Annotated in this window: 35 protein-coding genes, 1 tRNA gene and 1 pseudogene (1 of these 37 running past the window's edge); 10 read left to right on the forward strand and 27 right to left on the reverse strand. The window is 71.8% G+C overall.

Going from position 1 to position 41284, the window contains the following annotated elements; all coding sequences use genetic code 11:
* The 3 genes in view from H490_RS20870 to prmC are tightly spaced (at most 29 nt apart) and all read right to left on the reverse strand, a layout consistent with a single transcriptional unit that may run on beyond the window.
* On the reverse strand, positions 1 to 101 hold the start of the coding sequence (locus tag H490_RS20870) for an MraY family glycosyltransferase (RefSeq protein ID WP_017883373.1). Its footprint begins 1105 nt before the window's first position; 101 of the gene's 1206 nt are visible here — the first part of the coding sequence; it begins with the start codon at positions 99 to 101; its stop codon lies beyond the left edge, outside the window.
* A gap of 20 nt (positions 102 to 121) precedes the next feature.
* Complete coding sequence (locus H490_RS20875; protein WP_017883374.1) at positions 122 to 787, reverse strand: L-threonylcarbamoyladenylate synthase; 666 nt, start codon at positions 785 to 787, stop codon at positions 122 to 124.
* Between the two features lie 29 nt (positions 788 to 816).
* Positions 817 to 1737, reverse strand: a complete 921-nt coding sequence (gene prmC, locus H490_RS20880) for a peptide chain release factor N(5)-glutamine methyltransferase (RefSeq protein ID WP_017883375.1) — start codon at positions 1735 to 1737, stop codon at positions 817 to 819.
* A gap of 147 nt (positions 1738 to 1884) precedes the next feature.
* Between prmC and cysK the strand changes: the two genes are divergently transcribed.
* Positions 1885 to 2817: a cysteine synthase A gene (gene cysK, locus H490_RS20885; protein WP_017883377.1), complete on the forward strand. Its 933-nt coding sequence runs from the start codon at positions 1885 to 1887 to the stop codon at positions 2815 to 2817.
* A 160-nt stretch (positions 2818 to 2977) separates the two neighbouring features.
* The gene (gene cysE / locus H490_RS20890) at positions 2978 to 3547 is read left to right on the forward strand and encodes a serine O-acetyltransferase (RefSeq protein ID WP_017883378.1); all 570 of its coding nucleotides are present in this window, start codon (positions 2978 to 2980) and stop codon (positions 3545 to 3547) included.
* A gap of 78 nt (positions 3548 to 3625) precedes the next feature.
* Here the strand turns inward: cysE and H490_RS20895 are convergent, their stop codons facing one another.
* The 9 genes and pseudogenes from H490_RS20895 to H490_RS20935 form a co-directional block, all read right to left on the reverse strand.
* Positions 3626 to 5017, reverse strand: coding sequence for an MFS transporter (locus H490_RS20895; protein ID WP_017883379.1), 1392 nt, complete (start codon positions 5015 to 5017; stop codon positions 3626 to 3628).
* Positions 5018 to 5071: 54 nt separating this feature from the next.
* Positions 5072 to 5620, reverse strand: coding sequence for a GNAT family N-acetyltransferase (locus tag H490_RS20900; protein WP_017883380.1), 549 nt, complete (start codon positions 5618 to 5620; stop codon positions 5072 to 5074).
* A 147-nt stretch (positions 5621 to 5767) separates the two neighbouring features.
* Positions 5768 to 6841 carry a peptide chain release factor 1 gene (gene prfA, locus H490_RS20905; protein WP_017883381.1) on the reverse strand — a complete coding sequence of 358 codons (1074 nt, stop codon included), beginning with the start codon at positions 6839 to 6841 and terminating at the stop codon, positions 5768 to 5770.
* Positions 6841 to 8937 (reverse strand): transcription termination factor Rho, encoded by a 2097-nt coding sequence (gene rho, locus H490_RS20910; protein WP_017883382.1) that lies wholly within the window; start codon positions 8935 to 8937, stop codon positions 6841 to 6843. Before rho ends, prfA begins: the two co-directional genes overlap by 1 nt.
* Before the next feature lie 175 nt (positions 8938 to 9112).
* Positions 9113 to 10075, reverse strand: coding sequence for a homoserine kinase (thrB, locus tag H490_RS20915; RefSeq protein ID WP_017883383.1), 963 nt, complete (start codon positions 10073 to 10075; stop codon positions 9113 to 9115).
* Positions 10072 to 11398: pseudogene (locus H490_RS20920) on the reverse strand (homoserine dehydrogenase). Before H490_RS20920 ends, thrB begins: the two are co-directional and overlap by 4 nt.
* Positions 11399 to 11484: 86 nt before the next feature.
* Positions 11485 to 12933, reverse strand: a complete 1449-nt coding sequence (gene lysA, locus H490_RS20925; protein WP_017883385.1) for a diaminopimelate decarboxylase — start codon at positions 12931 to 12933, stop codon at positions 11485 to 11487.
* A 270-nt stretch (positions 12934 to 13203) separates the two neighbouring features.
* A complete protein-coding gene (locus H490_RS20930) occupies positions 13204 to 14628 on the reverse strand; it encodes an APC family permease (protein ID WP_017883386.1) in 1425 nt (474 codons plus the stop codon).
* 35 nt (positions 14629 to 14663) lie between these two features.
* Positions 14664 to 15761: an alcohol dehydrogenase catalytic domain-containing protein gene (locus tag H490_RS20935; RefSeq protein ID WP_017883387.1), complete on the reverse strand. Its 1098-nt coding sequence runs from the start codon at positions 15759 to 15761 to the stop codon at positions 14664 to 14666.
* Between the two features lie 176 nt (positions 15762 to 15937).
* On the opposite strand from H490_RS20935, the gene H490_RS20940 reads away from it, so the two are divergent.
* Positions 15938 to 17428, forward strand: coding sequence for a PucR family transcriptional regulator (locus tag H490_RS20940; protein WP_031289789.1), 1491 nt, complete (start codon positions 15938 to 15940; stop codon positions 17426 to 17428).
* Between the two features lie 44 nt (positions 17429 to 17472).
* On the opposite strand, the gene H490_RS20945 is transcribed toward H490_RS20940, so the two are convergent.
* The 9 genes from H490_RS20945 to H490_RS20985 form a co-directional block, all read right to left on the reverse strand.
* Positions 17473 to 18918, reverse strand: coding sequence for a serine hydrolase domain-containing protein (locus tag H490_RS20945; protein ID WP_017883389.1), 1446 nt, complete (start codon positions 18916 to 18918; stop codon positions 17473 to 17475).
* Positions 18919 to 18920: 2 nt separating this feature from the next.
* Positions 18921 to 19691: a hypothetical protein gene (locus H490_RS20950; RefSeq protein WP_017883390.1), complete on the reverse strand. Its 771-nt coding sequence runs from the start codon at positions 19689 to 19691 to the stop codon at positions 18921 to 18923.
* Positions 19692 to 19717: 26 nt separating this feature from the next.
* Complete coding sequence (locus H490_RS20955) at positions 19718 to 21388, reverse strand: arginine--tRNA ligase (RefSeq protein ID WP_017883391.1); 1671 nt, start codon at positions 21386 to 21388, stop codon at positions 19718 to 19720.
* A 55-nt stretch (positions 21389 to 21443) separates the two neighbouring features.
* Positions 21444 to 23126, reverse strand: coding sequence for an amidohydrolase (locus H490_RS20960; RefSeq protein ID WP_017883392.1), 1683 nt, complete (start codon positions 23124 to 23126; stop codon positions 21444 to 21446).
* Positions 23123 to 24370, reverse strand: coding sequence for a cation:proton antiporter (locus H490_RS20965; protein WP_017883393.1), 1248 nt, complete (start codon positions 24368 to 24370; stop codon positions 23123 to 23125). The genes H490_RS20960 and H490_RS20965 overlap by 4 nt, the downstream gene beginning before the upstream one ends.
* Positions 24371 to 24416: 46 nt before the next feature.
* The gene (locus H490_RS20970; RefSeq protein ID WP_017883394.1) at positions 24417 to 25190 is read right to left on the reverse strand and encodes a hypothetical protein; all 774 of its coding nucleotides are present in this window, start codon (positions 25188 to 25190) and stop codon (positions 24417 to 24419) included.
* 180 nt (positions 25191 to 25370) lie between these two features.
* Positions 25371 to 25526: a hypothetical protein gene (locus H490_RS32290; protein WP_193743385.1), complete on the reverse strand. Its 156-nt coding sequence runs from the start codon at positions 25524 to 25526 to the stop codon at positions 25371 to 25373.
* A gap of 272 nt (positions 25527 to 25798) precedes the next feature.
* Positions 25799 to 25871: transfer RNA gene (locus H490_RS20980), tRNA-Arg, on the reverse strand.
* 58 nt (positions 25872 to 25929) lie between these two features.
* A complete protein-coding gene (locus tag H490_RS20985) occupies positions 25930 to 26226 on the reverse strand; it encodes a metal-sensitive transcriptional regulator (protein ID WP_017883396.1) in 297 nt (98 codons plus the stop codon).
* 109 nt (positions 26227 to 26335) lie between these two features.
* On the opposite strand from H490_RS20985, the gene H490_RS32295 reads away from it, so the two are divergent.
* The 3 genes from H490_RS32295 to H490_RS21000 all read left to right on the forward strand — a co-directional run bounded on the left by H490_RS32295 (position 26336) and on the right by H490_RS21000 (position 28870).
* The gene (locus H490_RS32295; protein ID WP_017883397.1) at positions 26336 to 26521 is read left to right on the forward strand and encodes a hypothetical protein; all 186 of its coding nucleotides are present in this window, start codon (positions 26336 to 26338) and stop codon (positions 26519 to 26521) included.
* A 192-nt stretch (positions 26522 to 26713) separates the two neighbouring features.
* Positions 26714 to 28132: an MBL fold metallo-hydrolase gene (locus H490_RS20995; RefSeq protein WP_017883399.1), complete on the forward strand. Its 1419-nt coding sequence runs from the start codon at positions 26714 to 26716 to the stop codon at positions 28130 to 28132.
* Between the two features lie 321 nt (positions 28133 to 28453).
* Entirely contained in the window at positions 28454 to 28870 is a 417-nt protein-coding gene (locus tag H490_RS21000) for a rhodanese-like domain-containing protein (protein ID WP_017883400.1), read from the forward strand.
* 487 nt (positions 28871 to 29357) lie between these two features.
* On the opposite strand, the gene H490_RS21005 is transcribed toward H490_RS21000, so the two are convergent.
* Both H490_RS21005 and trmB read right to left on the reverse strand, forming a co-directional pair.
* The gene (locus H490_RS21005; RefSeq protein WP_017883402.1) at positions 29358 to 30872 is read right to left on the reverse strand and encodes an MFS transporter; all 1515 of its coding nucleotides are present in this window, start codon (positions 30870 to 30872) and stop codon (positions 29358 to 29360) included.
* Between the two features lie 30 nt (positions 30873 to 30902).
* Positions 30903 to 31649 carry a tRNA (guanosine(46)-N7)-methyltransferase TrmB gene (trmB, locus tag H490_RS21010; RefSeq protein ID WP_017883403.1) on the reverse strand — a complete coding sequence of 249 codons (747 nt, stop codon included), beginning with the start codon at positions 31647 to 31649 and terminating at the stop codon, positions 30903 to 30905.
* 123 nt (positions 31650 to 31772) lie between these two features.
* On the opposite strand from trmB, the gene aroQ reads away from it, so the two are divergent.
* Positions 31773 to 32213 (forward strand): type II 3-dehydroquinate dehydratase, encoded by a 441-nt coding sequence (gene aroQ, locus H490_RS21015; RefSeq protein ID WP_031289793.1) that lies wholly within the window; start codon positions 31773 to 31775, stop codon positions 32211 to 32213.
* A 127-nt stretch (positions 32214 to 32340) separates the two neighbouring features.
* Here aroQ and H490_RS21020 read toward each other — a convergent pair whose 3' ends face one another.
* Genes H490_RS21020 through H490_RS21035 form a run of 4 tightly spaced genes read right to left on the reverse strand, consistent with a single transcriptional unit; the run spans position 32341 to position 36490 of the window.
* On the reverse strand, positions 32341 to 33312 hold the full coding sequence (locus H490_RS21020) for a CPBP family intramembrane glutamic endopeptidase (protein WP_017883405.1): 972 nt from the start codon (positions 33310 to 33312) through the stop codon (positions 32341 to 32343).
* 19 nt (positions 33313 to 33331) lie between these two features.
* Positions 33332 to 34852 (reverse strand): tripartite tricarboxylate transporter permease, encoded by a 1521-nt coding sequence (locus H490_RS21025; protein ID WP_017883406.1) that lies wholly within the window; start codon positions 34850 to 34852, stop codon positions 33332 to 33334.
* A gap of 1 nt (position 34853) precedes the next feature.
* Entirely contained in the window at positions 34854 to 35468 is a 615-nt protein-coding gene (locus H490_RS21030) for a tripartite tricarboxylate transporter TctB family protein (protein ID WP_017883407.1), read from the reverse strand.
* The gene (locus tag H490_RS21035) at positions 35465 to 36490 is read right to left on the reverse strand and encodes a tripartite tricarboxylate transporter substrate binding protein (protein ID WP_017883408.1); all 1026 of its coding nucleotides are present in this window, start codon (positions 36488 to 36490) and stop codon (positions 35465 to 35467) included. Before H490_RS21035 ends, H490_RS21030 begins: the two co-directional genes overlap by 4 nt.
* Positions 36491 to 36635: 145 nt before the next feature.
* On the opposite strand from H490_RS21035, the gene H490_RS21040 reads away from it, so the two are divergent.
* The 3 genes from H490_RS21040 to H490_RS21050 are packed head-to-tail and all read left to right on the forward strand — an operon-like array spanning position 36636 to position 41076.
* A complete protein-coding gene (locus H490_RS21040; protein ID WP_017883409.1) occupies positions 36636 to 37892 on the forward strand; it encodes an ATP-binding protein in 1257 nt (418 codons plus the stop codon).
* Positions 37889 to 38668 (forward strand): response regulator, encoded by a 780-nt coding sequence (locus H490_RS21045; protein ID WP_017883410.1) that lies wholly within the window; start codon positions 37889 to 37891, stop codon positions 38666 to 38668. Before H490_RS21040 ends, H490_RS21045 begins: the two co-directional genes overlap by 4 nt.
* A gap of 38 nt (positions 38669 to 38706) precedes the next feature.
* On the forward strand, positions 38707 to 41076 hold the full coding sequence (locus H490_RS21050; RefSeq protein ID WP_017883411.1) for an ATP-binding cassette domain-containing protein: 2370 nt from the start codon (positions 38707 to 38709) through the stop codon (positions 41074 to 41076).
* The last annotated feature ends 208 nt before the right edge of the window (positions 41077 to 41284 follow it).

Raw genomic sequence — 41284 nt, forward strand, 5'->3', positions numbered from 1 at the left:
GCGGGGGCGAGCCGGTAGCGGCGGCTCAGCCGCAGCACCGCGTACGACGCGACGGCGGTCACGAGCACTGCGACCGCCGCGACCACCAGGTAGGGCGCCATCTCGATCCCCCGGTCCCCGATCAGTCCGCGAAGGTCGCCTGCGGCAGCACCTCGGCGAGGGCCTCCCGGCTCACGCCGCCCTGGCGCAGGATGCGCAGCTCGCCACTCTCCTCGGTGAGGCCGGTCGCGTCGATGATCGTCGAGGCCACGCCGTCGCCCGGCGCCTCCCCGGCCTCCAGGTAGACCGCGACCGAGTCGCCGAGCATCTCGTGCGCGGCGGCCGCGGTGCGCGCCGCGGGCTGCCCGGTGAGATTGGCCGACGACACCGCGAGCGGGCCCGTCTCCTGCAGCAGCTCGAGCGCGAGCGGCTGATCCGGAATTCGCAGCGCGACCGTGCCGCCGGTGTCTCCGAGATCCCAGCTCAGCGAGGGGTTCGCACGGGTGATGATGGTGAGCGGCCCCGGCCAGAACGCCTCGGCGAGCGCCGTCAGGGGCGAGGCGACCTCGGCGGCGAGCGCGGCGAGCGTGCTCGTGTTCGGAACCAGCACGGGAGGCGGCGACTGCCGGCCGCGGCCCTTCGCGTCGAGCAGCCGCTGCACGGCCTCCGGCGTGAACGCGTCGGCCCCGACCCCGTAGACGGTGTCGGTGGGCAGGACGACGAGCTGCCCGCTGCCGATCGCCCGGCGCGCGGTGCGCATGCCGGTGAGCAGCTGGGAGCTATCGGAGCAATCGAACACCTCGGCCATAACGTCCCATCTTACTCCGGCGGCGGTGATCAGCGGCGCGCGAGCGTCGCGCGGTCCCTGCCCGTGAGGTCCGGGCGGGTCTCGGCGCCCTCCCAGCCGTCGGCGGCGAGCAGCCCGCGGATCGCCGCGCCCTGCGTCTCCGCGTGCTCGAGCACGAGCAGGCCCCCCGGCCGCACCAGCGCGAGACCGACGCGGCTGATCACCCGGATCAGGTCGAGACCGTCGGCGCCGCTGTAGAGGGCGAGCTCGGGGTCGTGGTCTCGCACCTCGGGATCGCGCGGCACCATGCCCCGCGGCACGTACGGCGGGTTGGAGACGAGCACCGCGACCCGACCCCGCAGCGGCGCGAAGGCCGCCGCGAGCCCGGTCGCGCCCTCGGCGCCCGCCCCGCCGAGCGGATCGAGCTCCGTCACGTCGCCGCGCAGCAGCTCGACGCGATCCGCACCCCACTCCCGAACGTTGCGCTCGGCCCACGCGTGCGCCTCGACGCTCATCTCGACCGCCAGCACCCGCGCGGCCGGCACCTCGTGCGCGATCGCCAGCGCGATCGCGCCGCTGCCGGTGCACAGGTCGACGGCGAGCGGCTCGACGCCCTCGAGCCCCGAGAGCTCGTCGATCGCGAGCTGCGCGACCCCCTCGGTCTCGGGTCGCGGCACGAAGACCCCCGGCCCCACCGACAGCTCGAGTCGACGGAACGGCGCGCGCCCGGTCAGATGCTGCAGCGGCACCCGTCGGGCGCGCTCCTCCGACAGCCCGCGCACGGCCTCCAGCTGATCCGGCTCGAGATCCCGACCCATCACCGCGAGCGCCTGCACCCGGCCCCGCGAGACGCCGAGCACGTGGCCCACGATCAGCTCGGCGTCGGCCGCGGGATCGCCGATCCCCGCCGCCCCGAGCCGCTCGCGCAGCTCGCCCAGCACGGCCCGGACCCCCGGCGCCCCCTCCGTCATGTCGCTCACTCCCCCACCCTACCGAGCAGCCTGCCGGCGCCCGTGTAACAGAACGTCGCACGCATAACAAACACCAAATTCTCGAATAACAGCACGCTATAGTTTTGGGTGGCTTCGTCCCCCGAATCTCTGGAGGAGATCACACTCATGGCACGCACCTACGACAACATCACCCAGGCCTTCGGCAACACCCCCCTCGTACGCCTCAACCGCGTCACCGAGGGCGACGCCGAGGTGTACGCCAAGCTCGAGTTCTACAACCCCGCGGGCAGCGTCAAGGACCGCATCGGCATCGCGATCATCGACGCCGCCGAGGAGTCGGGCGCGCTGCAGCCCGGCGGCACGATCGTCGAGGGCACGAGCGGCAACACCGGCATCGCGCTCGCCTTCGTCGGCGCGGCGCGCGGCTACCGCGTCATCCTCACCATGCCCGAGACCATGAGCATCGAGCGCCGCAAGCTGCTCGCCGCCTACGGCGCCGAGATCGTGCTCACCGAGGGCCCCCTCGGCATGAAGGGCGCCGTCGCCAAGGCCGAGGAGATCGCCGCGAACACCCCCGGCGCCGTGCTCGCCCAGCAGTTCGCGAACCCCGCGAACCCCGCGATCCACCGCTCCACCACCGGCCCCGAGATCTGGAACGACACCGACGGCCAGGTCGACATCTTCGTGGCCGGCATCGGCACGGGCGGCACCATCACCGGCGCGGGCGGCTACCTCAAGGAGCAGAACCCCGACATCAAGGTGATCGCCGTCGAGCCGATCGACTCGCCGCTGCTCACCGAGGGCACCGCAGGCCCCCACAAGATCCAGGGCCTCGGCGCCAACTTCGTGCCCGAGATCCTCGACCGCGAGATCTACGACGAGGTCATCGACGTCGCGCTGCCCGACTCGATCGCGAAGGCGCGCGCGCTCGGCACCGACGAGGGCATCCTCGCGGGCATCTCCGGCGGCGCAGCCGTGTGGGCCGCAGCCCAGGTCGCGCAGCGCCCCGAGAACGCCGGCAAGAAGATCGTGGTCGTCGTGCCGGACTTCGGCGAGCGCTACTTCTCGACCGTGCTGTTCGAGGATCTGAACGTCTGATCGCACGCACCGGGCTCGCGCGGGAATCCCCCGCGCGAGCCCGGTGTTGTATCGGGCATCGGCCGCGGGCGCTGCGCGCCCGTCGCACCGATCTGCCCGCAGCACCGCCACCCCGCGCGGATCCCCGGATCCCGCGCGGCGCGAGACCGGAAGGGACACCGTGAGCATCTTCAGCCGCATCCGCGAGGACATCCGCGCCGCGAAGGCCGGCGACCCGGCCGCGAGAGGCGGCGTCTCCGTGCTCCTCGTCTACTCGGGCCTGCACGCCGTGTGGTGGCACCGCCTCTCCCACGCGCTGTGGCTGCGCGGCATGCGCTTCCTGCCCCGCGCCGTCTCGCAGCTCGTGCGATTCTTCACCGGCATCGAGATCCACCCCGGCGCCACGATCGGCCGCCGCCTCTTCATCGACCACGGCATGGGCGTCGTGATCGGCGAGACCGCCGTCGTCGGCGACGACGTGCTCATCTACCACGGCGTCACGCTCGGCGGCACCGGTCACAGCCGCGGCAAGCGGCACCCCACGATCGGCGACCGGGTCGTCATCGGCGCGGGCGCCAAGGTGCTCGGCGACATCGAACTCGGCCACGACAGCGCCGTCGGCTCGAACGCGGTCGTCGTGCGCTCGGCAGCGCCGTGGACCACCCTCACGGGCATCCCAGCGCAGGGCCGGCCCCGCCGCGGCGCACCCGTCGCCGAGACGCCCGACCTCGCCGACTTCTACGTGATCTGAGCGCGGCGAGCGCGGGTTCTCGGGCGCGCGCTGGGCGCCCGCTCGGCACAGGCGGCAGATCCAGCGCAGCCGTCAGGTTCAGCGCAGCCGGCGCCCGTGCTCCTGCATCCAGCGCTTCGTGCGCCGCTGCTCGACGAAGATCATCGTGAGACCGCAGAGCCAGAACGGGATCTGCACTGCGAACGCCACCTTGAACGCCGTCAGCGAGTAGTGGTCAGGCGATCCGGCGCCCTGCAGATCGAGCACGAAGCCGATGAGCACGATCACGAGCAGCGACGCGATGAAGCCGCCCATGTTCACGAACCCCGTGCCGAAGCCCGCGAAGCTGCGCGGAGTGTGCGATCGGGCCACCTCGAAGGCGATCATCGACGCGGGGCCGCCGAACGGCATCACGATCATCAGCACGATCAGCAGCCACATGGGCGGCGGGCCCGCCCAGAGCAGCACCGCCAGCCACACCAGCATCACCGCGGTCGTGATCCCCATGTTCATGAACACGCGGCGCTCCACGAAGCGCGAGCTCAGCGGGCCGAGCAGCAGGCCGGCCGTCATCGACGAGACCACCACGATGTTGAGCAGGCCGCTCGCGGTCGCGCTATCGAGGCCCACGCCTCCGGTGAGGAACGGAGTGCCCCAGAGCAGGATGAACACGTTCAGCGCGAACGGCGAGGTGAAGTGCACCCAGAACGCCAGCCGCACGCCGGGCAGCGCGACCAGGCGCCGCAGCTTGTCCCAGAAGCCGAGCCCGGGCATGCGCCGCTTCGTGATCACCGGCATCATGCCCGTCTCGGGCGGCGGCATCGCGAAGGCCCCCGTGGCCTCGCCCGCCCCGAGCGAGCGCGCCTCGCGGCTGAGCCGCCCCACGCGGCCCGTGAGGCGCTCGGCGAGGGTGCCGTCGCCCGGCGCATTGCGCAGCACGAATCCGCCGAGGATCATCACGAGCACCCCGATGGCGGCGACGCCGAGGAAGCCGCTCGTCCAGCCGAAGCCCGCGACCACGAGCGCGAGCGGCGTCACCGAGACCAGCTGCCCCGCCTGCCCGATGAGGCCCGTGAGCTGGCTCACCACGGGCAGCTGCCGCACCGAGAACCACTCGGGCAGCAAGCGCATCACGCTGATGAAGGTGCAGGCGTCGCCCGCCCCCACGAGCACGCGCGCGAGGATCGCGAGCCACACGTCGGCGACGGTCGCCATGATGGTCTGCCCGGCCGCCATGAACAGGCCGCCGGTGAGGATCATCGTGGTCGCGCCGAAGCGGTCGAGCAGCGTGCCGACCGGGATCTGCAGACCCGCGTAGACGACGAGCTGGATCATCGCGAACATCGACAGCGTGGTCGCGTCGATGTCGAAGTGCTGCTGCGTGGCGGGGCCGAGCGCGGCGAGCGAGGACCGGTTGATCACCGCGACCGCGTAGGAGAGCGCGGCTACGCCCCACACGACCCATGGGAGGAGTGGCCGTGCCGTGCGCATACGCTCAACTGTACTCTCCTTCGGCAGCCGCCCTTCCGCGTGTGACGGCGCGCGTCAGCCGCGCTGCGGCAGCGGCGGCCCGTCGGGGAAGTCGCTGCGGGTGAGGTCGAGGAAGAGCGCGTCCTCGAGGTGGCCGCCGGACCGCACCTGGTAGTCGCGCAGCACGCCGATGCGGCGGAAGCCGAGTCGCTCGTAGCTGCGGATCGCACCCTCGTTGTGCACGTTCGGGTCGAGCGTGACGCGCGCGATGCCGGCGGCGAACTCCTCGCGGATCGCGAGCGCGAGCGCCTCCTCGCCGACGCGGCGGCCGCGGAAGCGCGTGCCGATGAAGAGGTGCATGACGGTGGTCGGGTACTCGGGGTCGTCGCCGCGCAGCACGAACATCGCCCCGGCGCACTCCCCCTCGACCTCGATGATGCGGGTCACGTCGGGTGCGGCGATGAACTCGTCGCGCACGCGCTCCGGCGTGTAGCCGACCCACCACTCCGCGACCTCGGGCTCGCTCAGGATGGCGAGCAGCGGCTCGGCGTCGGCGTCGCGCGGGGCGCGCAGGGTGACGAGGGGGCCGGTGACGGGCGCGGCGAGCGGTTGCGAGGCTGTCATGCTCTCAGCGTAGCGGGGTCGGGGGCGGTCGCCCCCGACCCCGCACGTCGAGTCGGCCCATTCTCACCGAGTCCACCCATCATTCACGCGAATCATAGGCCGACTCGATACGAACAGGCCGGCTCGACAAGGGTGGACGTCGAGAGGCTACTGCCCGAGCGCCTGCAGGCGGTCCTCCTCGTCCGTGCGGATGCACGACTCGATGACCGGATCGAGCGCGCCGTTCATCACCTGGTCGAGGTTGTACGACTTGTAGCCCGTGCGGTGATCCGCGATGCGGTTCTCGGGGAAGTTGTACGTGCGGATGCGCTCCGAGCGGTCCATGGTGCGGATCTGGCTCGAGCGGTGCGCGCTCGCCTCGGCGGCCGCTTCCTCCTGCTGCTTGGCGAGCAGTCGGGCGCGCAGCACGCGCATGGCGGCGTCGCGGTTCTGCAGCTGCGACTTCTCGTTCTGCATGGCGACCACGATGCCCGTGGGCAGGTGGGTGATGCGCACCGCCGAGTCGGTGGTGTTGACCGACTGGCCGCCGGGCCCCGACGAGCGGTAGACGTCGATCTTGAGGTCGTTCTGATTGATCTCGACCTCTTCGGGCTCGTCGACCTCGGGGTAGACGAGCACGCCGGTCGTCGAGGTGTGGATGCGCCCCTGCGACTCGGTAACCGGCACTCGCTGCACACGATGCACGCCCCCCTCGTACTTGAGATGCGCCCACACGCCCTGCGAGGGGTCGCCGGCGTTCGACTTGATCGCGACCTGCACGTTCTTGTAGCCGCCCAGGTCGCTCTCGTCCTTCTCGAGGATCTCGGTCTTCCAGCCCTTCGACTCCGCGTAGTGCATGTACATGCGCAGCAGGTCGGCACCGAAGAGCGCCGACTCGGCGCCGCCCTCGCCGCCCTTGATCTCGAGGATCACGTCGCGGGCGTCGTCAGGGTCTCGAGGGATCAGCAGACGGCGAACCTTCTCCTGCGCCTCGGCGAGGCCCTGCTCGAGGGCGGGGATCTCCTCGGCGAAGGCCTCGTCCTCCTTGGCGAGCTCACGCGCGGCCTCGAGGTCGTCGCCGAGCTGCTGCCACTGCTCGTGGGCCGCCTTGATCTTGCTGAGCTCGGCGTAGCGCCGGTTGACGCGCTTGGCGCGGGCCGCGTCGGCGTGCAGCGCGGGATCCGCGAGCTCGTCCTGCAGCCGGGCGTGCTCGGCGAGCAGCCCCTCGACCTGTTCGAACATCAGGCGCGGCTCCGCTGGAGCTCGGCGAGCAGCGCGGCGTTCGACGCGGTCGCGCGCAGGCGGGCGGAGAGCTCCTCGGCCGCGTCGTCATCGGCTGCGATGCGGGAGCGGAGCCCCGCGAGCACCGCCGACTCCTCGGCGCCCAGCATCGCGTCGGCGTTGCGGGTGAGCGATGACTCGATGTCGACCGCGGGGATCGCCCCGGGCACGCTCTTCTCGAAGCGGATCTCGCTGTTGGCGACGGCGCGCACCTCGCGCAGCAGCATCTTGTCGGACTCGATGCCGGTCTTCGTCTGCACGGTGGCGAGCACGGTGAGCGAGCCGCCGTTCTCGACGTTGCGGGCCGAGGCGAGCAGGCGCTTGATCTGGCCGAGCGCGAACTCGTCGATGTCGTCGAGCGCGGGCCGGGCCGAGGCGTGCTGGGCCTGCGCGTAGGCGCGGGCGAAGCGGTTCAGCGAGTCGACGAGCACGACCACGTCGTGCCCGAGCTCGACGAGGCGCTTGGCGCGGTCGACCGCGAGTTCGGCGACGGTGGCCTGATCCTCGGCGGGGCGGTCGAAGCTGGCCGCGACGACCTCGCCGGCGATCGTGCGCTGCAGGTGGGTGATCTCCTCGGGCTGCGCGTTGGCGAGCACCACCATGAGGTGGGCGTCCGGCTTGTTCGCGCTCACGGCCTGCGCGAGCTCGACGAGCACGGGGGTGCCGTGCACCGAGGCCGGCAGCACGAGCAGGCCGCGCTGGCCGAGGCCGATGGGCGCCGCGATGTCGATGGCGCGGCCGAGCAGGCGGTCCTGCTCGGTCTCGAGCCGCAGGCGCTCCTGCGGGAACACGGGGGTGAGGTCGGCGATGTCGACGCGGGTCTCGTTCTCTTCGACGGGGCGTCCGTTGACGGCGTCGACCTTGACGATCGCGTTGTACTTCTGTCGACCGCCGGCCTCGCCCTCGCGGGGCTGGCGGATCGCGCCCACGACGGCGTCGCCGCGGCGCAGGCCGTACTTCTTGACCTGGCCGAGCGAGACGTAGACGTCGCTGGTGCCGGGCAGGTAGCCGCTCGTGCGCACGAAGGCGTAGTTGTCGAGCACGTCGAGGATGCCCGCGACGGGCAGCAGCACGTCGTCCTCGGTGATCTCGGGCTCGAGGTCGTCGTTCTGGCCGCGACGCTTGCGGTCGCGCTGGCGGGTGCGGGTCGAGCGCGACGCGTTGTCGCCCCTGCTCTGACCGTTCTGACCGTTCTTGTCGCCGCCCTGGCCCTTGTCGCCGCCCTGACCCTGACCGCGGCCCTTGGCCTCCTCGGTCTGCTCGGACGACTCGGCGCCCTCGCCGTTCTCGTTCTTCTGGCCTCGGCCTCGACGGTTGCGGCCGCGGCCGCCCCGCTCGCCGTCGCCGTCGGCGTCGGTCTTCGCGCCGTCGGTCTTCGCGGCGTCGGCCTGGGCCTCGCCCTGCGACGCGTCGCCCTGGGCGGACTTGGCCTTGCTCTTCGCGTTCGGGCCGCCCTCGGCCTGCTCGGCGCTGTTCTCGGCGGGCTGCTCGGTGGCGGCGTCGGCCTGCGGGGTGGCCTCGGCGGCCTGCGCACGGCGCGAGCGGCTGCGCTTCGCAGGAGCGGCGTCCGCGTTCTCGGCCTGGGGCTCGGTCGCGGGAGCGGCGGGGGTCTCGACCTCGGCGGCGGAGGCCTCGGCGGGAGCCTCGTCGGCGACCTTCTTGCGACTGCGGGTGGCCCGCTTCTTCGGCGCCTCAGCCGGAGCCTCGGCCGCATCCGAGGCCGGAGCCTCGGCCGCGGCGGGAGCGGCGGCGGCATCGGAGGCCGCCGTCTCGGCGGGGGCCTCGTCGGCGACCTTCTTGCGACTGCGGGTGGCCCGCTTCTTCGGCGCCTCGGCCGCATCCGAGGCAGGAGCCTCGGGCGCTGCGGAAGCCTCGGGCGCTGCGGAAGCCTCGGGCGCTGCGGAAGCCTCGGGGGCCGCGGCCTCCGAGACCTGGGTCGCGGCGGGCTCGCTCGTGGTGCCGGCCGCGGCGGTCACGCGGCGCGAGGCTCGGCGACGCACGGGTGCGGCCTCCTCGGCGGCCGGAGCGTTGTTCGTCTCTTCGACGTTCGATTCCATCGTTCTTCCTTTCGGAACGCCGCGGAGCAGACTGGCGCATTCGGCGCCGCCCTCCCGCGGTGATGCACAGAGTGTGCTTCGGGGATCACCGGACCTGTCGTCTCGGCGAGGGAAAGATCCACCGGCCGTGGCTGAGCAGCTGGTGACGAAGATGCACCGTCCGCTGCCCGACCCGTCACGAGGCGGGGATCGCCTCCACTGTAGCACCCTTCGTGTCGACGGCCAGGATGAGCGCGCGCCACTCGGCGTGCTCGGCCTCGACGAGATCGAGCGCTCGCAGCCGGTCGGCTGGCCCGTTCGAGAGCACCAGGATCGAGGGGCCCGCCCCCGAGACGACCGCCGGGTGCCCGGCATCGCGCAGTTCGCTGATCAGATCGCGGGTGGCCGGCATCGCGTCGCCGCGGTAGTTCTGGTGCAGCCGATCCTCGGTCGCTTCGAGCAGCAGCTCGGGGCTCTGGGTGAGGGCCGCGATGAGCAGCGCGGATCGCGAGACGTTGAACACCGCGTCCTCGTGGGGCACGTGCTTCGGCTGCAGGCTGCGGGCGAGCTCGGTGGACATCGTGAAGCTGGGCACGAGCACGAGCGGCGCGACACCGCGATGCACCATGAGACGCTTGAAACGGGGCCCGTCGGGGGTAGTCCAGGCGATCGTGAGGCCGCCGAAGAGCGCGGGTGCGACGTTGTCGGGGTGCCCCTCGAGCTCGGTCGCGAAGGCGAGCAGCTGATCCTCGCTCAGCTCGATCGGGTCGAGGGGGTCGCTCTGCAGCAGCCCGGCGGCGATCATGACGCCCGCGACGATCGCCGACCCCGACGATCCCATGCCGCGGCCGTGCGGGATGCGGTTGTGGGCGTTCACCTCGAGGCCCGGCACGGTGCGGCCGAGCCGTTCGAAGACGTGCGCCGCCGAGCGCACGACCAGGTTGGAGGCGTCGGTGGGCACCTCGCCCTCCCCCACGCCGGTGACGTGCACGACGGCTCCGGGCTCGTCGCGAACGAGCACGGTCAGCTCGTCGCCGTAGGCGAGGGCGATGCCCAGGGTGTCGAAGCCCGGACCGAGGTTGGCGCTGGTCGCCGGCACACGAACGCGCACGCCGCGCCCGACGCCCGCCGCGGACGCGCCGCCCGCTGCGCCGCTCACGCGTTGCCCTCGAGTCGCAGCACGCTGGTGACCTCGATCACCATGTCGGCCGAGCGCAGCGCCTCGACCGTCGCGGCGAGGTCGGCCTCGCGCGCCGTGTGGGTGCCGATGACGAGAGCGGCGCGAGGGGCCTCGCCGGCGGTGCTCTGCGCGGCCGTCTGTTCGACGCTCGCGGCCGAGACGCCGTGCTGCGCGAGAATGCCGGCGATCGCGGCGAGCACGCCCGGCTGGTCGCGCACCTCGAGCATCACCTGATAGGCGGTGTTGACCTCGCCGACCGGCAGGATCGGCAGGTCGGCGTGCTGGGTGCCGGGGATGCCGGGTCCGCCCGCGACGTGGCGGCGGGCCGCCGACACCAGGTCGCCGAGCACGGCCGAGGCGGTCTCGACGCCGCCGGCGCCCGCACCGTAGAACATGAGCTCTCCCGCCGCCTCCGCCTCGACGAACACGGCGTTCTTCCCCTCGTGCACCGCGGCGAGGGGGTGCTCGCGACTGATGAGGGCGGGGTAGACGCGCGCCGACACGCCGTCGGTGCCGTCGGCGGCGGTGATCCGCTCGGCGATCGCGAGCAGTTTGATGACGTAGCCCGCGTGCTTCGCGGCCTCGATCTGCTCGGCCGTGACCGAGGTGATGCCCTCGCGGTAGACCGCGTCGACGGGCACGTCGGTGTGGAAGGCGATGCTGGCGAGGATGGTGGCCTTCTGAGCGGCGTCGTAGCCCTCGACATCGAGCGTGGGGTCGGCTTCGAGGAAGCCGAGCTCGCTCGCCACCCGCATCGCGTCTTCGGCGCTGTCGCCGAAGCGGTCCATGCGGTCGAGGATGTAGTTGGTCGAACCGTTCACGATGCCCATGACGCGGGTCACGTGGTCGCCCGCGAGGCTCCACCGCAGCGGGCGGATGATCGGGATCGCCCCGGCCACTGCGGCCTCGTACGAGAGCTGCGCGCCGACCTGATCGGCCGCGTCGGAGAGCTCGGGGCCGTGCGCGGCGATCAGCGCCTTGTTGGCGGTGACCACGTCGGCGCCGCCCTGCAGGGCCTGCAGGATGAGCGTTCGGGCGGGCTCGATGCCCCCCNCCCCCCATCAGCTCGACGACGATGTCGGCGCCCTGCACGAGGCGCTCGGCGTCGGTCGTGAAGAGCTCCGCCGGCAGCTCGACGTCGCGCTTCGAGTCGATGTTGCGCACCGCGATCCCCGCCAGCGTGAGGCGCGCGCCGATGCGCGCCGCCAGCTCGTCGGCGTGCTCGAGGATGAGCCGGGCCACCTGTGCGCCGACCGAGCCGCAGCCCAGCAGCGCGACCCGCAGATCACGGTACTCGTTCACTTGGTTTCTCCGTTTCGTTCGAGATCTGTCTGTTCAGCTGTCACCGGGGGCCGCCCGTCGAAGAGGTGCGGGGCGGGCCTCGACGTTCAGGGTGCGGGGGTCGGGATCACGCTCTTGGCGAGCAGTTCGTCCTCGGTCTCGCCCCGAACGATGACCCGAGAGGCCCCGTCGCGCACCGCGACCACCGGGGGTCTCGGCACGTAGTTGTAGTTGCTCGCGAGCGACCAGCAGTAGGCGCCCGTCGCAGCCACCGCGAGGGTGTCGCCGGGCCGCACGTCGCCCGGCAGCAGGTCGCGCTGCACGACGATGTCACCCGACTCGCAGTGCTTGCCCACCACTCGCACGAGCGCCGGTTCGGCGTCGCTCGCGCGGTTGGCGATGCGCACCTGGTAGTCGGCGCCGTAGAGCGCGGGGCGCGCGTTGTCGCTCATGCCGCCGTCGACGCTCACGTAGAGCCGGGCCGCGCGGCCGAGGTCGTCGGGGTCGGCCGCCGCGTCGGAGCCGGCGAGCGCGACGGACTTCGTGGTGCCGACGGTGTAGAGCGTCACCCCCGCCTGGCCGATGATCGAGCGCCCGGGTTCGAACGCCAGCTTCGGCACGGCGACGCCGAACTCGCGCGCGCTCTCGGCCACGATGTCGGCGAGCTCGCGAGCGATGTCGGCGACGGCCGGCGCCTCGTCGGCCTGGGCGCTGGTGTACGCGATGCCGAAGCCGCCCCCGAGATTGAGCTCGGGAATGGGCGCGCCCGCGATGCGCTGCAGCTCGGGGTAGGCGCCGAGCAGGCGGCGGGCCGACTCGCGGAAGCCATCGGTGGCGAAGATCTGTGAGCCGATGTGGCAGTGGAGGCCCACGAACTCGAGACTCTCGTGGGCGAGGATCGCCTCGACCAGGCGGGGCGCCTCGTCGAGGGGCTGGCCGAACTTCTGATCCTCGTGCGAGGTCGCGAGGAAGTCGTGGGTGGAGGCGTGCACGCCGCTGTTCACGCGCAGGCGGACGCGTTGCCGGCGGCCCGCGGCCCGCGCGGCGGACGCGATGCGCTCCGTCTCGATCTCGCTGTCGATGATGATCGTGCCGACGCCGGCCTCGACGGCCCGCGCGATCTCGCGCTCGGACTTGTTGTTGCCGTGGAAGCCGATGCACGCGGGGTCGACGCCCGCGGCGAGCGCGACGGCCAGCTCTCCGCCGCTCGCGACGTCGACGGCGAGCCCCTCCTCGTCCATCCAGCGGGCGACCTCGACGCAGAGGAACGCCTTGCCCGCGTAGTAGACGGTGGCCTCGGTGCCGATGCGCCTGGCCTCGCGCTGCAGCGCCTCGCGCACCTCGCGGGCGCGCTCGCGCGCGGCCCCCTCGTCGATCACGTAGAGCGGCGAGCCGTGCTTCGCGGTGAGCTCGGTGGCGCGCACCTCGGCGATCTTGAGCTGCTCGCAGCTGCTGCCGCGGCGGGACGACGGCGGGAAGACCCGGCGGTCGATGGCGTTCGCGTCGATGCGGGCGTCGACCGTGGCGGTTTCGTCGCGCTGCTGCGGCTCGGGCATCTGTGTTTCCTCGGCTGTCAGATTCGGTGTCGTGCGAACGCTCGCGAAGGCGTGCACCTCTGGCGAGCGGACCCGGATTGGCCCCTGAAGCCGTGCGAACGGAGGTCTCCCTCGGAACGGACCCGTCCAGCTTACCGTGCCGGCATTCCCGGATCGGTGCGCGCGGCCCTCTGCAGCGAGAGAAGGCCGCGGAAACGCCGATCGGACGGCACCCGCGCGAGGCGGGCGCCGTCCGATCCGGGGTGTCCGATCCGACTCGGCGGCGGGCCGCTAGCCCACGCCCTCGAGCATCTCGGTGTGGGTGTTGCCCACGTTCTTCAGCACCTCGGGTCGGTTCGCCCTGATCCACCAGAAGCGGGCGAAGGCGAGCAGCATCGTGGCGACGAAGATGTACGGGATGACGTTGATCGGGAAGGCCGGCACGGGCCACACGTTCGCGAAGAAGACGTAGGCCATGGCGACGACTGCGACGACGGCGCACACCCACACGAGACGGTTCGGGATCCCGGCGCGCTTCGTGTAGACGATGCCCGCGATCGCGACGAGCGCGTAGGCGACCATGTAGCCGTAGGTGCCGTAGGTGTCGACCCACACGACGATGTCCATGGGGTGCGTGCCGGCGAGCAGCAGGATCACGTCGAGCACGATGGCGGCGGGGCCGGCGATGAGCAGCACCCGATGCGGGGTGAGGTGGGTCTCGTGGGTGCGGCCGAAGCGCTCGGGCACGATGCCCTCCTTGCCCATCACGTAGACGATGCGACCGACCACGTTGAGGGGCGCGACGACGACGGCGAAGAACGACGCGGCGACGCCGAAGACGAGCACCGGGGCGAACCAGACGGGCATCCCGATGCGGTCGTTGATGGCCTGCAGCGGGCTCGCGACCTCGCCGAGCTCGTCGCCGAGCACGGCGATCTGCGTGTAGGCGGCGAAGACGTAGAGCACGCCCACGACCACGGCGCTCCACATGATCGCGCGCGGGATCGCGGTGTGCGGGTTGCGCGCCTCGCGGCCGAGGGCGTCGGCCGACGAGAATCCGACGAAGCCGAGGATACCGAGCACCATGCCGGCGGCGACGCCCTGGAAGGGCACGCCCTCGAACGAGAACTGCGCGGGATCCCACGCGTCGGGGCCGAGCCAGGCGAGGGCGGCGACGAGCAGCACGACGATGATGAAGACCGACACGAGCTCGAGCACGAGGGAGACGCGCGCCGAGATGCGGATGCCGCGGATCGTGAAGAAGGTGGCGAGGCCGCCGATGAGCACCGTCAGCACGATCAGCCAGACGGTGCCGGTGGCCGGCACGCCGAACAGCTGCAGCAGGTCGGAGGCGTACGACACGGCGCCGCCGAGCGATCCCGCCGCGATGCCCCACGATCCGATGAGCAGGGCGACGCCCGCGGCGAAGGCGCCGCTCGGGCCGAGCCCCTTGGAGACGTAGGTGTAAAGGGATCCCGCGGAGGCGTGGCGCCGCGCGAATACGGTGACGATGTAGCCGACGCAGAGGATCACGATCGTCGCGAGCGCGAACGCCATCATGGTGCCGTTGCCCGCGCCGAGGAAGATGGAGGCGGCGGTGAAGGCGATGACGGCGCTCGGCGCGATGCTGGCGATGGCCTGGGCCGCGAGCTCGGGACCGGACATCACCCCTTCGCGCAGGCCGGCGTCGACCTTCCGTTCTGTGGTCTGGGTCATCATTCTCTCCTGTGAGTTGATCGAGGGTGGTGCGTCTACGGGATGAGCAGCGTGCGCAGCACGCCGCCGGCTTCGAGGTCGTCGAGCGCTGCGGCGGCCTCGTCGAGCGGGCGCCGGCCGGAGATCAGCGGATCGAGCTTCAGCTGCCCGTCCATGTAGCGGTCGACGAGCGCGGGAATGTCGATGGAGGGGCGCACGGAGCCGTAGTTGGATCCGAGGATGCGCTGGTCGGCCTCGGCGAGCACGAGCGGCTCGAACGAGGCCCGGGCGCCGGTGGGCGGCAGCCCCACGATGACGGCGGCACCGCCGAGGCCGAGCATGCGGATGGACTGCTCGGTGGTGGAGGTGCGTCCGATCGCGTCGAAGGCGTAGTCCACGCCGTCGGGGACGAGCTCGAACAGCTGCTCCACCGCGTCGCGCTCGGAGGCGTCGATACGATCGGTCGCCCCGAACTGCAGTGCCATGCGCGTCTTCTCGGGCACGATGTCGATCGCGATGATGCGCTCGGCGCCCGCGAGCTTCGCACCCTGCACCACGTTGAGGCCGACGCCTCCGCAGCCGATCACGGCCACGGTCGCGCCGGGCTCGACGGCGGCGGTGTTGAGCACGGCGCCCACACCGGTGGCCACGGCGCAGCCGACCACGGCGATCACGTCGAGCGGGGCGTCGTCGCGCACCTTGATGGCGCCCGAGGCGGGTACGATCGCCTCCTCCGCGAACGACGAGACGCCGAGGTAGTGGTGGATCGGCTCGTCGCCGAGGCTGAGACGCGAGGTGCCGTCGAACAGCACCCCCTGCGGTGCGACGACGGTGGCCACCTTCTGGCAGCGGGCCTCATGACCCTGCAGGCAGTAGCGGCACTCGCCGCAGGGCGGCACCCAGCTCAGCACGACGTGGTCGCCGACGGCGAGGGAGGTGACGCCCTCGCCGAGCTCGACGACGACGCCGGAGCCCTCGTGCCCCATGACCATGGGCGCCGGAGCGTCCCACTCCCCTCGTTTGACGTGCAGGTCGGAGTGGCAGACACCTGCCGCGGCGATCTTCACCCGCACCTCTCCGGCCCGGGGTGCGGCGAGAGTGACATCCGCCACCTCGGCGCGGGTAGCGGGATCGCGGAACACGACGGCCTTCATGCAGAACTCCTTTGTCTCATCCATTGCTTCGTGCGGTGGGCGCTCACCGGGCTGCTCACCCGCCGAGGCCGCGACTCGCAGCGACTGAAGCGATGCTACGGAGCGGGTCGGCGCACTGTCACTGCGCCAGGTGTCGAAACTCTGCACGCTTCATGTGCACTTGGTACACTCAGCGCGTGGCTTTGGACCTGCAGGCGATCTCGCGGGCGATCGACGGAACCTGCGTTCCCCGACGCCTGGGCGAGCGCACGCCCGTCGACGGCGTCTCGCCGCTCGAGGCCTTCGTCGTCGTAGGCAATCCCGAGTACGCCACCCTCGTCACAGGCGATGAAGAGGAGCTGATGCGCCGGCTCGCAGCGGCGCGGGCAGGCGGCTCGAGCCCCGATGACGCCGGAGACACGGGCGACGACAGGAACGAGGACGACGGGGATCCGTTGCTCGGCGCCGTGTTCGTGAGCGACGCCGACACCCCCGCTCTGCGCGCCGCGCTCGAACGGCGCGGCATGACCGCGATCCTCGGCGCGCGCCTCGGCGGCGCCGCCCTGCACGCCACGCTCTCCGCCCTCATCGCCGACGACCGGGCCGCCGCAGACCGGCTCGTCACCGCCGGCATCAACGTGCTCACCCAGGTCGCGCGCCGCGGCGGCGTCACCGCCGTCATCGCCGAGCTCGCGCACCGCCTCGACGGCTGGGCCGTGCTGCTCGACGCGCAGGGGCAGCTCATCGGCAGCGCCGGCGCGGGCCGGCTCCACGTGTCCGATGCGGTCGCCGTCGCTCTCGGCCGGCCGGTGCGCGTGCGGCACGTCGGGCTGCAACTGCACCACGTCGGTTCCGACAGCGACCTTGCCGGGTACCTGGTCGTCGCGACCCGATCGCGATCCCGCACCCACTCCCGCGACCTCGCCGCGCAATCGGCCGCCCTCCTCGACCTGCTGCTGCGCACCCACGACCCCTCGCTCACCGAGCATCTGGGTCGCGAGGCGCTGATCGCGACGCTCGACGCGGGCGGGCCGCCTGCGCGCGACCTGCTGCGCCGCTGGGAGGTGCACGAACCGAGTCTCACCGCGTTCGCACTCGGCGCGAAGACGCGCACCGTGGATCTCGAACGCCTGCTGCGCCGCTGGCTCGACGAACTCGGCGCGGAGCACATCTTCGCCTCGGGCTCCGGCCCGGTACGCGGCTTCGTGCGGAACGAGCTCGCGGAGGAGCTCGCGGAACTCGCCGAGGCCCTGCGTCCGATGGGAGGGGCACGGGTGCACCTCGGTCTCGGCGCCCCGGCCCCCGCGGAGACCCTCGCACAGAGCGCCGTCCAGGCGAGGCAGGCGCTCGACACCGCGCTCGAGGACGGCGAGACCGTGCACCGGTACACGCGGCTGCCGACCGTCGACCTCGTGCTGTCGTCGCTCACCGGCACCCCGAGCGACGCCCTCACGAGCCTCCTCGACCCGCTGCGGGACGCGTCGGGAGCGCACGGGGAGCTCGGGCGCACACTCCGGGTCTTCCTCTCGGAGCACGGGGGCCACCGGTCCTCGGCGCGACGGCTGGGCATCCACCGCCAGACGCTCGCGTCGCGCATCCGCCGCATCGAGGGGCTCACAGGCCTGTCGATGGATCGCGCCGACGACCGCACCGCCGCCTGGCTCGCCCTGCGAGCCGCGGGGCTCTAGCCTCGTTCCGCGGCCGGCCGCTCGCGCCCGACCCGGGCGCCGGTTCAGCCTCGCGGATCCTCGACCGCGACGGCGAGCTGCTGCACGAGAGGCTCGTGCAGGCCGATGAGGCGCACGTCGCACACGAGCCGGCCCCGCTCGCACTCGACCGCCCAGCGCAGTTCGGCGGGGTCTGCCGATGAGACCGCCCTCCCGCTCAAGGGGGCCTGCTCGACGCGCACCGGTCCCGTGCGCTCGAGCGCCTCGCCGAGTCTGCGGCGGCGCACCGCAGCGGGCTCGTCCTGCAGCACGTTCTCGGCGAGCACGTCGGCGATCCTCTCGACCGGCAGCCCCGCCCGCAACGCGGCGTCGACGCGCTCGGCAGCGGCGGCGGTCTCCGGCCACACCGTCTCGAGCGGTGGCGAGGCCTCGTGCCCCGCCAGCACCTCGGAGAGCACGCGCGCGGCGAGCGACTCGGCGCCCAAACCCTCGGAGTTGGCGAAGACCACCGCGCCGATCCCGCTGGCCCGGTGCCACCGCATGTGCGAGCAGAAGCCGGGCAGGCTGCCGGAGTGCTGCACGACCCTGCCGAAGCGGCGATCGTGCTCGACGGTGAGCCCCACGCCGTAGCCGATCGCCTCGAGATCGCGGTGCGGGCGGGCCTCGCGGATCCCGAACGGCGTGTGGATGCGCTGCATCTCGCGCCGCGTCGCCGCCGCGAGCACCTCGGGGCGAAGCGGCTCGGCCGAGAAACCGGAGGCGAGGAACGCCGCCCAGGTCGCGATGTCGTCGACCGTGCTGAAGAGCCCGCCGATGCAGGCGAGCGCGCCGTGGCCGACGTAGGGCTCCTCCTGGAAGCTCCGCCCGTCGTCGAAGGTGCGGTAGCCGAGCGCGAGGGCCGATCCCGCGCCGTACTCCTGGGCGACGTATCGCGTCCGGTCGAGCCCGAGCGGGCGCAGCAGGCGCTCAGCGACGACCGCTTCCACCGTCTCGCCCGTGACCGCCTCGACGGCGCGCCCGACGAACGACATGCCGAGGTTCGAATACTGGTACGTCTCCCCCGGCTCCGCGGTGAGCCGCAGGCCTGCGCGGCCGAGGCCCGCGATCGCCTGCCGGGAGTCGCCGAGCCGACGGTCGCCCCACGCGTTGTCCTCGGGCAAGCCCGAGCAGTTCGTGAGCAGCTGCCGGATCGTGACGCGCCGCTCCTCGCCGTCGAGCAGCAGGCGGACGCCCGGAACGCAGGCATCGAGCGGGGCGTCGACGTCGAGCAGTCCCTCGTCGCGCAGGCTCAGGGCCGCCGCGGCGAGAAAGCTCTTCGACATCGAGGCGACGCGGAAGACGGTGCCGCGGTCGGCCGTGCTGGCCGGGCCGCTCGGAGCACCCGCGGCTTTCCAGGCGACCACCCCGTCCCGGTCGAACACCGCCGCGACCGCGGCAGGCGCGAGCCCGAGATCGTGCGCTTCGAAGGCCGCCTCGAGCGACCGCTCAGCGGCACCGGTGAACGCCGTCACGCCTACTCCTCGCTGCAGCTGCCATTCAGGCGCTCGCGCTCGTCCGAGACGATGCCGGGCGCCAGGTCGGCGCTGATCGTGGCCGATCCCGTGCTCGACAGCGTGATACCCGTGAGCGCGACGCCCCGGGGCAGCTGATCGCGCACGCACAGCACCTGCGGTTGCAGCAGCGGGTCGAGCAGCCCGCCTGCGGCTTGCGCCAGCTGCTCGGTGCTGAGATCGAGCCCGGCCGCGGTGACGCCGCGCGGTTCGATCTCGATCTCACCCGCGCCGGCCACCGCGACCCCCAGCGACGCCGAGAGCGGCACCTCCTGACCGAAGATCTCGATCGAGCGCCCCACCACGAGCGAGCCGTCCCGCACCTCGCCGGTCTGCGCGACGCCCTGGGTCACGAGATTCACCACGGGACCGAGCTGATCCCGGTCGACCCTGAGCGACACCGACGCATCGCGGATCTCACCGACCATGGGGTTGAACGGCACGAGCGAGGCGTGCACCGTCGCGTCGGCCTTGACGCCCTCGATGAGCGGCGCGTCCGGCACCGTGACCGTGACATCGCCCACCCCGCCGCGGAACGCGTTCAGCAGCGCCGATCCGCCCATCGAGACCTCGACGGGGTGATCGACCGTCAGCCCGAGGCCGACGCGAGCCGCGCCGCGAATCGTGTCGGGCACGATCAGCCGCAGCGCGACCTCGGCCGCACCGCCCAACAGCACGACCGCCACCACCACGCCCAGCAGCCTCGGCCACCAGCGCGATTCCCGCTCGCTCATCCTCGCGGCTCCGATCCGTGCCGGCGTCAGAGCCGCTCGGGGGCCGAGACGCCGAGCAGGTCGAGGCCGTTGCGCAGCACCTGGCCGGCGGCGTCGTTCAGCCACAGCCGCGTGCGATGCAGATCCTCCACAGGCTCCTCACCCATCGGGATCACACGGCAGTTGTCGTACCAGCGGTGGTAGGCCGCGGCGAGCTCCTCGAGGAAGCGGGCGATGCGGTGCGGCTCGCGCAGCTCGGCCGCGCCCGCCACGATGCCGGGGTACTCCTGCAGCTTGCCGAGCAGCTCGGCCTCCGTCTGATGCGTGAGCAGCTCGGGCGCGAACGCGCTGCGGTCGACACCCGCGGCGGCCGCGTTGCGGTCGACCGCGCAGGTACGGGCGTGCGCGTACTGCACGTAGAACACCGGGTTGTCGTTCGTGCGGCTGCGCAGCTTCTCGCCGTCGAGGGCGAGCGGCGAGTCGGCCGGGTAGCGGGCCAGCCAGTAGCGCAGCGCGTCGCTGCCGAGCCACTCGAGCAGGTCGTCGAGCTCGATGATGTTGCCCGCTCGCTTCGACAGGCGCGCACCGTTGAGGTTGACGAGCTGCCCGATGAGCACGGTGATGTCGGTCTCGATGTCGTCGCCCGCGGCACCGGCGATGGCGGTGAGGCGGCCGATGTAGCCGTGGTGGTCGGCGCCCAGCAGGTAGATCTTCTCGCCGAAGCCGCGATCCATCTTCGACAGGTAGTAGGCGGCGTCGGCCGCGAAGTAGGTGAAGACGCCGTTGCCGCGCGTGAAGACGCGATCCTTGTCGTCGCCGAAGGCGGTCGTGCGCACCCACACCGCGTCGTCCTCGTCGTACACGTGGCCCTGCTCGCGCAGGCGGTCGATCGCCGACTCGATGGGGCTCTTGCCGCCGCCCTCGGCGGGCGCGTGCAGAGTGCGCTCCGAGAAGAACACGTCGAAGTGCACGTTGAAGCGCTCGAGCGAATCCTTGATCTCGGCGAGCTGCAGCTGGTAGCCGAGCTCCTGCGCCTGCTCGAGTGCCGCGTCGCGGTCGCTCGCGGCGAGCTCGGCGAGCCCCGGGAGCTGCTCGCGCACGCGGGCGCCGAGCGACTGGATGTACTCGCCCGGGTAGGCGTCCTCGGGAGCCTCCTCGCCGAGCGCGGCGGCCAGCACCGAGCGCCCGAACTTGTTCATCTGCGCGCCCGCATCGTTGATGTAGTACTCGCTCGTCACCTCGGCACCGGCCGCGCGCAGCACGCGCGCCGTCGAATCGCCGAGCGCCGCCCAGCGGGTGTGACCCATGTGCAGCGGTCCGGTGGGGTTGGCGCTCACGAACTCGAGGTTGATCTTCTGACCGGCGAGCGCGTCGCCGCGGCCGTAGGCCTCGCCCTGCTCGACCACGCGGCGCGCGGTCTCACCCGCGCTGGCGGCGTCGAGGGTGATGTTGATGAAGCCGGGGCCGGCGATCTCGGCCTTCGCCACGCCGTCGATCTCGGCGGCGCGCGCCGAGATCTCCTCGGCGAGCTCGCGCGGGTTCGCGCCGATCCGCTTCGCGAACTTCATGGCGGCGTTCGACGCCCAGTCGCCGTGCTCGCGGTTCTTGGGCCGCTCCACCTGCGTGTCCTGCTCGGTGACCTCGATGTCGGCGCCGCGGGCGGCGACGATATCGGTCAGGATGCGGGCGAGGGCGCTGGCGAGTTCTTGTGGCGTCACAAGCGTCCAGTCTAGTCGGCCGCGACCGATGGCTCCGCCGGGGCGGGCCCGGCGCTCAGCCCCGCTGACGGGAGTACACCCGGCGCCCGTCGATCCAGGTCTCGTCGACCACCGCGGTGTGCAGTTCCTCGGGGTTGATCGCGAAGAGGTTGCGATCGAGCACCGCGAGATCTGCGAGGCGGCCGGCCCGCAGCCGGCCGGTGACGTGGTCGAGGTGGTTCACCCGCGCCGTGCCCGAAGTGTACGCGTTGACGGCCTGCCCCACGGTGAGCGCCTGCGCCTCGCCCAGCGCCGCCGAGGCCGACCCCGGCCGCCTGCGGTTCACGGCGACGTGGATCGCCTGGATCGGGTCGGGCGACGACACGGGCCAGTCGCTGCCCGCGGCGAGCGGAGCACCGGCACCGGCGAGGGCCGCGAACGGGTAGAGCGTCTGCTCGACGCCGTCGGGGAGGAACGGGATCACCAGCTCGTCGAGCTGCGGGTCGTGCGCCGCCCACAGCGGCTGCAGGTTCGCCGTCGCCCCCAGCTCCGCGAAGCGCGCGAGGTCGGGCTGCGCCACCGTCTCGAGGTGGGCCAGGTGGTGGCGCAGGCCCCGATCGCCGTTGCTACGCGCAGCGTGTTCCAGCGCGTCCAGCGCGTCCGTGACCGCGCGGTCGCCGAGGGCGTGGAAGTGCACCTGCATGCCGCTCGCGGCGATCGCGGCGACGAACTCGGCGAGCTGCGCCGGTGGGAAGAACGCGATGCCCGTGCTGTCGGTCCGGGCTCCCGCGTGGTCGCGGTAGTGGCCGTGCATGGCGGCGGTGCGGCTCTCGGCGACGCCGTCGACCATGATCTTCACGGTGCCGAGCGAGAACCGCTCGGCCGGGTGCAGCGCCGCCACCGCGTCGCGGCGCTCGATCAGCCCTGCGAGCTGCGCGACGCCGGAGGTGCGATCCCACCACTGCGCCCCGCGCACCCGGGCGAGCAGGGCGCCCCGCTCGAGGGCCCGCAGGTAGACCGGCAGCGTGTCGGGTCGGCCCATGAGGCTGCCCACCGCCGCGTCCTGCCACGCCGTCACCCCGAACGCCAGCATGCGCCGCTGGGCCTCGAGCAGGCCGGCGTACGCGTCCTCCTCGGTCGGCATCGCCCGCACCGCGTCGAAGAGGAACATCGCGCCGTCGTGGACCGTGCCCGCGGGCGTGCCGTCCGGCTCCCGCTCGAAGCGCCCGTCGCGCGGGTCGGGCGTCGTCTCGTCGATGCCCGCCGCGAGGAACGCGCGCGTGTTCGCCCAGGCGCTGTGATGGTCGCGGTTCTCGAGCAGCACGGGACGATCCGGCACGACGGCGTCGAGCAGATCCCGCGTGGGAGTGCCGCCGGGGAACGCGTCCATCGACCATCCCGCACCGATGATCCACGACCGCTCGGGGTGCGCCTCGGCGTAGCGGCGAATGGCGGCAAGCACGGCCTCGGCGTCGGGGCAGTCGGACAGGTCGCACCCGAGCAGCTCCGTACCGGCGATCACAGGATGCGCGTGCGCGTCCTGGAAGCCGGGGATCAGCAGCCGCCCGTCGAGGTCGATGCGCTGCGCGGCGCGAGGGGCGAGGCGCGCCACCTCCTCGGCGTCACAGCTGAGGATGCGCCCGCCGCCCACCGCGATCCCGCCCGCGCGCGGCCCATCGCCGAGGCCGGTGTGGATCCAGCCGTTCTCGAAGACCGCGTCGACCGTCCGGGACGCAGGCTCATCGGTGCTGCGCGTCATCGCGAATGCTCCTTCCGCACGGCGGCCTCCGGGCGATCGCCCCACCCGAGCGCTCCCACGAGCCGCACCCCGAGGAGGCCGTGCAGCAGCACGCTGCCGAGCACCGTGACCACCATCACGTACAGCGCCGTGTTCGCCGCCGCGCCGTCGAGCGCATTGAACGCGAGCAGACCGAACATGATCGTCGAGGTGCCTCGGGGCCCGAGCACCCCGAGTGTCAGACGCTCCCGGCGACTCGCGCGACTGCCGAGGAAGGCGGCGAGCACCGGCAGAGCCCGCAGCAGCGTGAGTGCGAGCAGACCGTAGAGCAGGTACGCCCACTCGATGGGGGCGAGGAACACGAGCGACGCCGCCGCGCCGAACACGAACCACATGATGAGCGACGACAACGCACCGATCTCGTCGAGCAGCGACACCTCGTCGCGCAGCACCTCGTCGCCGGAGGGCTCCCGCCGCACCCGCACGCTCTTATAGGCGATGCCGGCGAGGAACGCGGCGAGAAAACCGTTGCCGTGCACCACCGTGGCGCCCGCGTACACGATGATCGGCAGCAGCACCGTGCCGAGACGGATGCCGTGCGCCGAGGCCCACCCCCGCGCGACGGCCGCTCGCGCGAGCCAACCGGCCAGCAAGCCGGCACCCACGCCGATGAGCAGCGCGAAGCCGATCTCCGGCACGGCGTGCTCCACCACGTCGAGCAGCGACCCGCCCTGCGCCGGCGCCTGGGCGGCGATCAGTGCCACGGCGAAGAGGGGCGATCGGATCGCGTCGGCATATCCGCTCTCAACCACGAGGCTCTGGCGGAGACGCCTCGGCAGCCGCCGATCCCGCAGCATCTCGCCGGCCGGGGCGAAGTCGACCGGCATCACGATGAGTGCGATGAGCGCCACCACCACGAGCGAGGAGCCCCCGATGAGCAGCACCCCGCAGCCGACCGCGAGCACCAGCGACAGCGGAAGCGCGATCCCGAGCAGCCGGGCCACCATGCTCCGCTCGCCGGCGAGGAAGCCTCCCCGCACCTCGGTGGCGTCGACGAAGAGGATCACCGCGAGGATGAGCTCGACGGTCCGCTCGGCGAGGTCGGTGTTGAGCCCGGCGACCAGTTCGCCCGAGAGCGCGAGCCCCGCGGCCAGCCCGCACAGCACCATCGCCACGGGTCCCGTGACGTGGCTGCGACGCAGCCGATCGCTCAGCAGCGACCACACCAGGATTGCGATCATCGCTCCGATGATGAGGCCGGTCATGAGCCAACCCTAGAGGATTCCAGCACCGCGGCCCGCCGTCGTGCGCTCAGCGGCCCCGCTCCTCCAGATACTCGTCGACGTATCGGCGCACGAGAGCCCGCAGCTCAGGATCGTCGATCCGCCCTCCGGCCGCCCCGTGCGCGAGGCGCGCGGGATCCGGAACCGACGCCTGCCGATCCTTCCACGCCTTGCGCTGCACCAGCGCCGCGATGATCACGATCGCGGCCGCGGTGAGAGCGAGGATCGTGAGGCCCAGCTGCACGGGGGTGTCCAACCAGGTGCGGGCCACCGCCTCGACCGCCCAGAGGCCCGCGGCCACGAGACCGGCGGCGAACGTCGCGACGTAGATGATGCGCAGCACGCGCTCGCCCCTGAGGTAGCGGTACCCGAGCGAGATGAAGCCCAGCAGCACGAGCGCCACGAGCATGATGTGCAGCGCGTTGCCGAGATCGCTCATCACGCCGAACGGGGTGCGCACCAGGTCCTCGTAGTCGGCGTCCCAGTTGCGGTAGTAGTCCTGATCGGGCCAGAACACCACGAGCACGCCGAACACGAACGACACCGCGGTGCCCACCCAGATGGTGCGCTTCAGCCACTCGTGCTGCGCCGCGAGCGACGCGATCAGGTAGATGTCGGCGACGAAGATGCGCCACGTGAGCGAGAACGCCTGCGATTCCGCCAAGCCGAACAGCACGATGAACGCCATCGCGACACCCGAGACCGCGAGCACTCCCACGAGCACCCAGAAACCCAGACGGCGACGGGATCCGCGCGCCGCGTCCGCGGGCGCGAGTGCCCCCGTCTCGTTCACATCGGTCATGTCGGCCTCGCCCTCCGCAGCCCGGTGCGCCGGCCGCACCGCCTGAGCCGAGCATATCCGCCCGTGCGCGCCGCGGCGGGGCCGGCTGGGAGTTTCCGCCCAGCCGCGTGCGCCGCTCGCGTGGCCCAGCAGGAGCCGAAACACTACGTCCGAGTTTCAGCCGATACCGAGCCGGTATCCTCACCGGACGAGGAGGACCAGCAGGAAGAACAGCAGAGGTCCGGCGAAGAGCAGCACGAGCGTGATGATCGCCGGCTTGCGCGGTTCCTTCCGCACGCGCAACACGACTGCGAGAGTCACACCGGCGATATAGGAAGCGCCCGCTGCGATGGGCACGAGTGCTTCTCGGGCTCCGGAGGGCAAGTATCCTCCGTATCCCGCAGCGACCATGAGACCCCAGAGGGCGAGCACGGTGACAAAGGCGGAGAGCCCGAACCTTGCGCTGCGGGATCCGGGTGCCGCGAGCGGCGCCGTCATGCCCCCACTGTGTCGGGCGCTCTATCCTTTCACGGGTACTGCGGCCTCGGCCTACTGCATGGGCCACCGATCTTGCAGCGCCGGCATGAGAAAGGCCCCCACTGCCGAAACAGCGGAGGCCCAGGCTGCAGTGCCCCCGGAGGGATTCGAACCCCCGACCTACGGTACCGGAAACCGGCGCTCTATCCCCTGAGCTACGGAGGCGAGCACGGGCAGCCGCGACTAGCCTAGCGCACTTCGGAAGGCCGCCCGTGCCACCCCCTCAGGCGAGCGACAGGAACAGTCGCTCGAGTTCGTCGGGCTGCGGGGCGCCCTCGGCGCCGGGGTTGGCGAGGCACTCCTTGAGCGACGACGAGATCACCAGGAAGCCCGCACGATCCAGCGCCTTCGAGACCGCCGCGAGCTGCTGCACCACGTCGCGGCAGTGCGCGTCTCCCTCGACGGCGTCGATCACCGCCGCGAGCTGCCCCTGCGCCCGGCGCAGCCGGTTGACGACCTTGCGCTTGGCCTCGGGGTCGTGGCCGAAGACGGCCCCCTCTTCGATGCTCGCATCACTCATGTCGCTCTCCCATTCGAAATCTGACTTGACAGCCAGGATACCCCGTGGGGTATATTTTCTCTATCACAGGATACCCCCAGGGGTATTAGCTTCCGCGAAAGGACACCCCATGTGCCGCCCCACCCGATGCCGCGTCTGCGGCAAGACCACCTGGGCCGGCTGCGGCCAGCACGTCGCGGCTGTCAAAGCCTCCGTGCCCAGGAACGACTGGTGCGGCGGCACGCACAGCAGGGCCGAGACCGAGGCCGCGCAGGCCTCTCGCGGCGGCTTGCTCTCGCGCCTGTTCGGCCGCTGATCCGCAGCACCGACACCGAATCCCCCACCACCCGAAAGGATCACCGATCATGTGCGCACGCACCACCTGCCCCGACTGCGGCAAGGCCACCTGGGCCGGCTGCGGCAACCACATCGAGGAGGCCCTGGCCGGCGTCCCCGAGACCGACCGCTGCCACTGCGGCTGACACGCCCGACGACCCCAGGAGGCACCATGCTGCTCGAACGCATCTACGACGAGGATCTCGCGCAGGCGAGCTATCTCATCGGCTGCCAGGCCAGAGGCAAGGCCGTCGTGGTCGACGCCCGCCGAGACATCGACGTGTATCTCGAACTCGCGGCCGCCAACGGAATGACGATCACCGCCGTCACCGAGACCCACATCCACGCCGACTATCTCTCCGGCACCCGCGAGCTCGCCGATCGCACCGGCGCCCAGGTGCACGTCAGCGACGAGGGCGGACCCGACTGGACCTACGGCCCCGACTTCGACGGCGCGGTGCGCATGAAGCACGGGCACCGCATCGAGCTGGGCAACATCACCGTCGAGGCCGTGCACACCCCGGGCCACACGCCCGAGCACCTGTCGTTCCTCGTCACCGACGGCGCGCAGACCGACGAACCCGGTTTCCTACTCACGGGCGACTTCGTGTTCGTCGGCGACCTCGGCCGACCCGACCTGCTCGACGAGGCCGCCGGCGGCGTCGACACCCGCTTCCAGGGCGCGAAGGATCTCTTCGCGAGCCTGCGCGACCGCTTCCTCACCCTGCCCGACTACGTGCAGGTGCTGCCCGCCCACGGCTCGGGCTCGGCGTGCGGCAGATCCCTCGGCTCGATCCCGTCGTCGACCGTCGGCTACGAGCGCAACTTCTCGTGGTGGGCGCCCTACCTCGCCGCCGACGACGAACAGGGCTTCGTCGACGAGCTGCTGAGCGGGCAGCCCGACGCCCATGCCTACTTCGGCCGCATGAAGATGCAGAACAGGATCGGCCCCGCCATCCTCGGCGAGGCGCCGGAACTCGTCGAATACGCGGCCGACCGGCTCGCCGCCGAGCTCGCCGCCGAGCGAGCGATCCTCGTCGATACCCGTCATCACCACGACGTGCACGAGGGCACGGTGCCGCGCTCGCTCAACATCCCCGGCATCGCGAAGGCGGCGAGCTACGGCGCCTGGGTCTACGACCCCGAGACCGAGCAGCGCCCGCTCGTGCTGCTGAGCGGTTCGCGCACCGAGGCCGAGATCATGCGCGACCACCTGGTGCGCGTGGGCATCGACACCGTGCGCGGCTTCATCACGTCGCTCGACGGCCTCGAGCTCGTGCGACCGCCCCTCGTGCGGCCCGAGCAGCTCGACGACATCGAGCGAGCCATGCTGCTCGACGTGCGCAACAAGACCGAGTACGCGGCGGGCCACCTGCCCGGTGCGGCCCAGCTCTCGGGCGGCCGCGTGCTGTGGCAGCGGGATCGGCTCCCCGAGAGGGGCACCGGTCCGATCGTCACCTACTGCCAGAGCGGTGTGCGGGGCAGCGTGACCGCGAGTGCGCTGCGTCGAGAGGGCTACGACGTCGTCGAGCTCGACGGCAGCTACCTCGGCTGGGCCGCGGTGCCGGGCAACGACCCCGTCGTCGCCTAGGGCGTGTCTCGCAGATCGTTGCCGTCGCGAGCAGCGCTTGGGCGGGGTGCTTCGCAAGGCGGAGGAGGACGGTTTGCCGGGTTGTAGATCTGACGACGACAACGCAGCGAGGCGCCTCGAACAGGCGCGCGCAGTAGGCAAGGAGCCGCGAGACACGCCCTGGGGGCTCCAACCCTGGCGGGCGCCGTTCTCGACGCGGCGCCCCGCCTTCCGCCTCCGGCTGCGCACGACCGCTGCTCGGCCGTTCGCGACCGCTATCCCGCCCCCCCCTGTCCGCCTACCTGCCTATCTGCCGCCCGCCCACCCGCCGAAAGGAACCCCATGTCCCGCAGCACCCTCCTGCACACCCTGCGCGCCGCCCGGCCGCTCATCGCCCTGCCCTTCGCGGCCGCCGCCCTGACCGTCGGACTGACCGCGTGCGCACCAGCCGCCGCAGAGCCTGGTGGTCCCTCCGTCGAGCTCAGCGCCGACACCGTGCTGCTCGACGTGCGGACGCCCGAGGAGTTCGCGACCGGCCACCTCGACGGCGCCCGATTGATCGACTTCGCCGGCGGCGAGGTGCAGGCCGCGATCCCGAGCCTCGACCCCGACGCCGAGTACCTCGTCTACTGCCGCTCGGGCAATCGCTCCGGCCAGGCCGTCGCCCTGCTGGAGCAGGCCGGGTTCACGAGCGTCGCGAACCTCGGCTCGGTCGAGCAGGCCTCGGCCGCGACCGGTCTGCCGATCGTCGCCGAATAGCGCATCGCGGCGACAGCCCCCACAATGGAAGCTGCGATCCGCGATCGCGGAGCCCCGACCGAAGGAGAACCGCCATGTGCCAGCGAGTGAGCTGCCAGAACTGCGAGAAGCCGACCTGGGTGGGCTGCGGCGAGCACGTCGAGCAGGCTCTGGCCGGGGTGCCCGCCGCCGAGCGTTGCCGCTGCCCGCGCTGACACCCGGCCTCCGCTCCTCCAGCACCGATCGACGCTCGCGCACCTCGACTCTCCGATTCGGGGTGCGCGAGCGTCGATCGGTGCTGTTGCGTGCGCGCGGGGCTCCGGATCAGGACCCCAGCGACCCCCTGATGACCGGCGGCTCGGCAGCCCGGCGGCCCGACAGGCCGGCGGCCCCGCGACCCGGCGACTCCGCGGCCCAACAGAGCGACGGCCCGGCGGCTCGGCGGCCCAGCGACCCGACGGCCCAGCAACCCGACGGCTCGACGACCCGGCGACGGAGCTTCGGTGCCCTAGCGGTCGTCGAGCGCCTGACCGCGCCGGTCGACGAGCCCCCACGCCGCGCCCGCCGCGACCACGAAGAACACGGCGAACACCGCGAAGGTGAGCCCCGCTCCCCCGGCGACGAGCATGATCGGCACGAGCAGCGGGGCGACGATGGAGGCGATCCGCCCCACCCCGGCCGCCCACCCGGCGCCGGTGCCGCGCAGCGACGTCGGGTAGATCTCGGGTGTGACGGCGTAGAGCGCGCCCCACGCCCCGAGGTTGAAGAACGAGAGCGCCATGCCCGAAGCGATGATCGCTCCCTCGGCGTGCACGGTTCCGAACATCACCGCCGACACGGCCGACCCCATCAGGAACAGCGACAGGGTGAGCCTGCGCCCCCACACCTCGATGAGCCACGCCGCGACCGCGTAGCCGGGCAGCTGCGCGAGCGTGATGATCAGCGTGAAGCCGAACGAGCGCACGAGGTCGAAGCCGGCGTCGACGAGGATGCTCGGGATCCAGATGAACGCTCCGTAGTAGGCGAAGTTCACGCAGAACCAGACCAGCCAGATCGAGGCGGTGCGCAGCCGGAACTCGGCCGACCAGAGCGCGCCGACCCGGGCGCCGAAGCCGAGCCGCTGCGCCGCCGCGGGCGCGAGGCGGCCCGCAGCGCCGGGGCTCGAGGCGGTGGAATCGGGGACATCGGCGTGCTGGGCGAGCGAGGCGCGATCCCGAGCCGCCTCGGCCGAAGGCGCTGCCGCCGCACCGGTCTCGGCCGCCGCTTCCGTCTCGGCCGCAGGCTCGGCGAGGGGTGCCGGCTCCGCGGGATCCGTCGTCCCAGGGCGAGCCGCTCGCCCGGATCGCGCCGAGGCCTCGAACTGCTCGACGATGCGCTCGGCCTCGGCGGTGCGCCCGCGCCCGGCCAGCCACCTCGGCGACTCGGGCAGCCCCCAGCGCACCACGAGCGCGTACGCGGCCGGGATCGCCCCCAGCGCGAACGCCCAGCGCCACCCGTTCTCGGACGCCGGCACCACGAAGTAGCCGATCAGCGCCGCGGCGGTCCAGCCCACGGCCCAGAACGCCTCGAGGATCACGATCAGCCTGCCGCGAATGCGCGCGGGCGCGAACTCGCTCACGTAGGTCGACGCGACCGGCAGCTCGGCGCCGAGGCCGAGGCCCACGAAGAAGCGCAGCACGAGCAGCAGCGCGATGCCGCCCACGAGGGCGCTGGCGCCCGTCGCCGCGCCGTAGACGAGCAGCGTGATCGCGAACACCTGTCGGCGGCCGAGGCGGTCGGCGAGCAGGCCGCCGAGGCTCGCGCCGATCGCCATGCCCAGGAACCCGACCGAGGCGATGAGCCCGCTCTCGCCCTTCGAGATGCCCCAGTGCTCGACGAGTGCGGCGATGATGAACGAGATGAGGCCCACGTCCATGGCGTCGAGCGCCCAGCCGAGCCCGGACCCCGTGAGCACGCGGCCGTGCTTGCGGGTGAAGGGCAGGGCGTCGAGACGCTGCGAGAGGGAGGGGCCTGATTCGCTCATGGTTCACATGTTAGAGGCGACCCCCGACATTCACGCGCGCCGATAGGCGAGATCGCGGATCTCGCGCCCCTTCTCGGCGCCCTTCTGCTCGAAGGCGGTGAGCACGCGCCCGTCGAAGCGATCCGACCACTCCCCCGCGAAGTCGCGTTCGAAGCCCGGCGCCGCGTCGAGCACGTCGCGCATCTGCTCGGCGTAGTCCTCCCAGTCGGTCGCGAGGCGCAGCACCCCGCCCGGCCGCAGCGCCCGGTGCGCGATGCGGGCGAAGTCGGCGCTCACGAGGCGCCGCTTCTTGTGGCGCTCCTTCTTCCAGGGATCGGGGAAGAACACCCAGATCTCGTCGACCGAGCCCTCGGGCAGGTACTTCTCGAGCAGCTCGGGGGCGTTGACCTCGGCGAGGCGCAGGTTGTCGAGCGCGGCGAGCTCGGCGCGGATCATGGTGCGAGCGAGGCCCGCGCGGAACACCTCGATCGCGAGGAAGTCGGTGTCGCGACGGGTTTCGGCGGCGTGCAGGATCGCGTGTCCCTGGCCCGAACCGATCTCGACCACGAGCGGCGCCCGCCGCCCGAAGATCTGCTCGGGATCTCCCGTCACGCCGTCGGCGACGCTCGTCGCCGCGGCGCCGTGCGGGATGTCGAGCACGTACTTGGCGCGGTGCTCGTCCCAGGCGCGCACCTGCGACGGCGTCATGCGGCCGCTGCGGCGCACGAACGAGACGGGCTTGTCGCGGAAGGTGGTGGGGTCGAAGCTCTTGTGAGGCAGGGGCTGCTGGTCGTTCACCCGTCTACGGTAGCCCACCGCCCCCGGGAGGCGCCGAGGCGCCGCGGGGGGCGAGGATCGACACGCGTTCGAAACACCCCGGCGGTACCATGGGTGCACACGTCGACGCGGAGGGAACGCACCATGACCAGACGACTTCTCCTGGTGAACGGCCCGAGCCTCAACCTGCTCGGCACGCGCGAGCCCGAGATCTACGGCGACGAGACGCTCGCCGACGTCGAGGCGCTCGTGTCGCGCGTGGCCTCCGACTTCGGTTTCGAAGTGCGGGCGCTGCAGAGCAACCACGAGGGTGTGCTCATCGACGCGATCCACGCCGCCCGCGAGGACTGCGCCGCGATCGTCATCAACCCCGGCGCCTTCACGCACACGTCGGTGGCGCTGCGCGACGCCCTGTCGGCGGTCGCGCTGCCGGTCGCCGAGGTGCACATCTCGAACGTGCACGCTCGCGAGGAGTTCCGCAACCACTCCTACATCTCGGGCGTCGCGCAGTGCGTGATCGTGGGCTGCGGGGTGCAGGGCTACGAGTTCGCGGTGCGCCGCCTGGCGGCGCTCACCGCGGGTTGATCCGCGTCCGCCCCATACGCGGGATCGAGTCGGCCTGTTCGTATCGAGCCGGCCCGAAATTCGCGTGAATCGTAGGCCGACTCGATACGAACAGGCCGGCTCGACGGGGAGAGGCGCCCGCGACCCGCTACGGCACCGTCACGAACACGTCGAACAGGTGCGGGTTGTGGGCGTGCACGAGCACCGCGAACACCACCGCGTCGAACAGCAGGTGCACGGTTACCACGTAGGCGAGCGAGTGCGTGCGCAGGTAGATCCAGCCCTGCACCAGCGCGAACGGCACGGTGAGCGCCGGCCCCCACGAGCGGTACCCGAGCTCCCACAGGAACGACACGAACACGATCGCCTGCAGCACGTTCGCGAGCCACGGTGGGAAGTGCCGCAGCAGCACCGTGAACACGGTGCAGATGAAGAAGAGCTCGTCCCAGATGCCCACGGCCCCGACGCCGATGAAGAGCCTGGCGATGAGATCGGCATCGTCGACCTCGGGCCAGTTGAGGTAGACGCCCGAGCTGATGAAGTACCAGGGCAGGATCAGCCAGCCCAGCACCAGCACCGCGATCAGCCAGCTCCAGTGGATCCGCCCCCAGCGCCCTCCGCCTCTCCAGGGGAACGCCGTGGCGCGGTCCCGGTACACCCACCGCGAGATCGCGTACGGCACCGCGACCGCCCCGCCCAGCGCGATGGTGAACTTCACCATCGACCAGTCGTCGAGCTCGGCGGCGAGCGGGATCGTGCGCACGATCAGGAGCCCGATCGCGATCAGCGAGAGATCGCGCAGCAGGTTCGGCGGGCGGGCTGCGGAGCCGGATCCCCGTCCGTCGCCCGCGGGGAACGCCGGCCCGGCAGGAGCGGCCGTCGCCCCGGAACCGGCCACCGGCCCGGCTCCGACTCCCGCCCGAGACGCGGCCCCCGCCACAGGCACGGCCCCCGCCCCGCCCCGCGACACCGCCCACGCGACGAGCAGGCCGCCCGCGAGCAGCGCGATCCCGAGCAGCGGCAGTTCGGCCACGAAGAAGGCGGGCGCCGCGAGCACCGTCAGCACGGCCGCGACGGCCGGCCCGGGTCTCACCCCGGCTCCGACCGTCGCGCTTCGCATGCCACTCAGGCTAGCGCCCTCAGCCCACCCGGGCGAGCGCCTTCGCGCGCCGCCGCTCGACCACCTTGCCGCGCACCGCGAACGCGATCACGAGCAGCAGCAGCGCGTAGAGCGTGATCGGGATCGCCCCCTGCACGAGCACCGAGAAGTCTCCGTTGGCGCTCATCGCAGCGTCGCGCAGGCTGGTCTCGGCGAGGGGGCCGAGCACCATGCCGATGATGAGCGGCGCGAGCGGGAAGTCGACGGCCCGCATCACGAATCCGACGAGGCCGACCGCGAGCAGCAGCATGAGGTCGAAGGTCTTGCCCGAGGTGGCGTAGATGCCGAGCGCGCAGACCATCGTGATGCCCGCGTACAGGTAGGGCCTCGGGATCAGCAGCAGCTTCGCCCAGACCATCGCGAAGGGCAGGTTGAGGATCAGCAGCACGATCATCGCGATGAAGAAGCTCGCGAGCAGCGCCCACACCAGCTCGGACGAGCGCTCGAAGAGCAGCGGGCCGGGCTGCAGCCCGTACTGGCGGAAGGCGGCGAGCATGATCGCCGCGGTCGCCGAGATCGGCAGGCCGAGTGCGAGCAGGGCGCCCATCGCCATGCCGGTCGTGGAGTTGCCGGCGGCCTCGGGGGCGGCGAGGCCGCGGATCGCTCCCTTGCCGAACTGCGGGTTCTTGCGGCGCGCGTCGAGCTTCTTCTCGAGGCCGAAGGCGAGGAAGGTGGGGATCTCGGATCCGCCGGCCGGCACGACGCCGAACGGCAGGCCGATCGCGGTGCCGCGCAGCCAGGCGGGCATCGCTTCGCGGAACTCGCGGCCCGAGAGCCAGGGGCGGCCCTTGGGCTTGATGAGCTTGCCGCCGCCGATGTGCCGTTCGAGGCACGCCACGTAGATGACCTCGCCGAGTGCGAGGATCGCGACGGTCACCGTGACGAGCGAGACGCCGTCGAACAGGTTGGGCGAGTCCATCGTGAAGCGCGGCGCGCCCGAGATGCCGTCGACGCCGATCACTGCGATCCCGAGCCCGATGAACAGCGACGAGAGACCCTTCACGGGGTTGTCGGTGACCACCGACGAGGTCGCGACGAAGGCGAAGAGCGCCAGCGCGAAGAACTCGGCGGGCCCGAACTGGGTCGAGAAGTCGGCGAGCGCGGGCGCCATGAAGACGACCACGATGGAGGCGATGAAGCCGCCGGTGAACGCGCCGATCGCGGCCGTGGCGAGCGCCTGGGCGGCTCTGCCGTCGAGCGCCATCTTGTGCCCCTCGAACGTGGAGGCGATGGCCGAGGCCTGACCCGGCATGTTCATGAGGATGCTCATGGTGGAGTCGCCGAAGAGGCCGCCGAAGTAGACGCCCGAGAACATGATGAAGGCGGCGGTCGGTTCGAGCGCGAAGGTGACGGGCAGCAGCAGGGCGACCGCCATCGACGAACCGAGTCCGGGCATCACTCCGACGGCGGTGCCGAGCAGGCAGCCGATGACCACCCAGAGCAGGTTCTGCCAGGTCAGGGCCCCGGCGAAGCCCTCGGCGAGCAGTTGCAGCGTATCCATGTCAGAACCCCCAGCCGAGAACGCCGGACGGCAGGGTGAGGCCGAGCAGCATGTCGAATGCGATGTAGGCGATCGAGCTCGCCGTCAGGCCGACGACGAGGTTGAAGACGGGGCGCCGCGACCCGAACGCCCACGCGACGCACCAGAAGAGCAGGGCCGCAGCGACGACCCAGCCGAGCACCGGCAGCAGCAGCGCGAAGCCGATGAACGAGGCGACGATCCAGGCGAGCGACCCCCAGTCGACGCCCACGCGCTTCGCCCCGCCGTCGTCGAGCGCCGCGATCTCCTCGTCGGTGAGCAGCTCGATCTCGGCGGCCGAGCGCTCGAGCCCGGCGAAGGCCTCGGCGCGCTCGCGCAGGGCGCGTACGATCAGCAGCACCGCGAACAGATACAGGCCGCCCGCGATGATCGCAGGGAAGAACTGCGGCCCGGGGAAGACGACGCCCTCGGGCACGCGCATCGTGAGGATGCCGACGAGCAGGTAGGTGGCGAAGGCGAGCAGGATCGCCGGCATGATGAGCTGCTTGAGCAGCGCGGCGTCGGGATTCGCCCTGCCGAGCTCGAGCTCCTCTCCCACGACCGCCGAGACCGCGGTGGGGTTGTTCGAATGCGTCATTGGTCCATCTCCTCGTACAGCTGCGCGATGCGCTCGTGCTCCTCGACGAGGAACGCGTCGAGTTCGTCGCCCGTGAGCACCTTCTCGGTCCAGTGGTAGCGGGTCATCGCGTCGGCCCACTCGGGGGTGTCGAGCGTCTCGAGCACCAGTTCGACGAGCGCCTCGCGATCCTCACCGCTCAGCCCGGCGGGGGCCGAGAGGGAGCGCCAGTTAGTGAGGCTGATGTCGTAGCCCTGCTCGGCCGCGGTCGGGATGTCGATGCCGTCCACACGCTCCGGCGCCACGAGGGCGAGTGCGCGCAGCCGACCCGACTCGATCTGATCGATGTTGTCGGGGTAGCCGCCCGCCGCCGCCGAGACGGTGCCGTTGAGCATGGCCTGGATGGCCTCGCCGCCGCCGTCGGAGGGGATGTAGGTGACGTCGATCGGGTGGACGCCGGCGGCGAGCGCGAGGTCGGTGACGACGAGCTGGTCGAAGGAACCTCCGCCCGACCAGGGGAGGGCCTTCGGATCGTCGCGCCAGGCCTCGACCAGGTCGTCGAGCGTCTCGTACGGGGAGTCGGCGGGCACGACGATCACATCGTACTCCTCGACGATCGTGGCGAGCGGCGTCACGTCGTCGAGGGTCGCGGCCGAGTCGAACTGGATGGTCGCGGCGAGCAGGCCGGTGCCGCCGACGAGGATGTTGTTCGGCTGTCCCGAGAGCACCGAGAGGTTGCCGAGCGCGATCGTGCCGCCCGCGCCGGGCATGTTGACCACCTGCACATTGTTGACGATGCCGTTGGCCTTCATGCCCTGCTGCATCTCGCGGGCGACGCCGTCCCATCCGCCGCCCGCGGCGGCGGGCGCGATGATCGTCATCGAGTTGCGGATGTCGGATCCGAGCGCCGCCGAGCTGATCGAGCCGGACGAGGCGACGCCGATCGCGGCGACCGCGATCGCCCCTCCGATCAGCCGCGCGATCCACCCGGACCGTCTGCGCGAGGACGGTTGCCGTTCGGGCTCCGTCGATACTGCCGTCATTGTTCACTCCTTCGTGGCGACTCCGTTGTCTCTGACCGCGATTACTAGAATGTACAGAGAAGCAGGCCGGAGCACCCTCGCGGCAGGGGTTTGTGCTCTTTGATGCTCACGACTCGGCAGTGTGGCCGTGCGGAGGGGGGGAGCGGTGGCGATCCGGATCAGACCGCTCGCGATGCGCCTCGCGATCCTGCTGCTGCCGAGCCTCATCGTGCTGCTCTCGGTGGGCCTCACGACCTCGATCGCGATCTCCGTGCAGGAGCGCAGCGTGCGCACCGCGACGGGCGAGCGGGTGCGGGAGGTGGCGACCACCCTGGCCGGGTTGAGCCAGGTGCGCGACGCGCTGCGGCCGACGGCGGGCGTGGGCAGCGCCGAGCTGCGCGCGCTCGCCGCAGCCGAGCTGCAGCCGCTCGCCGACGTCGTCGAGCACGCCGCGGGCGTCGACTACGTGGTGATCACCGATACCGAGGGCATCCGCGTCACGCACCCCACCCCCGACGAGCGCGGCAGGAGGGTCTCCACCGACAACTCGGCGGTGCTCGCCGGTGAGGAGTTCCTCGGCACCGAGACCGGAACGCTCGGCCCCACGCTGCGCGCGAAGGTGCCGGTGCACGACGATGACGGCGGCGTGACCGGCACCCTCTCGGTCGGCATACTCGAGTCGCACATCTCGGCGGAGCGCGACGAGGCGCTCGGGCTGCTGCTGCCGTGGGCGCTCGGCGCGGTCGTGCTGGGCACGCTCGCGAGCTCGCTGCTCGCCGCGGCGCTCGAGCGCCGCTTCCGCCGCCTCGACGAGGCCGCGCGCGAGCACGAGCGCGTGAGCCGCACGGCGGCGGCGCTGCGGGAGCAGACGCACGAGTTCCACACGCGGCTGCACGTCATCCACGGGCTCGTCTCGCACGGCGACACGCGGGAGGCGCTCGACTACATCGAGGGGGCCGCGCCCGTGCTGGCGGGCGGCACCGACGACGAGGTGCTGCCGGGGCAGCCGCTGCTGCGCGCCACGGCGGAGGCCCTGCGCGCCGAGCTCGGGGCCCTCGGGGCGCGCCTCGAGACCCAGATCGACGTGACCGACGAGATCGACCGCGACGCGCTGCTCGTGATCGCGAACCTGTGCCGCAACTCGGGCGAGGCGGGTGCGTCGCGGGTGCGCTGCGCGCTCGCGCAGCGCGGCGGCCGTCTGCTGGGCGCGGTGGAGGACGACGGGCCGGGCGTCGACTTCCGGGAGGCCGAGCGGATCTTCGGCCGGGGCTTCTCGTCGAAGCCGGACCCGGCGGGCGTCGGTCGCGGCGTGGGGCTCGATCTCGTGCGCCGCGCGGTCGTCGCCCGGGGCGGATCGATCGAGGTCGGCCGGTCGCGGTGGGGCGGGGCGCGCTTCTCGTTCGAGATGGAGATGGGGCGATGACCGACGAGACGATCCGCGTGCTGGTGGTGGACGACGACCCGGGGGCGCGGTCGCTGCACGGCCGCTTCGTGTCGGGCACCCCGGGCTTCTCTCTGGCCGGCACCGCCGGCACCGGCGACGCCGCGGTGCTGCGGGGCCGCCGCGGCGGCATCGACCTGATCCTGCTCGACATGCGGCTGCCCGACATCAGCGGCGTCGAGGTGCTGCACCGGCTGCGCACGCTCGGCGCGCGCTCCCCCGACGTGCTCGTGATCAGCTCGTCCCGCGACCAGGTCACCGTGCGGCAGGCGCTCGCCGCCCACGTGGTCGGCTACCTCGTGAAGCCGTTCACGCAGGAGGCGCTGCGCGAGCGGCTGCGCGTGTACCGCGCCGAGCGGCGGGCGCGAGAGCGGAACGAGCGGGATCGGCCCCTCGCCCAGGGGGAGATCGACCGGCTGCTCTCGACGGGCCGGATCCGCGTGCCCGGCGCGCCGCCCCGCCCCGTACCCCGCCCGTCGGCGCCCGCAGCGGAGCGGAGCGCCCCGCACCCGTCACGGCTGCCGAAGGGGCTCTCGGAGGTGACGCTCGCCCGCATCGTGGAGGCGCTCGACCCGGTCGCACCCCTCTCGGCGGCCGAGCTCTCGGAGCGGTGCTCGGTGTCGCGGGCCACCGCGCGACGGTATCTCGATCACCTCGTCGCCGAGGGCGCCATCGACCTCGCGCACCGCTACGGCAGGCGCGGCAGACCCGAGGTGCTCTACCGCCTCGTGCCCTCGCCCGGCGCCGATCAGGAATGAAGAAGCCCGATGTCCGAGGCGCGCGCTACCCTGTCCCCATGAGCGACCAGCAGACCGCGGCACACCCCGCAGACAGCCACGACCGCATCAGGGTGAGGGGCGCCCGCGAGCACAATCTGAAGAACGTCAGCGTCGAGCTGCCGAAGCGCAGGCTCACCGTCTTCACCGGGGTCTCGGGCTCGGGCAAGAGCTCGCTCGTCTTCAGCACCATCGCCGCGGAGTCGCAGCGCCTGATCAACGAGACCTACAGCGCCTTCGTGCAGGGGTTCATGCCCTCGCAGTCGCGACCCGACGTCGACGTGCTCGAGGGGCTGACCACGGCGATCATCGTCGATCAGGAGCGCATGGGAGCGAATCCGCGGTCGACGGTCGGCACGGCCACCGACGTGAACGCGATGCTGCGCATCGTCTTCTCCCGCCTCGGGCAGCCGCGCATCGGCTCGCCCAACGCGTTCTCGTTCAACGTCGCCTCGGTGAGCGGCGCCGGCGCGGTCACGCTCGAGAAGGGCGGCAAGAAGGTGAAGGAGCGCCGCAGCTTCGAGATCCTGGGCGGCATGTGCGCCATCTGCGAGGGCCGCGGCTCGGTGAGCGACTTCGACCTCGCCGAGCTCTACGACGCCGACGAGACCCTGGCGGGCGGGGCGCTGAAGGTGCCGGGGTACAGCATGGACGGCTGGTACGGGCGCCTGTTCTCGGCGCTGCTGCCGATGGACACGCCGATCCGCGACTTCACCGAGCAGCAGCTCGACGACCTGCTCTACAAAGAGCCCACGAAGATCAAGGTCGAGGACACGAACCTCACCTACGAGGGCCTGATCCCCCGCATCCAGAAGTCGATGCTGTCGAAGGATCGCGAGGCGATGCAGCCGCACATCCGCGCCTTCGTCGATCGCGCGATCGTGTTCCACGCCTGCCCCGCCTGCGGCGGCACCCGCCTCAACGAGACCGCCCGCTCGTCGAAGATCGACGGGCGCTCGATCGCCGACGTCTGCGCCATGCAGATCTCCGACCTGGCCGAGTGGGTGCGGGGCATCGAAGATCAGGGCATGGCGCCTCTCGTCGAGAAGCTCTGCGACACGCTCGACTCCTTCGTGCAGATCGGGCTCGGCTACCTGAGCCTCGATCGCCCCACGGGCACCCTCTCCGGCGGCGAGTCGCAGCGCACCAAGATGATCCGCCATCTCGGCTCCCCCATCACCGACGCCACCTACGTCTTCGACGAGCCCTCCGTCGGTCTGCACCCGCACGACATCCAGCGCATGAACCAGCTGCTGCTCAAGCTGCGCGACAAGGGCAACACCGTGCTCGTGGTCGAGCACAAGCCCGAGATGATCGCGATCGCCGACCACGTGGTCGACCTCGGCCCGCGGGCCGGCACGAGCGGCGGCGAGATCTGCTTCGAGGGCACCGTCGACGCCCTGCGGGCCTCCGGCACCCTCACCGGAAAGCACCTCGACGACCGCGCGAGACTCAAGCAGAGCGTGCGCAGCCCCGCGGGCTCCGTCGAGGTGCGCGGGGCCGACCGGCACAATCTGCGGGGAGTCGACGTCGACGTGCCCCTCGGCGTGCTGTGCGCGATCACGGGGGTCGCGGGCTCGGGCAAGAGCTCGCTCATCCACGGCTACGTCTCGAACCGCGAGGGGGTCGTCGCGGTCGACCAGGGCGCTATCAAGGGCTCGCGCCGCTCGAACCCCGCCACGTACACCGGCCTCCTCGATCCGGTGCGCACCGCGTTCGCGAAGGCGAACGGCGTGAAGCCGGCGCTCTTCAGCGCGAACTCCGAGGGGGCGTGCCCCGAGTGCAAGGGGGCGGGCATCATCTACACCGACCTCGGCATGATGGCCACGATGGAGAGCGTGTGCCAGGTGTGCGACGGCAAGCGCTACGACGCCGAGGTGCTGCAGTACACGCTCGGCGGCAAGAGCATCGCCGACGTGCTAGATCTGTCGATGGCCGAGGCGCTCGCGTTCTTCTCGTCGCCCGAGTCGAAGATCCCGAAGGCGGCCAAGATCCTCGAGCGCCTCGTCGACGTGGGGATCGGCTACATCAAGCTCGGTCAGGCCCTCTCGACGCTGTCGGGCGGCGAGCGGCAGCGGCTCAAGCTCGCGATCCACATGATCGAGGACGCCGACGTGTACGTGCTCGACGAGCCCACGACCGGCCTGCACCTCGCAGACGTCGAGCAGCTGCTCGGGTTGCTCGACCGCCTGGTCGACGCCGGCAAGAGCGTGATCGTCATCGAGCACCATCAGGCGGTCATGGCCCACGCCGACTGGATCATCGATATCGGCCCGGGCGCGGGTCAGCAGGGCGGCACGATCGTGTTCGAGGGGTCGCCCCGCGACCTCGTCGACGCCCGCTCGACCCTCACCGGCGAGCACCTCGCGCAGTATGTAGCCGCGTCGTGAGAACGCGCCAGCGTTCTCACGGCGGCAGCCCACGGAGCGCGGCGAGGGGTAGCCCGCTAGCTGTAGTTCCTTGGGACGTTGTGAACGCGTAGCAGACTAAAGAAGACCTCCGGCAGGATGTGGGTTACCACACACACGTCCTCAACCGGAGGTCTTCATGCCCCACGCTAACGCACCCCTCACCCCTATCGGCAGACAACGTCTCGCA

It is taken from the genome of Leucobacter sp. UCD-THU (genome assembly GCF_000349545.1).
GTDB lineage: Bacteria > Actinomycetota > Actinomycetes > Actinomycetales > Microbacteriaceae > Leucobacter > Leucobacter muris.

Coding starts and splice junctions, on each gene's coding strand:
- H490_RS20875 (WP_017883374.1), bottom strand. CDS start 787: ATGGCCGAGGTGTTCGATTGCTCCGATAGCTCCCAGCTGCTCACCGGC.
- prmC (WP_017883375.1), bottom strand. CDS start 1,737: ATGACGGAGGGGGCGCCGGGGGTCCGGGCCGTGCTGGGCGAGCTGCGC.
- cysK (WP_017883377.1), top strand. CDS start 1,885: ATGGCACGCACCTACGACAACATCACCCAGGCCTTCGGCAACACCCCC.
- H490_RS20895 (WP_017883379.1), bottom strand. CDS start 5,017: ATGCGCACGGCACGGCCACTCCTCCCATGGGTCGTGTGGGGCGTAGCC.
- H490_RS20900 (WP_017883380.1), bottom strand. CDS start 5,620: ATGACAGCCTCGCAACCGCTCGCCGCGCCCGTCACCGGCCCCCTCGTC.
- prfA (WP_017883381.1), bottom strand. CDS start 6,841: ATGTTCGAACAGGTCGAGGGGCTGCTCGCCGAGCACGCCCGGCTGCAG.
- rho (WP_017883382.1), bottom strand. CDS start 8,937: ATGGAATCGAACGTCGAAGAGACGAACAACGCTCCGGCCGCCGAGGAG.
- lysA (WP_017883385.1), bottom strand. CDS start 12,933: ATGCCCGAGCCGCAGCAGCGCGACGAAACCGCCACGGTCGACGCCCGC.
- H490_RS20930 (WP_017883386.1), bottom strand. CDS start 14,628: ATGACCCAGACCACAGAACGGAAGGTCGACGCCGGCCTGCGCGAAGGG.
- H490_RS20935 (WP_017883387.1), bottom strand. CDS start 15,761: ATGAAGGCCGTCGTGTTCCGCGATCCCGCTACCCGCGCCGAGGTGGCG.
- H490_RS20950 (WP_017883390.1), bottom strand. CDS start 19,691: ATGAGCGAGCGGGAATCGCGCTGGTGGCCGAGGCTGCTGGGCGTGGTG.
- H490_RS20960 (WP_017883392.1), bottom strand. CDS start 23,126: ATGACGCGCAGCACCGATGAGCCTGCGTCCCGGACGGTCGACGCGGTC.
- H490_RS20965 (WP_017883393.1), bottom strand. CDS start 24,370: ATGACCGGCCTCATCATCGGAGCGATGATCGCAATCCTGGTGTGGTCG.
- H490_RS20970 (WP_017883394.1), bottom strand. CDS start 25,190: ATGACCGATGTGAACGAGACGGGGGCACTCGCGCCCGCGGACGCGGCG.
- H490_RS20985 (WP_017883396.1), bottom strand. CDS start 26,226: ATGAGTGATGCGAGCATCGAAGAGGGGGCCGTCTTCGGCCACGACCCC.
- H490_RS32295 (WP_017883397.1), top strand. CDS start 26,336: ATGTGCCGCCCCACCCGATGCCGCGTCTGCGGCAAGACCACCTGGGCC.
- H490_RS20995 (WP_017883399.1), top strand. CDS start 26,714: ATGCTGCTCGAACGCATCTACGACGAGGATCTCGCGCAGGCGAGCTAT.
- H490_RS21000 (WP_017883400.1), top strand. CDS start 28,454: ATGTCCCGCAGCACCCTCCTGCACACCCTGCGCGCCGCCCGGCCGCTC.
- H490_RS21005 (WP_017883402.1), bottom strand. CDS start 30,872: ATGAGCGAATCAGGCCCCTCCCTCTCGCAGCGTCTCGACGCCCTGCCC.
- aroQ (WP_031289793.1), top strand. CDS start 31,773: ATGACCAGACGACTTCTCCTGGTGAACGGCCCGAGCCTCAACCTGCTC.
- H490_RS21020 (WP_017883405.1), bottom strand. CDS start 33,312: ATGCGAAGCGCGACGGTCGGAGCCGGGGTGAGACCCGGGCCGGCCGTC.
- H490_RS21025 (WP_017883406.1), bottom strand. CDS start 34,852: ATGGATACGCTGCAACTGCTCGCCGAGGGCTTCGCCGGGGCCCTGACC.
- H490_RS21030 (WP_017883407.1), bottom strand. CDS start 35,468: ATGACGCATTCGAACAACCCCACCGCGGTCTCGGCGGTCGTGGGAGAG.
- H490_RS21035 (WP_017883408.1), bottom strand. CDS start 36,490: ATGACGGCAGTATCGACGGAGCCCGAACGGCAACCGTCCTCGCGCAGA.
- H490_RS21045 (WP_017883410.1), top strand. CDS start 37,889: ATGACCGACGAGACGATCCGCGTGCTGGTGGTGGACGACGACCCGGGG.
- H490_RS21050 (WP_017883411.1), top strand. CDS start 38,707: ATGAGCGACCAGCAGACCGCGGCACACCCCGCAGACAGCCACGACCGC.